The organism is Gemmiger sp. An50 (assembly GCF_002161595.1).
GTDB lineage: Bacteria > Bacillota > Clostridia > Oscillospirales > Ruminococcaceae > Allofournierella.
In genome coordinates, this window is the sequence record NZ_NFID01000020.1 from 1 (window position 1) to 55,240 (window position 55,240).

Consider the following 55,240-nt stretch of genomic DNA (forward strand, 5'->3'; position numbering starts at 1 on the left):
TGGAATTGTTTAACGTGATTTTCCATCACGATAAGGTTCCGTTCAAGCTTCGATATTGTTCAATTTTCAAGGTCCTGTGCCGCTCCCCCTCGCGGGACAGCTTGTTTATTATATCTCGCAGAGTCTTGTTTGTCAAGCACTTTTTTGAAATATTTTTTCAAGCTCTTTCGAGCGGCTTGCCGTCGTTGACGGCTCAGTTATAATACCACAGCCGCAACCCCAAAGTCAACACCTTTTTTCAATTTTTTTGAAAAAGTATCACTTTGTTAATATGCTGCTGCGTTTGTCCTATTTGTATAGGAAATCGGGCCTTACAGGCCCAGCAGTGGGGCCAATTGGTCCACCGTGTCCAGCGGGTGGGTGGAATGTTTTTTCATAAACTGGCGCACCGGCTCCACCTCACAGCCCCAGCCCGCAAAGGCAAAGGGCACGCCGCAGCGTTGCGCCATCTGCCAGCCGGGCTTTAAATCGTCCACCATCAAAAGCTGATCCGGTGCAAGGCCGTAATGCTTCATGATCTCCTTCAGCGCATAGGGGGCGGGCTTGCGCTTCTGGGGCGGCAGCTCCCAACCGAACACCAGCTCCGGCTCGAAGCCGCAGTGCACCCGGTAATCCCGTCGGATCATCTCCTCGCTGGAATGGCTGGCCACGCAGATGATTCCCCCTGCCTCCCGGTACCGGCGCAGCAGATCGGCCATGCCCGGGAACATGGGCGGCACATGGGTGCTGGTCCACTGCTTCCAGACCTTCTGCTCCACCAGCATCTCCTCATCGGTCAGGTGCAGCATCTCCCGGCAGATGGCCTCAAAGCCCGGCTCGAAGTTATACAGCACATACTCGTGCAGGCTCCAGTTCACCTGTGGGCGCAGGATCTTCATGGCATCCAGAAAGGCCGGATAGTGGATGGTGGGTGTGCTGGCCACCACGGTATCGTCGTGATCCAGCACCAGACAGGGCAGACAGGCCATATTTGTTCCCCCTTATATCGTAATTATATAACGTATTATAGCAGACCGGCTCCGTCGGGGCAAAACAAAACCGCCCGGCCGGGGCTTTCACTCCCCCGCCGGGCGGCTTCTCATTCACAATATCAGCCTATCAGAGAGAAGGGCCGCACAGAGGTCCCCAAGTCTCCCAGCCGGCCAGCAGCTGGCCGACGTTGTGGCAGTCGCTGGAAAAGACCAGACGGGCACTCCGGGCCTGCAATTCCTTCAACAGCCAGTTTGCCGGGTAGGGTTGGGTGCGCCAACCCTTGGCCACCGCGCCGGTGTTGATTTCGAAGGCCACGCCCTCCCCTGCCAGCCGGTCCAGCGCGGCCAGTGCCGCCGCCCGGTAGCGGGGGTGCGCTTCGTCGAACAGCGCGCCACCCTCGTTGAACTTGGCAATCAGGTCGAAATGGCCCACGATGTCGCAGCCGGTGCGCCGGTGCACATCCGCCAGCGTGGCGAAGTAATCCTCCGCGAAGGCATAGTAATTCCCGCCGTAATGGTCGGACACAATGCCCTGCTGCCACTGGGGGTCCTCATCCACCGGCAGGTACTCCCCATGGCGGTAAAGATAATGCACCGAGCCGATAACAAAATCGTACCCCTCGGCGGGCCGTTCCGAGTAATAATCCTGCTCAATGCCCAACAGAATCCGCAGCCTGGGCGCGTATTCGCTTTGCAGATGCCGCACCTGCTCCTTATATTCCCGGGTGCCCGCAAGGCTCATGCAGTACCGCTCGTCGAAGCCGGTGTGGCTGTGGCCGGAAAAGCCCAGGGTTTCACAGCCTGCCGCCAGCGCCGCCGCGGCCAGCTCTTCGGGGGTATTGTCGCCGTCGCAGAAGGTGGTGTGGGTGTGCAGATTGTAGGGCCTCATGAGGTCATCTTTTCCTGCTTGACCTTGTGGTCGATGATGTGCCGGCTGGCCAGCTCATCCCGCACGTCCTCCACGGTGATGCCCATCTGCACCATGAGCACCATGGCATGGTAGGCCAGGTCCGCCAGCTCGTAGATGGTCTCCTTCTTGTCCTCGGCCTTGCCCGCGATGATGACCTCGGTGCATTCCTCGCCCACCTTTTTCAGGATCTTGTCCAGACCCTTTTCGAACAGATAGGTGGTGTAGGAGCCCTCGGGCCGGTCGGCGTTGCGCTGTACCAGCAGATCATACAGGCCCTGCAGCGTAAAGTCGCCCCGCTCGTCGCTCTGGAACAATACGTCCTCAAAGCAGGAGTCATTGCCCAGATGGCAGGCCGGGCCCTCCTTTTCCACCAGCACCAGCAGCGCGTCCCGGTCGCAGTCGGCGGTGATGCTCACAATGTGCTGATAGTTGCCGCTGGTCTCGCCCTTGAGCCACAGCTCCTGACGGGAACGGCTCCAGAAGCAGGTGCGCTTTTTCTCCATACTGATGGCCAGGCTCTCGGCGTTCATGTAGGCCACGGTGAGCACCTTGCGGCTTTTGGCGTCCACCACAACCGCCGGGATCAGGCCCTTTTCGTCAAATTTCAGGTCTTGAATGGTCAGCATATCTTATCGCCTCACTATGATGTCGTTTTCCCAAAGGGTCTGCTTCAAATCCGGAATGGCGATTTCGCCAAAATGGAACACCGAGGCCGCGAGGCCCGCGTCCACACTGGGCACCTTTTTAAACAGCTCCACAAAATCCTGCCGGCTGCCCGCGCCGCCGGAGGCGATCACCGGAACCGGCACCGCCCGGCAGACCTCGTCCAGCAGCTCCAGGTCAAAGCCCTGCTTCACGCCGTCGGTGTCGATGGAATTCACCACCACCTCGCCCGCGCCCAGCTCCACGCCCCGGCGCAGCCAGCCGATGGCCTCGATGCCGGTATCCTCCCGGCCACCCTTGGCGAACACCTGGAACCGGCCGTTCACCCGCTTGATGTCCGCCGAGAGCACCACGCACTGGTTGCCGTAGCGCTGAGCGGCGCGGCGGATCAGCTCCGGGTCCCGGATGGCGCCGGAATTCACGCTCACCTTGTCTGCTCCGCATTTGAGCACCCGGTCAAAATCCTCCAGGGTGTTCACGCCGCCGCCCACGGTGAGAGGAATGAAAATGGTTTCCGCTACCCGGCAGAGGATCTCGGTAAACAGCTTGCGCCCCTCGGCGGAGGCGGTGATGTCGTAGAACACCAGCTCGTCGGCCCCATTTTCGGAATAGTACCGGGCCAGCTCCACCGGGTCGGACACATCCGACAGCCCTTTGAAATTCACGCCCTTCACCACACGGCCGTCCCGCACGTCCAGGCAGGGGATGATTCGTTTTGTAATCATTTCGCCGCCTCCAGTGCATCGGCCAGGTCCACTGCGCCGGTGTAGTAGGCCTTGCCCAGAATGACCCCATACAGGTCCATCTGCCGCAGGGCCTTAATGTCGTCCAGGCTGCTCACGCCGCCGGAGGCCACGATCTGCAGGCCCTGCCGCTTGGCCAGCTTGCGGTACAGCTCCAGATTCGCGCCCCGCATGGCCCCGTCCCGGGAGATGTCGGTGCAGATCATGGTGGAAACCCCAAGGCCCTGCATCCGGTCGAAGAAGCTTTGCGCCCCCTCGTCGCTAGTCTGCTGCCAACCCCGGATGGCCACCTGGCCGTCCCGCAGGTCGGCCCCAACGGCCACCCGCTCGCCCCAGGTATCCAGAGCATTTTGCAGAAAGTTCGGGTCGGTGACGGCGGCGGTGCCCAGAATCACCCGGCTCACCCCGTTTTCCAGGTAGGCCCGGGCAATGTCCATATTCCGGATGCCGCCGCCCACCTCCACAAACAGGCCGGTCTCGGCGGCGATGCGCCGAATCAGCTGCAGGTTGGGGGTGGTGCCGTCCCGCGCGCCCTCCAGGTCCACCAGATGGATGTGGGTGGCGCCGGTGGCGGCAAATTTTCTGGCCAGCGCCGCCGGGTCGGGGCTGTACACGGTCATCTGCCGGTAATCGCCCTGATAGAGCCGGACCGCCTGCCCTTCGTACAGGTCGATGGCCGGAAACAGGATCATGCTTTTCCCTCCTCTTCACAAAAGGCCCGCAGAATGGCAAGGCCCACCGGGCCGCTCTTTTCCGGGTGGAACTGGCAGCCCATCACGTTCCCCTTCTGCACCATGGCGGTGATGGGGATGCCGTACTCCGCCGTGGCCACCAGACTGTCGGCGCAGCCGTCGGCGTAATAAGAATGAACAAAATACACGCAGTCGCCGGGTTTTACATCCCGCAGCAGCGGGCTTTCGGCCACCGGCTGCAAAGCGTTCCAGCCGATGTGGGGGATTTTCAACTTTTCCGGGATGGCTCCCTCCATGGGCACCACCCGCCCGGCCAACAGACCCAGCCCCTTGTGGCGGCCGTATTCGAGACTCTCCTCAAAGAGCAGCTGCATGCCCAGGCAGATGCCCAGCACCGGCACGCCCTTTTTCGCCTGCTTGATCACCAGCTGGTCCAGCCCGGTGGCCCGCAGCTTGTCCGCCGCGTCGCCGAAGGCGCCCACGCCGGGCAGCACCAGCTTGTCCGCCTGTTCCAGAACAGCGGGGTCGGCGCTCACCTGCACCTCGGCCCCCACACAGCGCAGGGAGGAACAGAGGCTGAACAAGTTGCCCACCCCGTAGTCAATTACGCTGATCATCACAGCACCCCTTTTGTGGATGGAATTTCCCCGGCAAATTCCGGGTCGATGGCCACTGCCGTGCGCAGGCAGCGGGCCGCCGCCTTGAAGGCCCCCTCCATGATGTGGTGGGAGTTGGCCCCGGCCATCTTTTGCAGATGCAGGGTCAGCTGGGCCTGACGGGCGAAGGCGATCCAGAATTCCTCGAACAGCTCGGTGTCAAAGTCGCCCACCTTCTGGGTGGGAATCTCCACCTGCCCATAGTAGCCGCCCCGGCCGGACAGGTCCGCCGCCGCCAGAATCAGGGTTTCGTCCATGGGCAGCAGGGACTGGCCGTAGCGGCAGACGCCCCGCTTGTCGCCCAGGGCCTGCCGGAAGGCGTCGCCCAGGCAGATGCCCACGTCCTCCACCGTGTGGTGGTAATCCACGTAGGTGTCGCCGGTGCAGGTCAGGTCCAAATCGAACCGGCCGTGCCGGGCAAACAGCACCAGCATATGGTCCAGAAAGCCGCAGCCGGTGGCGCAATTGCCCTTGCCGGTGCCCTCCAGCACAAGGCGCAGGGAAATGTCGGTCTCGGCGGTGGTGCGTTTGATCTCTGCCGTTCTCACTGGACTGCCTCCTTTTCAATTTCCTTGACGGTGTTCACAAACCGCTCCATCTGGGTCTCGTCCCCGATGGTGATGCGGATAAAGTCCCGGGTACGGGGGGCATCGAAATGCCGCACCAGCACGCCCTTCTGGCGCAGGGCCTGATACATGGCCTTGCCGCCCATCGCGGGAGAAGCCGCGAACAGGAAGTTGGTCTTGGAGGGCAGCACCCGCCAGCCCATGGCCTCCAGCTGCCCGGCCACATCCTGCCGGATGGCGGCGATGCGGCGGCAGTTGTCCATGTAATAGTCGTCCTCCGCCAGGGCGGCCTCGCCCGCCGCCAGGGTCATCCGGTTCACGTTGTAGGGGTTGGTGGAATAGCGCAGGGTCTCCAGATCGGCGATCAGCGCCTCGCAGCCGATGGCAAAGCCCAGCCGGGCCCCCGCCATGGAGCGGGACTTGGAGAAGGTGCGCACCACCAGAAGATTGTCGTATTGATCCAGCAGGGCGGCGGCGCTCTCGGCCCCGAAGTCCACATAGGCCTCGTCCACGATCAGCACCCCGTCCGGGTTGGCCTGCAAAATCGCTTCCAGAGCGTCCAGCCCCAGAGCCAGACCGGTGGGGGCGTTGGGGTTGGCGATCACCGCCACCCCGTTTTTGCCGAAGTAATCCGCCGGGTCGATGGTGAAATCCTCTTTTAAGGGAATCACCTCATAGGGCAGCCGGTTCTTGGCCGCGAACACCGGATAAAAGCCGTAGGTCACATCCGCGAAATACAGAGGTCTTTCCTCCCCCGCAAAGGCGCAGAAGGCCAGGTCCAGCACTTCATCCGAGCCGTTGCCCACCATGATATTGGCAGGGCTAACCCCGTAGCGGTCGGCCAGCGCACGGCGCAGCCCGGAGCACTGGGGGTCGGAGTACAGCTGCAATTTCCCGCACTGGGCAGCCACCGCCGCCGCCACCCCCGGCGAAGGGGGGAACGGGGATTCGTTGGTGTTCAGCTTCAGATAGTCCTGGTCCTGGGGCTGCTCCCCCGGAGTATAGGGAGTGAGGGCCGCGTAACGACTTGAAAAAAACCGGCTCATTGCTTTTTCTCCTCCAGCCGCACGGTGACGCTGTTGGCGTGGGCTTCCAGCCCTTCCTTGCGGGCAAAGTAAGCCACCTGCTCGCTCACCTTAGCCAGCGCGTCGGCGGTGTAATAGGTAAACTGGCTCTTCACCACAAAGTCGTCCACCGACAGAGCCGACGAGAATTTCGCCGTGCCGCTGGTGGGCAGGGTGTGGTTGGGGCCTGCGAAGTAATCGCCCAGGGCCTCGGGGCAATTCTTGCCCAGGAAGATGGAACCGGCGCAGCGCACCCGCTCCAGATAATCAAAAGGCGCGTCCACGCACAATTCCAGATGCTCGGGGGCGATCTCGTTGGCGATGTCGATAGCCAGGTCCAGATTTTCCGCCACGATGATCTTGCCGTTGTTGTCAATGGAAGCCCGGGCGATCTCGCTGCGGGGCAGCAGCGGAATCTGCCGTTCCAGCTCCGCCTGCACCGCCTTGGCCAGCTCGCCGCTGTCGGTGACCAGCACCGCGCTGGCCATTTTATCGTGCTCGGCCTGGCTGAGCATGTCCGCCGCCACGACTTTGGCGTTGCAGGTGCCGTCCGCCACCACCAGAATCTCGCTGGGTCCGGCGATCATGTCGATGGCCACCCGGCCGAACACCTGCTTTTTGGCTTCCGCCACATAGGCGTTGCCGGGGCCCACGATCTTATCCACCTTGGGCAGGGTCTCGGTGCCGTAGGCAAGGCCCGCCACCGCCTGGGCGCCGCCCACCTTGAAGATGCGGTCCACGCCCGCGATCTTGGCCGCCGCCAGAATCACCGGGTTCACCTTGCCGTCTGCGCCGGGAGGGGTAACCATCACCAGCTGGGGACAGCCCGCGATTTTGGCGGGGATGCTGTCCATCAATACGGTGGAGGGGTAGGCCGCAGTGCCGCCGGGCACATACAGGCCCACCTTCTGGATGGGCACGATCTTCTGGCCCAGCACCACGCCGGGCTGGTCGGCTACCACAAAGCTGTTGCGGCGCTGCTTTTCGTGGAAGGCACGGATGTTCGCCGCCGCCTGGCGCAGGATCTCCACAAATTCCGGCTCCACCGCCGCGAAGGCCTCGTCGATCTCCGCTTCGGTCACTTCAAGCTCGGTCAGCTCCGCCTTGTCAAAACGCAGGGTATATTCCCGCAGGGCCTCGTCGCCCCGAGCGGCCACCTGGGCCAGAATCTCGGTCACCGCGCCCTCCACATTGGAGGCGATGTTGTCCCGGGCAAAAATCTCGCTGTTGGGTACCTGACCGTATTCATAAATGGGAATCATATCACTTCACCTGTTCCTTCATCTTGGCCAGCATCTCTTCCAGCTGGCGGTTTTTGAATTTGAAGCTCGCTTTGTTGGCGATCAGCCGGGCGCTGATGGGCAGAATGTCCGCCACCACCTCCAGATTGTTTTCCCGCAGGGTGGTGCCGGTCTCCACGATGTCCACGATCACGTCGGACAGGCCCAGAATGGGGGCCAGCTCGATGGAGCCGTTCAGCTTGATGAAATCCACGTCCCGGCCCATGCCCGCGTAGTAGTCCGCCGCGATGGACGCGAATTTGGTGGCCACCCGCAGGGTGCGTTCCCCGTCGTCATGGAAGTCGCGGGGGGCGGCCACCGCCATCTTGCAGCGGCCCACATTCAGATCCAGCAGCTCGTACACATCCGGGTGGTATTCCAGCAGGATGTCCTTACCGGCCACGCCCACGTCGGCCGCGCCCCGTTCCACATAGATGCTCACGTCCGAGGGCTTGACCCAGAAGTACCGGATGCCCTTTTCGGCGTTTTCAAAAATCAGCTTACGGCTGTTCTCCCGAATGGCCGGGCACTCGTAGCCCGCCGCCTCGAACATGGCATAGACCTTTTCGCCCAGGCGGCCCTTGGGCAGCGCGATGTTCAGCATGGTTTCCCCTCCTTGTCCAGCCGGATGCATTCCTGATATCGCAGCTTGGGCGGCACCGCCTTCTGGGCGCTCACGCTCTTGCCCTCGGCGCGCAATTTTTGCACCGCCGCCGCCACCGCCGCCGCGGGGGTCTCGTTTTCATAGAGCAGCAGCACCTGCACGTCCCATTCCGGGCGGGGGCTGCGCAGCTGGTCCAGCCGGTCCAGATAAAGGGCGAACCCCACCGCGCCCTGACTTCGGCCCATCCGGCGCATCAGCCGGTCATACCGGCCACCCGCCAGCACGCTCTGGCTCAGGCCCTGCAAAAAGCCCCGGAACACGATGCCGTTGTAGTAGTCCATGTGGTTGACCACCGAGAAGTCCAGCACCACTTCGTCGCCCAGGCCCGCCGCGTCCAGCAGGGCGCTCAGCTGCTCCAGCTCGGCCAGCGCCTCCCCGGCAAGCTCGCCGCAGAGTTCCCGCAGCTTTTGCAGCGCCGGGCCCCGGCTGCCGTAGATGGTCACCAGCCCGGCCAGCCGCTGGGCGCATTCGGCCGACACACCATTTTCCTCGCAGATGCGGGCCAGATCGTGGGCATTTTTCTGGGAGAGGGCCTCCAGCGCGCTGCTTCGGAACTCCTCGCCGCCGCCCGCCGCCTCCAGCAAGGCGGAGACAACACCCAGATGGCTGAGCTCCAGCACATACTCCGGGCCGATGAGCGCCAGGCTTTTCGCCGCCAGCTCCACCGCCTCGAACACATCGTAGCCGTCCACATCGCCGATGCATTCCAGGCCGGTCTGCATGATCTCCTTGAACTGGCTCGACCGGCGGGACACCCGGTACACGTTTTCGTTGTAGCACACCTTGCGCTTGCAGCCGGGGTTCTCCTCACCCTTTTGCAGGATGGAAAGGGTCACGTCCGGCTTGAGGGCCATCAGGCGGCCGTTGGTGTCGGTAAAGGTGATGACCCGATCGCTGAGCAGAAAGTCCTTGTTCCGGGCATACAGCTCGTATTCCTCGAACCGGCTCATTTTATAAGGCAGATACCCATAGCTCTGGTACAAAGCCCGCAGGGCGATCACCGCCCGCTCCTCGTTTTTCAGCAGCTGGTCGTTTTGCATCCCGGCTCGCCTCCCTGTTCTTTTTGCTTTATCATAGTAATGTAATACTATAAGGAAGTATACAGGACAAACCGTTCTTCTGTCAAGAGCAATGGGGGCGTTTTTGCAAAAGAAAAAGGCCCCCAAAAGGAGCGGTGTTCATAAGACAGTTAACAGCCACCGTAGTTTGAACTGCGGTGGCTGTTCTTGTATTTTATCCCCGTTATGTGATAGCATGGAACCGAACAGACCTACAAATCGGTATTTAGGGAGCAAGTTGATATGAAAATTAAAGAAATCAAGGAGAATAAAAAACAATTTCTTCCGTTGCTGCTATTAGCAGATGAGCAAGAGGATATGATAGACAGGTATATTAATAAGGGGACAATGTATGTTTTGGACGATGATGGAGTTAAGTGCGAATGTGTGATAACAGACGAGGGGAAGGGTGTCCTTGAAATCAAAAACATTGCAACTGAACCAGAATATCAGGGAAAGGGTTACGGTAAAGCACTAATTGACTTCGTTGCTACGACATACAAAGGGAAGTATTCTATATTGCAAGTTGGTACAGGGGATAGTCCGTTGACAATTCCTTTTTATGAGAAGTGTGGATTTATTCGTTCGCATAGCATTAAAAACTTCTTCACGGATAATTATGACCATTCAATATATGAAGCAGGTACTCAACTGGTAGATATGATTTATTTGCAGAAAAAAATATAAATTCCAATTTGTCGAACAGATACTAAGGGCGCACTTCTATACAGGGTAATCCCCATATGTGCGCTCGGTGACGCAAAACACCCCGGACACCTGAATGTCCGGGGTGTTTTGCGTCACTATGTTCCGAGCAAGGGACTGCATCCCTTGCTCCTCGAAAGCGGCTATCCACATAAGGCAAAAGGCGCGACCACTTTCATCACGCCTTTTGCTTTTGTTACTGTCTTACGAACACCCCACTAAAGCCGGGGGCCAAAGGTTCAAAACAAATCAGTGATTTTCCGCGCGCAGCACGAAGTAGCCCTGAGGATGGTCGCAGACCGGGCACTTGGCGGGAGCGTGGGTGCCGATGTGGATGTGGCCGCAGTTGGTGCAGATCCACACCTGCTCGGTCTCACGGGCAAACAGCTTGCCCTCTTCCAGCAGCTTGGCCACCTCGCGGTAACGGGCCTCATGCTCCTTCTCGATGTCGCCCACCATGGTGAACAGGGCGGCGATGCGGTCGAAGCCCTCTTCCTTGGCGGTGGCGGCGAAGCTGGCGTACATGTCGGTCCACTCGTAGTTCTCACCGGCAGCGGCGTCGGCCAGGTTGGCCAGGGTGCCGGGCACCTCGCCGTCGTGCAGCAGCTTGAACCAGATCTTGGCGTGCTCCTTCTCGTTGTTGGCGGTCTCCTCGAAGACGGCAGCAATCTCGTTGTAGCCTTCCTTCTTGGCCTTGGATGCGTAGTAGGTGTACTTGTTGCGGGCCTGGCTCTCACCGGCAAAGGCGGCCATCAGGTTGGCCTCGGTCTTGGAACCCTTCAGATTCATGGAAAACTCCCTCCAATAAAGTAAGAATATTTTTTATTACAGCACCCGAGGGCGCTATCTTCCGTTGTTTTTCCTTGGGGCACCACCACACAATTCACGGCGAACGCCTCAGGCGGCGTATCCCGCCAAAATTTTCTGTGGAATTTTCCAAAAATGCTCGTCAAGCCACCAAGGCTTGCCTGCGCTTTTTGATTCATTCCGCAAAAAATTTTCCGGCGTGCTCCACCACCTGGAATTATGTGGTGCTGCCCAAACTCTATCATGTTGGCGCGTATTTGAAAAGTGACTTTGTCACATTGGATAACCAGAACGCGCCGCCGCCCCTAACCTATGCCGGAACGCCGGTCACTGTTCCCGCTCGCACTGGCGGGAAATGCGCCGGAACAGCTTCACCGCCTTGTCCACCTGCTCCTGGGGAATGCGCTGGCGAAAGCCCACCATACTATGGGCCACAAAGGGCGCGGTGTGGGAAAAGCTGGTCATGCCGATGAAGTATTGCAGGTAGGGGTTTTCCCGGATCATCTGCACGGTCTGCCGGTCGGAAAGCTCCAGCGCCTGGCGGATAACCAGACTGCCGAAGGCCATGCGCAGCGGCAGCGCCTGGTTGCCTGCCCGGCCGAAGTTGCCCGCATAGTGGCGCTCCATCTCCTGCCAGTCGATCTCCTTCGCCAGCTTCACCCAGCGGTTATTCTCATCCAGTGTTCCCCCAAAGGGCTGCACATAATCATAAAGGGTCATCTGTGATTCCGCCATATCATACATAACCCGCCGCCTCCTCTTTTTTTGCGTGCATTATTTTTATTATTGTAGCATACAATCCAGCAAAAAAGCCAGTGCGCAGGCAGCAAAAAAGCACCGCCCCCAAAAGGGGACGGTGCTCATGTTCAAAACACAGTGTGCTTAACGGGTCGATTAGACCTGAGAAGCAGCAACAGCACAGGCCACGGTGGCGCCAACCATGGGGTTGTTGCCCATACCGATCAGGCCCATCATCTCCACGTGAGCGGGCACGCTGGAGGAGCCGGCGAACTGAGCGTCGCCGTGCATACGGCCCATGCTGTCGGTCAGGCCGTAGGAAGCGGGGCCGGCAGCCACGTTATCGGGATGCAGGGTACGGCCGGTGCCGCCGCCGGAAGCAACGGAGAAGTACTTCTTGCCGTTCTCGATGGCCCACTTCTTGTAGGTGCCGGCAACCAGGTGCTGGAAGCGGGTGGGGTTGGTGGAGTTACCGGTGATGGAAACCTCAACCTCCTCAGCCTTCATGATGGCAACGCCTTCCAGAACGTCGTTGGCGCCGTAGCACTTAACAGCAGCGCGCTCGCCGTCGGAGAAAGCCTTCTCGCGAACAACCTTCAGCTCGCCGGTCTTGAAGTCGTAATCGGTCTCCACGTAGGTGAAGCCGTTGATGCGGCTGATGATGTAAGCTGCATCCTTGCCCAGGCCGTTCAGGATAACGCGCAGGGGGGTCTTACGAGCCTTGTTGGCGGTGCGGGCAATACCGATAGCGCCCTCAGCAGCGGCGAAGCTCTCGTGGCCAGCCAGGAAGGCGAAGCACTTGGTCTCGTCGCTCAGCAGCATGGCGCCCAGGTTACCGTGACCCAGACCAACCTTGCGCTGCTCGGCAACAGAACCGGGGATGGTGAAAGCCTCCAGGCCCTCGCCGATGGCGGCGGCGCACTCGGCGGCGTTCTTCAGGCCACGCTTCACAGCGATGGCGGTGCCCAGGGTGTAAGCCCAAACGGCGTTCTCAAAGCAGATGGGCTGAACGCCCTTAACAATAGCGTCGCAGTCGATGCCCTTCTCGAGGAGCATCTCACGGCAAGCGTCCAGGGATTCCAGGCCGTTGGCCTTCAGGCATGCCTCGATCTTGGGCATGCGGCGATCCATAGATTCAAAAGTAGCCATAATATTTCTCCTCCTCTCTTATTCTTCGCGGGGGTCGATGTACTTGGCAGCGCCATCGAACCGGCCGTAGGTGCCAATGTTCTTCTCGAACGCGGTCTTGGGGTCCTCGCCGTGGCGGATGGCTTCCAGCATCTTGCCCAGACGAACGAACTGATAACCGATGACCTCGTTGTTCTCATCCAGAGCGGTCTTCAGGATGTAGCCCTCGGTCAGCTCCAGGTAACGAACGCCCTTGGCCTTGGTGGAGAAGATGGTGCCGGTCATGCTGCGCAGACCCTTGCCCAGGTCCTCCAGGCCGGCGCCGATGGGCAGGCCGCCCTCGCTGAAGGCAGTCTGGCTGCGGCCGTAAACGATCTGCAGGAACAGCTCGCGCATAGCCACGTTGATGGCGTCGCACACCAGGTCGGTGTTCAGAGCTTCCAGGATGGTCTTGCCGGGCAGGATCTCGCCAGCCATAGCGGCGGAGTGGGTCATGCCGGAGCAGCCGATGGTCTCGACCAGAGCTTCCTCGATCACGCCGTTCTTAACGTTCAGAGTCAGCTTGCAGGTGCCCTGCTGGGGGGCGCACCAGCCCACACCGTGGGTCAGGCCGGAAATATCCTTGATCTCATAGGCCTTAACCCAGGCGCCCTCCTCCGGGATGGGGGCGGGGCCGTGATGGGGGCCTTTGGTCAGAGGACACATACGCTCTACTTCATGAGAATAGGTCATAATAGTACTCTCCTTTGCTCTCTTTGTAAGCTTGTTGCGGATTTCACAACATCTACCTTTTCATTATAAATAGGGGCGGGTGGTTTTGCAAGGCGTTTTTCCATTTTGTTCGGCCAAAAAATTGTACCGGCTTCCCTGTTTTGGAGCGATACTGGATTTTTGTGCGAATTAAATCGTCGTTTCGTACAAAGAAATTGCAGTTTCATTGTTGCATCTGCACAAAGGCAGTGCTATAGTATAGGTGCACGGGCAGGGAAAGCCCGCGCGTGGGAGAAAGTATCAATAAAAGAAACATCCAGCGGGCCCGGCTGCCCTGACACGCCGGGGCCTGCGCAAGGGAAAGTGAGGAATCCGTTTTATGGATCGCATCAGTCTTCATAATTTCAATGTTCGTGATTTCAGCGAGATGCTGGCCTCCTGCAAGGGCGACGTTTACATGATCACCCCCGAGGGCGACCGGCTGAACCTGAAGAGCAAGCTGTGCCAGATCATCGGTTTCACCGCTCTGATCCAGGGCGGCCAGATCGCCGAGGCCAAGTTCGAGTGCTCCGAGCCCGAGGACGAGGCCAAGCTCTACCGCTTCAACCTGTTCGGCGACACCAAGGGCTAAGCAACCCCTCCAGACCGCGCACCTTATAAAAGGGTGCGCGGTCTTTTTTTGCAATACCGCACAATTCCAGGTGGGTGAAGCGCGCCGCCTGAGCCGTGAGGCGTGCATTGCGCGGTGTTTCCTTTGCCCGCCGCTTTGCTCAACCGGCGTTTTGGCTCTTTTTCGCCGGGCCCAGCTTCCACAAACAGAAGGCCCCGGCCAGCGCCGCGCCCACCGCCAGCCAGTGCCGCCCGGCATCCAGCCCAAAGGCCTTTGCGGCAAAGGGAAAGCCCAAACTGCCCGCCGCCATGCCCAGTGCCAGCAGGCCGTAGTTGGCCCCTGTGTGGGCCAGGCCGAACCGCTCGGTGCAAAGGCTGGGCAGCACCGCCGCCTGCCCGGCGTAGAAAAAGCACAGCCCGGCATAGGCCGCGAGAAAGAGCCATTCTTTGGCAAAGGCAAACCCGGCGGACAGGCCAGCCAGCGCCCCGAAGGCGGCGATCAGCACCGCCCGTCGGCCAAATTTATCACCCGCCGCGGCAAGGCTCAGCCGCCCGGCGGCAGACCCCGCCGCGCCCACCGCCACCATCCAGGCCGCGGCCGTCTCCGGCAGGCCGCTCTGCCGGGCCAATTCCAGAATGCGGGGACTGAACAGCAGCACCGCCGGGGTGGCCAGCGCCACTGAGGCGGTGATCCACCAGTAGGCGGAGGTGTGCAGCATATGCCCCGGGGTCATGCCCTGCTGGTTTTCCTGCCCCGCCGCCGGTTTCGGGGGCGGATTCTGCAACAAAAGACTTGCCCCGCCGCAGACAAGGCCCAGCAGCGCACCCAATGCCCAGAAACAACCCCGGATGCCCCACAGCCCGGTGAACCACTTCACCAGCACCGTGAGCGCCGCGCCGGACAGCCCCACCGCCACGCCGATCACCCCGGTGGCAAGGCCCTTTTTTTCCGCGTACCATTTCTGAGCGCAGCCCATCACCGCCGGGTACAAAAAGGCGCAGCCCGCCCCCACCGGGGCGCTGAACGCCAGATAAAACAGCCAGGGCTTTTCCGCCGGCACAAAGCCCGCCGCCACGAATCCGGCGCAGAGCCCGGCGCTGCCCAAAAGCGCGGCGAAGCGGGGGCCCAGCTTATCCTGCAAAAACCCTCCGGCCACCCCGCCCGCGCCGAAGGCCGCCACCAGCCAGCTGAGCACAAAGCTGGCGGTCTCCTCCTCAAAGCCGTATTCTGCGCGCACCGGCTCCTGGAACACGCCCCAGGCGGTGGGGATGCCCGCCAGCAGCTGGATGGCCGCCCCCGCCGCCAGAATCACCCAGGGGTGTTTTTTCACAAACTGCCCCATTGTTCATTTTCCTCCCATGGTTTTTTGGCTTAGTGTGCCCCCTTTTTGTTGAGGCAATACCGCACAATTCACGGCAAATGCCTCAGTCGGCGTATCGCGCCAAAATTTTCCGTGATATTTCCCAAAAATGCTCGCCAATCCACCAAGGATTGGCTGCGCTTTTTGCTTCATCTCACAAAAAATTTTACGGCGTGCTCCACCATCTGGAATTGCGCGGTGTTGCCTTGACAAATACCGGCCCGCCGGGCTATCATTAGAAGATAAAAGTGCTTTATTCTGTTAAAATATAGAATGTGGGAGGAACATCAATGAAAACCAATCCGCTGAAGGGCATGAAGGACTATCTGCCCGCCGAGCAGGCGCTGCGCGACTATGTGCAGGGCCGCATTCTGGAAACCTACCGCGCCAGCGGCTTCGAGCGCATCTCCACCCCCATGCTGGAGGACATGGAGAACCTGGACAAGAGCGACGGCGGCGACAACCTGAACCTGATCTTCAAGGTGCTCAAGCGGGGCGACAAGCTGGCTTCCGCCATCGCCTCCGGCAACGAGAAGGACCTGTCCGACATGGGCCTGCGGTACGATCTGACCCTGCCCCTCTCCCGCTACTACGCCGCCAACAAGGACAAACTGCCCACCCCCTGCAAGGTCATCCAGACCGACCGGGTATTCCGTGCCGAGCGGCCCCAGAAGGGCCGGATGCGGGAGTTCGTCCAGTGCGACATCGACATTCTGGGCGACGGCTCCTGCAACGCGGAGATCGAGCTGATCGACGTGACCGCCCGGGCCCTTTTGAACATCGGCTTTGACGACTTCACCGTGAACATCAACGACCGGCGTCTGCTACGCGGCATGCTGACCAGCATGGGCTTTGCCCCCGAAAGCCTGGACAGCGTGTGCATCACCTTCGACAAGCTGGACAAGATCGGCTCCGAGGGTGTGGCCAAGGAGCTGACCGAGAAGGAGTGCCCCGCCGAGGCCGTTGCCGCTCTGAGCGATTTTTTGGCCAAGGGTGAGTTCAGCCTGGAGGCCATCGGCGCTCTGTGCGAGGACAAGACCCTGGCCGAAAACCTGGGCAAGGTGATCGCCACTGTGGAAACTCTGGCCGGCGGCAAGTATAAGATCGCCTATTGCCCCAGCCTGGTGCGCGGCCAGGGCTACTACACCGGCATGGTGTTCGAGGTCACCTGCGCGGCCTTCAGCGGCGCGGTGGCAGGCGGCGGCCGCTACGACAATATGATCGGCAAGTTCATCGGCCAGCAGGTGCCCGCGGTGGGCTTCTCCATCGGCTTCGAGCGCATCTGCGGCATCCTGGCCGAGCAGGGCTTTGCCATCCCGGCCCAGAAGCCCAAGATGGCCCTGCTCTACCTGCCCGACGCGGACTTCGCCCAGGTGCTGGCCAAGGCGGCCACCCTGCGGGAGAACTACACCGTAACCGTGCTGCCTCAGGCCAAGAAGCTGGGCAAGCAGTTCGGCGCCCTGGAAAATCAGGGCTTTGCCGCCGTGGCCTTCGCGGACAACGAGGATGTGAAGGCCCTGGGCGCCAACGGCTGATTTTTTCCGTTTTATTTTCAACACAAAAAGGCTCTGTCTGTGGAAAACCCACGGGCAGAGCCTTTTTCTTTTTTATTATTGTAAGACAAGCAACTTCACCGCCGCCAGCACCGCCAGGTGGGCCGGGTAGAACAGATAGAAAAACCACTTCCAGAACGTCCGGCCGTGTTCGGCCCGCTTGCCGTTGTAAAACAGCAGGATCACCGCGCCCGCTGCCAGGATGCCCAGCGTGCTTGCGGCCGTGTGCAGCACCGCCTGCACCGTCCATCCCTCCGGCATGGTCTGGAAGAAAAAGATCACCGCTTCCCCGAAAAAGACAAGCGCCAGCCCGCTGCGTCTGCCCCCCAGCCCGGCTTTTCCGTACCGCCAGCCGCAGAACATGAAGGTGAACAGCGGGGCCATCGTTCCCCAGTCCATGAACAGGCTGACAAAGAACAGGCCCAGCAGCGCCGCGAAATTCCGCCCGAGCCTCTCGCCGGGCCGGGTGCCCATTTCATGGGCCACATGGGCGGTTCCCAGGCAGACCAGCAGCGTGAACAGCATGTTCAGCTGGAACACCCCCAGCGCCAGCCAATAGGGGATCTGGGAGATGAGGGCAAACACCAGCAGCCGCAGTGCATAGGCCTTGCGGTCATGGGTGTACTCGTAGCCCTCGGCCAGAAAATAACACATGGTCACCGCGGTGAAGTAGCCGATGTCCACCAGCGGCTCAAACCAGGGATTTTGGGGCGAGAGCAGCGTGTTGGCGATGTGATTCAGCAGCATGGCGGCCATGGCGATGGCCTTGATGGCATCCCGGTTCAGGCAGGGCCAGATTCCGACACTGGGTTTCATGGGTGTTTTTCTCCCCTTGTTTCTTTTTCTTTATTGTACCAGACAGGGCGGGCATCTGTCACCCCGCCGGGCGTTTTTATGCCGGTTCATTTTCTCCATTTTGTACACTATTTCAGTATAATTCACACACCAGATATGGGTTTTGCGCATTGAAGCATTTCAAGATGTGGTGTATAATAGGAAACGTTGCAAAATAGACGAGTTACGGGAGGACACAGCATGCAGATTCAAAAGCGCAGCGGCCAGGCCGAGGCCTTCGACGGGGGCAAGATTCTTGCCGCCATGGAAAAATCCTTTGCCAGCGTGGGCCAGGCCCCCAGCGTGGAGCAGCTGGCCGGGCTGCTGGACGCGGTGACCGAGCGCCTGAGCGGCGAAGTGGTCACGGTGGAGCAGATCCAGGACCAGGTGGAGCGGGCGCTGATGGAGCAGGGCCACTTTGAGGCCGCCAAAAGCTACATTCTCTACCGCTCCCGCCATGCGGAGCTGCGGGCCGCCCGCCAGTCCATCGCGGCGCAGGTAAACGCGCCCGGTCTGGAGGAGTGCCTGGTGAGCATCCAGAAGGACTTCGACCAGCTGGTCTATCCCCTCACCGCGCTGGCAGCCCGGTTCGCGGGCTTTGCAAAGCCGGAGATGGACACCGCCGAGCTGCTGGCCGCTCTGACCAAGGCGGCGGTGGAGCTGACCAGCCCCGAGGCTCCCAAGTGGGAGTTCGTGGCGGCGCGCCTTTTGAACCTCTCGTTTTCGCTGCGGCTGGAGACCGAGCTCTCCCGCCGGGGCATCCATACCCTTTATGACAAGCTGCGCTACCTGACCGACGAAGGTCTCTACGGCAGCTACATTCTGGAGCACTATTCCCGGGCCGAGATCGGCGAGGCCGAGGCCTTCCTCTGCCCCGAGCGGGATAAGCTCTTCACCTATTCCGGCCTGGACCTGCTGCTCAAGCGGTATGTGATTCACACCCGGCAGCACGTGGCGCTGGAAACGCCCCAGGAGATGTTTTTGGGCATCGCGCTGCACCTGGCCATGGAGGAGAAAACCGACCGGCTGGGCTGGGTGAAAAAATTCTACGACATGCTCAGCCGGATGGAAGTGACCATGGCCACTCCCACCCTGTCCAACGCACGCAAGCCCTACCACCAGCTGTCCAGCTGCTTCATCGACACCGTGCCGGACAGCCTGGAGGGCATCTACCGCAGCGTGGACAACTTCGCCCAGGTGAGCAAGTTCGGCGGCGGCATGGGCCTTTACTTCGGCAAGGTGCGGGCCGCGGGCGGCAGCATCCGGGGCTTTGAGGGCGCGGCCGGCGGCGTGATCCGCTGGATTCGTCTGGTGAACGACACCGCGGTGGCGGTGGACCAGCTGGGCGTGCGCCAGGGCGCCGTGGCGGTGTATCTGGACGCCTGGCACAAGGACCTGCCGGAGTTTTTGCAGCTGCGCACCAACAACGGCGACGACCGGATGAAGGCCCACGACGTATTCCCGGCGGTGTGCTACCCGGACCTGTTCTGGAAGCTGGCCAAGGAAAACCTGGACGCCCCCTGGCACCTGATGTGCCCCCACCAGATCGAGACGGTGAAGGGCTACTGCCTGGAGGACTACTGGGGCGAGGAGTGGGAGACCCGCTACCGGGACTGCGTGGCCGACCCCCGCATCCAGAAGCGCACCGTCACCGTGAAGGAGCTGGTGCGGCTGATTCTGAAAAGCGCGGTGGAGACCGGCACCCCCTTCACCTTCAACCGGGACGCGGTGAACCGGGCCAACCCCAACGGCCACAAGGGCATGATCTACTGCTCCAACCTCTGCACCGAGATCGCCCAGAACATGGCGCCCATCAAGACGGTGAGCACCGAAATTTCCACCGAGCAGGGCGACCCGGTGGTGGTCACCGCCACCCGCCCCGGCGAGTTCGTGGTCTGCAATCTGGCCAGCCTGTCGCTGGGCAACCTGCCGGTGACCAACAAGGCCTACATGAGCCAGGTGGTGGCCACCGCGGTGCGGGCGCTGGACAACGTGATCGACCTGAATTTCTATCCCCTGCCCTACGCAAAGCTCACCAACCGGAAGTACCGGAGCATCGGTCTCGGGGTGAGCGGCTACCACCACATGCTGGCCAAGGCGGGCATCCGGTGGGAGAGCGAGGAGCACCTGGCCTTCGCGGACGAGGTGTTCGAGACCATCAACAAGGCGGCCATCGCCGCCAGCAGCGCCATTGCCGCCGAAAAGGGCAGCTACGCCGCCTTTGAGGGCAGCGACTGGCAGACCGGCGCGTATTTCACCAAGCGCGGCTACGACAGCCCCGAATGGCGGCAGCTGGCCGCCACCGTGGCAAAGCAGGGCATGCGCAACGCGTATCTCCTGGCCGTGGCTCCCACCAGCTCCACCAGCATTCTGGCGGGCACCACCGCGGGCGTGGACCCGGTGATGAAGCGCTTCTTCCTGGAGGAGAAAAAGGGCAGCATGCTGCCCCGGGTGGCCCCCGAGCTTGGCCCCCGTACCTACTGGTACTACAAGAACGCCCACCAGATCGATCAGAGCTGGAGCGTGCGGGCGGCGGGCGTGCGCGGGCGGCACATCGACCAGGCCCAGAGCATGAACCTGTACATCACCAACGACTACACCCTGCGTCAGGTGCTGAACCTGTATCTGTTGGCCTGGGAACAGGGTGTGAAGACCATCTATTACATCCGCAGCAAATCGCTGGAAGTGGAAGAGTGCGAGAGCTGCTCTTCCTGATGCAAGCTGTCTGCTCCCCAAACCCATCTCCCATACACAAAAGGAGGTTGCCATGAACGAGCTGAACATCATGACCTGGAACATCCGGGGGAGTGCCTCTCTGGGTTGGGATAGCAGCTATACCCTATCCCCGAAGCTGATTGAGGAAATTTTCCGGACAGACGCCGATGTGATGGTTCTGACCGAGTTTGTTGCCGCACCCGGGCTGGATGATTTGCTCGGTGCATTGAGGCAAAAGGGATATCTGTGGCTTTCCGCTAATGCATCCGGAAAAAACGGAATTCTGATGGCCGTGCGGCGAGAGCTGGTGAATGCGCAGCAGCTGAAACAGAATATCTATTCTTCCTCTGCCCTCTTTTCCACCTTGAACGGCTGCAATCTGTTGCGAGCTGAACTTCCTTTGCAAAGCGGTGCCCTTCTCACGGTTCTGGGCTGCCGGATGGAAACCGGTGCAGCACAGAACCTGACCGCTCAATACAACGAACAACGCCGCTGCTTTGACCAAATTCTGCTGCCCGCTGTACTGCCCGCTCGGACACATCGGCTTTTCATTGTCTGTGGCGACTTCAACAACGCACGCTGCCTAGCCTCGCTGCAGCGCCCTTTTGACCCGAACGATTATCTGGGCCGCGCGCAATGCAACTACAATTTGAATCTTATTAAGGACGCTTTTTATGCCCGTGGATTCCACATGGCAGATCAAACGGATGCAGGTCAGCCAATCGCCACTCACACCAAAGGCACGATGGCGTTTCCTTTGGATCACATTTTTGTGCGCGGACTGACACCGGTGCACTGTGGCGTCCGGCCATCTGCCTGTTCCGACCATGCAATCCTTTGGGCCAAGTGTATGCTATGAATCGTTTGATTCATCTCTGTCGCTTTTCTTTTGACAAATAGACAAGGAGCGTGAACTGTCATGACTCAGCTGATTAAAAAGCCCCTCTTCAACCCGGGCGGCGACACCGACGTACGCCTGCGGCGGATGATCGGGGGCAACACCACCAATCTGAACGACTTCAACAACATGCGCTACGCCTGGGTGAGCGACTGGTACCGTCAGGCCATGAACAACTTCTGGATTCCCGAGGAGATCAACCTGGCCCAGGACACCAAGGATTACCCGAACCTGTCCGCCGCCGAGCGCACCGCCTACGATAAAATCCTCAGCTTTTTGGTCTTTCTGGACTCCATCCAGACCGCCAACCTGCCCAACATCGGCGAGTACATCACCGCCAACGAGGTGAACCTGTGCCTGTCCATCCAGGCGTTCCAGGAGTGCGTGCACAGCCAGAGCTACAGCTACATGCTGGACAGCATCTGCAGCCCGGTGGAGCGCAACGACATCCTCTACCAGTGGAAGACCGACGAGCACCTGCTGCGCCGGAACACCTTCATCGGCGATCTGTACAACGAGTTCCAGCAGCACAAGGACCCCTTCACCCTGCTGAAAGTGATGATGGCCAACTATATTCTGGAGGGCATCTATTTTTATAGCGGCTTCATGTTTTTCTACAATCTGGCCCGCAACGGCAAGATGCCCGGCTCGGCCCAGGAGATCCGCTACATCAACCGGGACGAGAACACCCATCTGTGGCTGTTCCGGAACATTCTGCTGGAATTGCAGAAGGAGGAGCCGGAGCTGTTCAGCCCCGAGAACGTGCAGGTGCTGAAAGAGATGCTGGAGGAGGGCGTGCGGCAGGAGATCGCCTGGGGCCATTACGTGATCGGCGACGCCATCCCCGGCCTGACCAAACAGATGGTCACCGACTACATCCGGTATCTGGGCAATCTGCGCTGGACCGGTCTGGGCTTCGGGCCCCTCTTTGAGGACAACCAGACCGAGCCCGCCAGCATGAGCTGGGTGAGCCAGTACTCCAACGCCAACATGGTGAAGACCGATTTCTTCGAGGCCAAAAGCACCGCCTACGCCAAAAGCACCGCGCTGGTGGATGATTTGTAAGCCTGATTTTACCTTTCCCATAACAGCAAAAATCCCCGATGGGTTTCCATCGGGGATTTTTGTATACTCGGTTATTCCTCCGGCCGGGCCCAGTCGAGACTGCGGCCCACGGCCTTGTGCCAGCCTGCCAGCAGCTGATGGCGCTTGTCCTCGGCCATGTCGGGGGCGAAGTCCACATCACAACTCCACAGGCGGCTGATCTCGTCGGTATCCTTCCAGACGCCCACCGCCAGACCGGCCAGGTAGGCCGCGCCCAGGGCGGTGGTCTCCCGGATCATGGGGCGGCGCACCGCCTTGTTCAGGATGTCCGCCTGGAACTGCATCAAAAAGCGGTCCCGGGAGGCGCCGCCGTCCACCTTGAGCACGCTCAAGGGGATGCCGGTGTCCTTCTCCATGGCGGCCACCAGGTCCGCCGACTGATAGGCGATGGACTCCTGGGCCGCCCGGATGATGTGCTCCCGCTTGGTGCCGCGGGTGATGCCCACAATGCAGCCCCGGGCGTACATGTCCCAATGGGGTGCGCCGAGGCCGGTGAAGGCGGGCACCAGATAGACCCCACCGGTGTCCGGCACCTTCTGGGCGTAGTACTCCGCGTCCCGGCTTTCGGTGAAGAAACGCATCTCGTCCCGCAGCCACTGGATGACCGCGCCGCCCACGAAGACGCTGCCCTCCAGCGCATACTGCACCGGCTGGCCCTTCACGGTGGCCGCGATGGTGGTGAGCAGGCCGTTTTCGCTCTGGTGGCGGGTCTCGCCGGTGTTCATGAGCAAAAAGCAGCCGGTGCCGTAGGTGTTTTTGGCCTGCCCGGCCTCAAAGCACCCCTGGCCGAAGAGGGCGGCCTGCTGGTCGCCCGCGATGCCCGCCACCGGCACCTGCACCGGGCCGATGGCGGTATAGCCGTAGAGCTCGCTGGAGGAGCAGACGGTGGGCAGCATGGCCCGGGGAATGTCCAGCAGCTCCAGCAGCTCGTCGTCCCAGTCCAGCGTGTCGATGTTATACAGCATGGTGCGGGAGGCGTTGGTGCGGTCGGTCACATGGGCCTTGCCGCCGGTGAGCTTCCAGACCAGCCAGGTATCCACGGTGCCGAACAGGATTTCGCCCTTGGCGGCCCGTTCCCGGCTGCCAGGCACCTGGTCCAGAATCCACTTGATCTTGCTGGCGGAGAAGTATGCGTCCGGCACAAGACCGGTCTTTTTGCGGATGGTCTCGCCGTAGCCCTTTGCCACCAGCTCGTCGATGATGGGGGCGGTGCGGCGGCACTGCCACACGATGGCGTTGTAGATGGGCCGGCCGGTCTCCTTTTCCCACAGGATGGTGGTCTCCCGCTGGTTGGTGATGCCGATGCCCGCGATGGCTGCCGGGTCCACCCCGCTCTTGGCCACCACCTCCATCATCACGCTGTACTGGCTGGACCAGATCTCCATGGCGTCGTGCTCCACCCAGCCCTCTTTGGGGTAGATCTGCTCAAACTCCCGCTGGGTCATTTCCAGGATGTTCTGCTCCTCGTCGAATAGAATGGCCCGGCTGCTGGTGGTTCCCTGGTCCAGGGCAAGGATGTACCGGCTGCTCATTGCATTTCCTCCTTTGCCGCGCCCTGGGCCTCCAGCGCGCGGGTGGTCACAAAATCCGCCCCGGTGCCGCACACGTTGGCCACCGCCACCTGACCAAGGGCCACCGGCGCGGTCAGCTCCAGGCCGTCCAGCGCCTGCATGGCCTCAAAAATCAATCCCTTGGGAATGGGCTTGGTGGTCTTCACCGGGCAGCGGGGATGGGCCGCACCCCGCACGGCCACCGTGCTGGTGATGGTGCGGGTGGGGTTCGTTAGTTCTATTTTACCATATTCTTCGCCCCGTGGGCAGGTATTTCCCGTCACTTTGTAGCCATCGTTCTCATCCACGTGCAGACGGCAGCCCTTGGGGCACACAATGCAGATCAGTTCCTTCATGCCTGTTCCTCCTCTACCGCCACTTCCAGCGCGCCCTTTGCCTTTGCCAGCAGGGCGGCAGGCAGGGTGATGTGCTCCATCTCACCGGGGGCCAGATGCTCCCGTTTAAAGCGGGCCAGCGGCACACCTCCGCTTTCGACCACCACCGCCGAATTGCCGTAGACCCGGCGCACCCGGAAGAAGATCTCCAGCTTTTTGTCCACCGCCGCCGGGCGGACTTTCTGTGGCACGGTGTAGCCCACGCCCTCGCCGTTTTGAATCTCCACCGCCGGGCCGTCGTTTGTCTGGCCGCTCGCATACCGGGCGGCGGCGGCACCGGCCCGCTGGCTCTCGGCGGTGACAAAATCCACCAGATCATGTACATGCACCACGTTGCCGCAGGCGAACACGCCGGGGGCGCTGGTCTCCATATTCTCGAACACCACCGGCCCCTTGGTGCGCGGGTCCAGGGTGATGTGTGCGCCGCTGGTCAGCTCGTTCTCCGGAATCAGGCCCACGCTGAGCAAGATGGTATCGCAGTCAAAGACCATCTCGGTGCCGGGGATGGGGCGGCGGTTTTCGTCCACCTTGGCCACCACGGCCCGCTCCACCCGGTCCTTGCCCTGGATGTCGATGATGGTATGGGAGAGATACAGGGGGATGTCATAATCCTGCAAACACTGGACGATGTTTCGCGCAAGGCCCCCGGAATAGGGCATGACCTCCACGCAGGCCAGCACCTTGGCGCCCTCCAGCGTCATGCGGCGGGCCATGATGAGGCCGATGTCGCCGCTGCCTAAGATCAGCACCCGCTTGCCCACCATGTAGCCTTCCATGTTCACATACCGCTGGGCCGCGCCCGCGGTGAACACGCCCGCCGGGCGGGTGCCGGGGATGCCGATGGCGCCCCTTGTGCGTTCCCGGCAGCCCATGGCCAGCAGGATGCTTTTGCCCCGCAGCAGCCGGTAGCCCAGGGTTTTGCTGATGGCCTGCACGGTGTGGGCCTGGGCGTTCACCTCCAGCACCATGGCCCCCAGCATCACCTGGATGCCGGTGCCCTCCAGCTGCTGAATGAACCGTCCGGCGTATTCCGGGCCGGTGAGCTCTTCTTTGAAATGGTGCAGGCCGAAGCCGTTGTGGATGCACTGGTTCAGAATGCCGCCCAGCTCCTCATCCCGCTCTAAAATCAGCACCTGCTCCGCGCCGTTTTCCTTTGCGCTCAGGGCGGCTGCAAGGCCCGCCGGGCCGCCGCCCACCACAATTACATCATATTCCTGCCGGTCTGTCATACGGTTTTGTCCCCCTTTGCCTGTTTTGTCCGGCCGGTGAGCAGGATGCTCGCCGCCCCCTCCTGCGGGATGTCCAGCGGGCTCCTGCCCAGCTCGCGGCTCAGGATCTCCATCACGCGGGGACCGCAGAAGCCGCCCTGGCAGCGGCCCATGCCCGCGCCCACCCGGCGCTTGACCCCGTCGATGCTGCGGGGCGGGATAGCCGTATGGCAGGCGGCGATGATCTCGCCCTCGGTCACCGTCTCGCATCGGCAGATCACCCGGCCATAGGAAGGCTGGCGGGCGATGAGCGCCGCCTTTTCCTCGCCGGTCAGTTCCTTAAAACGTACACGCTTGCGGGTGGTCACCGGGTCTGGCTTATCCGTCAAAACAAGGCCCGCCCGCTCGAGCAGGGCCGCGGCCTCCTCGCCCACCGCTGCGGCGGCGGAAAGGCCCGGGCTCTTCATGCCCGCCAGGTCCAGCATGCCGGGGGCCGCCCACTGGATGACGAAGTCCGGCCGGTCGGTGTTGGCCCGGATGCCCGCAAAGTTGCGGATGCAGGCGGAAAGATCCACGCCGGGCACGCTCTTGCGGGCGCTCTGGGCCACCTGGGCAAGGCCCATGGCGGTGGTGGCGGTATCGGCGGAATCCGCAATGTCCTGAGCGTTGGGGCCGACGATCAGATTGCCGTGCACCGTGGGGGCCACCAGCACGCCCTTGCCCGCGGCGGTGGGGCACTGGAAGATGACCCGGCCCACGGTGCTGCCGGCGGATTTGTCCAGCAGGTAATACTCGCCCCGGCAGGGTTTGGTGACAAAATTCTCCGGCGCGGCCAGCGCGTGCACCGAGCCCGCGTCCACGCCGGCGGCGTTCACCACAAAGCGGGCTTCAAAGTCGCCCTTGGTGGTCTCGATCTTCCAGCCGCCCTCGATGGGAGCAAGGCCGGTGACCCGGGTTTCCAAGTGCAGGTCAGCCCCGTTTTGCACCGCGTTTTCCGCCATGGCCAGCGCAAACTCCCAAGGGCTCACGATGGCTGCGCTGGGCGCGTGCAGGGCGGCGGTGATCTCCGGCGAGAGATTCGGCTCCATTTCCCGGGCCTTTTCGCCGCTCAAAAGCTCCAGCCCCGGCACCCCGTTGGCGATGCCGTTTTCATAAAGTCGCTGCAGGGTTTTCTCCTGCTCGGGGCCGAAGGCCACCACAAAGCTGCCAATCTGCTTGTAGGGCACATCCAGCGCGGCGCAGATTTCCTTCGCCATTGCGCTGCCCCGAACATTGAGCGCCGCCATCCGGGTGCCCGGCTCCGGGTCGTAGCCCGCGTGCAGAATGGCGCTGTTGGCCTTGGTGGTGCCCATGGACACATCGTTTTCCGCTTCCAGGATCAGCACGCTGACCTGCTTTTTCGCCAGGTGGTATGCCACCGCCGCGCCGGTCACGCCGCAGCCGATGATCGCCACATCTACCATAACTGTTTCCTCCTTTTATTCCGCAGCCTGACCCAGCCGGAAGGTGAGCTTCACCGGGTTGTGGTCGCTGTAAGCAAAATTGGTGTCGATATTTTCCGCCGTGGCGGTGATGTTGTCCGAAACGAGAAACCCGTCCAGCACGGTGGTGTAGTTGACCCCCGGCTCCCAGGGAATGTCTGCCGTGCGGCAGGTGGGGGTCTGGTACTCATTCTCCGCCCGCTGGAGGGAAAAGCCCTCGGGCAGGTCCTCATCGGTGAGCTGGGCCACCCAGCCCGGCAGCTGCTGGCCGCTTTCAAAGGCCTCGGCCATCCCCTCGCCCAGAGCGTGGTTGAAGTCGCCGCCCACGATCACGTAATTGCCCTTTTGGTATTCGGTCTCCATCACGTCGCAGAGCATTTCCAGCTGGCGGGCCCGCACGGTGCCGCCCTCGTCGTAGGCGGACATGTGGCTGTTGATGAGCACCAGCTCTCCCCCGCCCTCCACCGGGATGCGCAGCTGGGCAAAGCAGCGATCCAGGTCGGTAAATTTTACAAAGAAGCTCTCGTCCACCGGGTAGCTGCGGCGCACCGCTTCCTCCACCTGATACCGGCTGAAGGTGAGCAGGCCCGCATCCACCGCGCCGTGGGGGTCGTGGAAGGGGTAGAACAGGTACCGAGTGTGGAAGTTGGAGGCAAACACCGCGCCGTAACCGGGCAGCCCCTCTTTCAGCATGGCGCTCTGGTCCACCTGCCAGCTGCGGTGGGCATCCACGTCCACCTCCTGCAAAAGCAGGAAGTCCACGTTCTGGGCGGCCACCGTATCCAGCGCGCCCCGGGTGTTGGCCAGCACCGCTTCCCGGCTTTTTGCCTTGCCCCATTTGCCCTGCACCGGGGTGCCGTCCGCCATGGTGCCGGTGTCCATGAAGAAGCTGTAGTCCGGCCCGTAGGCGCCAAAGCCGATGTTGTAGGTCAGGGCGGTGTAGTCCTGCCCGGGGGCCAGCTGCCCGGTCTGGGGATTTTCCACTGTGAGAGTCTCGCCATCCGGAATGCGGTAATAGCCGGTTTGCAGGTAGAGCACATACCCCCCCACCGCCAGCACCAGAGCCAGCACGAGCGCCAGCAGCGCCAGCCCGATTCGTTTGAACCATTTTCTTTGCTTTGTCATCATGCACCTCGTTTTGATCGCTGAATTTCGGGGCAGGCGCGCCCAACTGGGCGGTGACACTGCCTTCCAGGTGGTGGAGCGCGCCGGAAAATTTTTTGCGGAATGAACCAAAAAGCGCAGGCAATCCTTTGTGGATTGGCGAGCATTTTTGGAAAATTCCACGGAAAATTTTGGTGCGATACGCCGCCTGAGCCGTCAGGCGTGAAGGCCGTGGCAGCACCCAATGGGCGGTGACACGGCCTTTCAGGTGGTGGAGCGCGCCGGAAATTTTTTGCGGAATGAACCAAAAAGCGCAGGCAATCCTTGGTGGCTTGGCGAGCATTTTTGGAAAATTCCACGGAAAATTTTGGTGCGATACGCCGCCTGAGCCGTCAGGCGTGAAGGCCGTGGCAGCGCCCAAATAAAAAAGAGCAACAGAAATACACCGTCATGGCGTTTGTTCTGCTGCTCTTCACTCTTGCACAGGCCGGAGCCTGCCGAAAGCCCCGGGTATTTTTCTGGCGGCACGCGGGCCGCGTTTATTGGTCGTACTATTATTATAGAGGCCGCTGCCGCCGGGGCGCAATGGGCAGACCCGCAAAAATTATCCCCGGCTTTTTGTGCCATGCGCACAAAGCGTTGTGGGGCCCGGCTTTGGGGTGCTATAATAGGTATCATCACAAACGAAAAGAGGATGCCCCATGATCACCCCGCTGCCCGCTCTGCTGGAGGAAAACCCCATCATCATCGCCATCAAGGACGAGGAGGGTCTTGCCCGCTGCCTTCAAAACCCGAAGCCGGTGGTGTTCGTGCTGTACGGCTCGGTGGTGAGCATCCCGGACATCGTCCGGCGGCTGAAGAAGGCGGGCAAGACCGTTTTTGTGGACGTGGACCTGCTGGACGGCCTTTCCGCCCGGGAGGCGGCGGTGGAATACCTGGTCGGGGCCACCGAGGCGGACGGGGTCATCAGCACCAAGGCGGCGCTGGTGCGGCGGGCCAAGGCCCTGGGGCTTGCGGGGGTGTACCGCACCTTCCTTTTGGATAACATGGCCCTGCAAAGCCTGCGCAAAAGCGGCGGCAGCCAGTGGGCGGACTTCATCGAGATTCTGCCCGGCCTGATGCCCAAGCTCATCGCCCGCTTAAGCCATGAACTGAACGCGCCGCTCATCGCCAGCGGCTTGATCGCCGACAAGCAGGATGTGATCGACGCACTGGGCGCGGGCGCGGTGGCGGTGTCCAGCACCTGCCCGGCGGTGTGGGAGCTGTAACGCCGTTACAGCCGCCGGTATTCCCGCACGATGCACACTCCACCTGCCCCGGCCATTCCGATGCCCAGCACCAGCAGCCACACCCGCCAGGTGCAGAACAGATGGCTGGCGTACGGCCCCAGCGCTGTATACCAGGTCTGATAGGGCTGCTGGCTTTCGATGAAGGCAAACAGCAGTGCCGCCACCACCAGCAGCACGCCTGCCGCCGCCAGCACCACAGCCGCCGCCATGCGGAAATGCGTCTTTGCCCGCCGGGATTGCTCCCGGCCGTCCGGCTGCGCCGGGCTTTGGGCGCCGAACAGCAGGGTGTCGGCGCTGACCGAAAAGACACCGCACAGCTGTTCAAACTTTTCCAGATCCGGCCGGGCCTCCCCGGTCTCCCAGCGGGAGATCGTCTGCCGGCTCACGCCCATGCACTCAGCCAGCTTTTCCTGTGAAAGTCCCGCCTGCTTGCGGCAGGCTGCGATTCGTTTTGCAAGACTCATTCCGTCGCCCTCCTTTTTGTCTCCATCATAGCAGAGCGATGGGAATTTTTCCAGCACACCGGGCGGGAATTTCGCCCGCCGGATGCGTCATCCTGCCCGAGCATGCACAAAAAAAGGGCCCCGGCCAGCTGGCCGGGGCCCTTTTCTGCTTTTCTGCCGCGGGGGCTCTGCTCTGCGCTTAGCCCTCGATCTGGATGCTGCGGGAGGCGGGGGCTACCTCGCCCTTCTTGGGCAGAGTCAGCTCCAGAATGCCGTTGTTGTAGGCGGCCTTGATGGCGGTGGTGTCGATGCCGCTCACGTCGAAGCTCCGGCTGAAGGAACCGAACTTCCGTTCCCGGCGCACGTAGTTGCCTTTTTCGTCCTTCTCGCCGCTCTCGGAGTTGTGGCGGGCGGTGATCATCAGGTTATCGCCGTTCAGGTCGATGGCGATGTCCTCCTTGTTGAAGCCGGGCAGCTCCGCCTCCATCAGGTAGGCATCGCCCTTATCCTGAATGTCGCAGCGGAACTGACTCATATCGCCGAAACCGGTGAACAGGCTGCGCTCCATGTTATCCAGATAGTTGAACAAACTGTTTTCTTCACGGCCAAACGGAATCATACCAAACATAAATTGCTCCTTTGCTCCGCGCCATTTGAAATGGATTTTTATTGTGGCAGCACGGTGCAATTCCAGGTGGTGAAGCGCGCGGGAAAATTTTTTGCGGAATGAACCCAAAAGCACAGACAAGCCTTGGTGGCTTGGCGAGCATTTTGGGAAAATTCCACGGAAAATTTTGGCGCGATACGCCGCCTGAGCCGGCAGGCGTGAATTGTACGGTGTTGCCACCGAAAAAGCGGTGCGCATGGTACGCGGGGGCTGCACCGCTTTGTCAATTGGAATTGTCCGGGTCGGCTTCCAAGGGCCTTTGTCCTTGGCTCCCGTTCCTTTTTGACAACTCTATTCTACCGCCGGTTTGTGACATAAAATCGGTTGATTTATGAACATTTTGTTAATTATTAGCACTCTACGGCTTAGAGTGCTAATTTATTTTTTTCGCCCTCTCTTCCATAGATTTTTGTCGCAATCCTTCCCCTTCCCACCCTGCCGCCGGATGCCCGGCCGCTTGACAAGTATATCGGCACCTGATATAGTTATATCGAAAGACGATATAACGCTTGCCGAGCAAGCAAAAAGGAGGGCCGCAGATGAACGAACACATCGCACTGACCGAGGCCTTTTATTACATTCTGCTTTCGCTGTATCAGCCGCTGCACGGCTACGGCATCATGCAGAAGACCGAGGAATTTTCCGGCGGGCGGGTGCGGCTGGCGGCGGGCACTTTGTACGGCGCGCTGAACACCCTGCAGGACAAGGGCTGGATCGAGGCGCTGCCCTGCACCCCGGGCAGTCGGAAAAAGGAATACCGCATCACGGCCGCGGGCCGCGCCGCCGTGGAGAGCGAGCTGGCCCGGCTGCGGGAGCTGGTAAAAAACGGCGAACAGGTCACAGGAGGGAATCCGGTATGAAAAAGATCATCCACCGCACGTTTTTTGTCTGGAACTTTGAAAAGGAGATCGCCTGGCTGAACGAGATGAGCCGCCAGGGCTGGCAGCTGTGCCGGGCGGGGGTTTTCGTGTATGAATTCGAGCAGGGTGAGCCGGGCGAATACCAGTACCAGCTGCAGCTGCTGCGCAAGGCCGATCCGGACTACCTGGCCTTTCTGGAGGAGACCGGCATCCAGGTGGTGGGCCGCTGCCTGAACTGGATCTACCTGAAAAAGAAATCGGACGGCCAGCCCTTTGAAATCTTCTCGGACCTGGAGGGCGTGCTGCGCCATCTGGACGGCGTGCTGGCCCTCTGCGGCGTGATCATGGCGGTTAACGTGCTGCCCGGCTTTGCCAATCTGGCCAACAGCCATCTGCAACAGCTCAGCTGGCTGAACCTGGCGCTGGCCGCCGTGGGCGCCTTCGGCTTCTGCAAGCTGTATTTCCGCCGCCGGGCGCTGGCCGCTCAAAAAGACCTGCACCGCTGACCGTTGCCCCGCCCCGCTCTCCGGAGCTATAATATAATAAGAAAAATCCAAAAATGCAGGTGTGCAATCATGACCGACGACGAGCTGCTGTTTTTTGATTCCATGCCCCAAATGCTGCCCATCTACGAGGCGTTTTGCCAAGGGCTTGCGGACCGGGGCCTTGCCTTCACCGCCAAGGTGAGCCGCACCCAGATCTCGCTGCGCAACCGGTATGTGTTCGCGGCGGTGTCGCTGCCCTGGCGCAAGGTGAAGGGCTGGCCGGAGGAATACCTGCTGGTGAGCCTGGGGCTTTCCTATCACAAGGAGTCCCCCCGGGTGGCGGTGGCCACCGAGCCCTACCCCAACCGCTGGACCCACCACATCCTGCTCACGACCTCCAAAGAGGTGGACGCCGAGCTGCTGGACTGGACCGAAGAGGCCTACCGGTTCGCCCTCATCAAGTGATGTTAACAAACCGGGCGAAACCGGCAGGTTTGGTTGGTGGCCTTTTGGCGCGGTTGGCGGTATACTGAAAGGGCAGAAAATCAAACACAACAGGAGGTTTTGCCCATGAGCTTTGCAAGCGGTTTGTATCACGCCCGCAAAAAGAGCGGTCTTTCCCAGGAGGATGTGGCCGGAAAGCTGGGGGTTTCCCGCCAGACCATCTCCAAGTGGGAGACCGGAGAGACCCTGCCGGACATCCGCCAGTCCAAGCGGCTGGCCGTTTTGTACCACATCACGCTGGACGAGCTGGTGGAATACGATTTTGACGAGCAGCAGGCCCGGGAGATGATCGACAGCGTGAGCGAGGAGGCCCAGGCCAAGATCGACTGGAACAAGGTATGGAGCAAGAAATACCCGGTGCTGGCCACCTACCACAAGACGGTGCGCATCCAGGACTACGCCCCCCAGCTGCGGGAGATGCTCACCCAGCTGCAGGTGGAATACGGCTACAACACCACCGACGCACTGCTGGTATTAAAGGACATTCTGGCCCGGGTCTGGAAGGGCCAGATGTGATATTTGAGAGAGGACACCCCATGGACTACACCCGCGACGAGCTGGCCGAGGCAAAGCGCCAGATCGACTCCACCCTGCACAAGCTTCGCCAGACGGTGAAGACCTTTGAAGCAAAGGAAGACCCGGCCCGCTACAAATCCCAGCTCACGCTGGCAAAACGGCGCATCGAGGCCTTCACCATCGCAAACGAGCTGATTCAGCGGGAGCTGGACACGCTGAACCGGTAATTTTACCGCAGCCGGGGCAATGTGGACAAGATCACCGTGAAGGCGCTGATCGAGGAGTGCCACATCTCCCGCCAGACCTTTTACTACCATTTTCAGGACATCAACGACGTGATGGAGTGGTCCGTCCGCCGCGAGACCGAGCAGCTGCTGCGCCAGAGCCTGGAGCTGCCCCAGCTTCGCTGTGGGCTGGAGCTGCTGATCGCCCACACCGCCGGGCAATTCGACGTGCTGAATAAGCTGCTCTGTTCCCACCGGCGGCAGCGCTTCACCGACGCCCTCACCGCCTGCGTGCGGGTCTTTCTGAACGGGCTGCTGGAACGCTTCCGGCCGGACTTTGCGGTGAACCAGCCGGACCGGGAGGTCTTTCTGGATTACAATTCCCGGGCGCTCACCGGCATCCTGCTGGACTACGGCGGCCGCCGCGAGCTGGACGCCGCCCGGCTTTCCGCCCAGCTGGAACGAATTCTGCTACGCCAGCTGGCCGAGCCGCTGGAAGAGATGTAACACCAAAACAAAACGCCAAAGCGGCGCGCACCCAAGGGATTTTCCCCGGTGCGCGCCGTTTTTTTGCCGGTCAAACTCCTCCCTCTGTCCTTACAGAAACGCCGGGCTGTGAAGCAGGCTGACAGCTTTGCCTTTTTGTAAGGACACAGCGAAAAAACTGCATCTGGCGGCAGACTCCGAAAGCTGTTATAAAGAAAACGAACCACCCGCTTCCCCCCGCACCGCCACCGGCGACTATTCCCGGTCCCCGGTGCCCTGGTGCGGCAACGACATGGTGACCAACGAAGGCAGCATCGCCGAGGGCCTGATGGACGTTGCCTCGGATGACGTGGAGCTGCTCACCGGCCAAAAGCCCATGACCGCCCGCGAGCTGGCGAAGAACTACAGCTACATCTGGGAAAACCACGTGACCAACTGGAAGGACATCCGCTGAGTTTTCCCCTTCCCATCTGTTTTTCCATTCTTTTTTGTTCTATTCCTTCTTTCTCATACGGCATTTTTAAAGATGCCTCCAAACCGCAAAGCCGCCCGGTCCCTGTTAAAAAAGGGGGCCGGGCGGCTTATTTTTGCCCGGAGGGCGGGCCTGCACGGCCGGTTTTCCCCCGGTGCAACCGCCGGTTGACAAATTGAACAGCAAACTGGGTGGCGGGTAACCGGCGCTTCTGCTACAATGAGAGCAGCAAAACAGAACCCGTGAGAAGGAGTTGTGGGAATATGATCTTAGCGGAAAAAATCATGAAGCTGCGCAAGGCCCAGGGCTGGTCCCAGGAGGAGCTGGCGGTCCAGCTGGGCGTGTCCCGGCAGTCGGTATCCAAGTGGGAGTCCATGGCCTCCATGCCGGACCTGGATAAGATTTTAAAGATGAGCGAACTGTTCGGGGTGAGCACCGATTATTTATTAAAGGACAACGCCGCCGAGGAGGAGGGCTGCGCCGCCCCCATCCTGGAGGAAGGCCCCGCGCCCCGGCCCATCTCGCTGGAGGAGGCCAACACCTATATGGACCTGAGCGCGCGCTGCCACAAATTCATTGCGCTGGCGGTGGCGCTGTTCATCCTGTCGCCGGTTCCGCTGGTGGCCATTGCCGGTATGGCGGAGCACGGGCGGCTCGCCCTCAGCGAGGACGTGGCCGCCGCCATCGGCCTGCTGTTTCTGTTCGTGATCGTGGCGGCGGGCGTGGCCATCCTGCTGCCCAGCGGCATCAAGCTGGAGCGGTATGAATTTCTGGAAAAGGAGCCCATCGCCCTGGAATACGGGGTGGCGGGCATCGTGGAGACCAAGCGGGAGGCCTTTGCTTCCACCTATCATTCGGGCCTGGTGGTGGGCATCGTGCTGTGCATCCTGAGCGTGGTGCCGCTGTTCTTCTGCATGGCGCTGGAATCCGAGCTGGCCTGCGTGTTCGCGGTCTGCCTGCTGCTGACCCTCATCGCCGTGGGCGTGTACATCATCATCCGGGTGGCCTGCCTCTGGGAGACCTACGAAAAGCTGGTGGAGGAAGGCGACTACTCCCGGGAGCACAAGGCGGAGAACCGGCGCAACGACCCCTTCGCCGGCTTCTACTGGTGCCTGACCACTGCCATCTATCTGGCGGTGAGCTTTTACACCGGCCAGTGGGCCCGCACCTGGATCATCTGGCCGGTGGCGGCGGTGCTGTTCGCGGCGCTGCTGGCTCTGCGCCGGATGCTGCGCCAGCCCCGCTGACCCTCTTGCCCCAGACCCGAGTCCCCGGGTCCGGGGCTTTTTTGCGCCTGTCTTCCAATAACATCTGGCAAAGCGCCGCCGGGTGTGATATGGTATTGTTGGATTGGCCCGCAGCCCGCCCCCACCGCGGCGGACACGGCCCGCAAAAAACTCCGCGCCGTCCGGCGGCCGGGGGGAGGACGCTATGAAAAAAACAGCCATCATCAACATCTACAACTTCATCCGCAAGTCCCACGAGGAGCCCAGCCGCTTCATTCAGGACGACTTCGACACCATCCGCAAGCAGATTCAGCTGGTGCGGCAGTATGGCCTGCCCGCCACCTACGCGCTGAAATACGACGCGCTCACCGACCCCCGCTACCAGAAGCTGCTGCGGGAAGAGACCGCCCCCCAGGACGAAATCTCCGCCTGGTGGGAGATCACCCGGGAACTGTGTGAAAAGGCCGGAGTGCGCTTTCGCGGCCAGGTGACCGAGGAGTTCGACGAGCGGGTGAACAGCGCCTACTGCATCGGCTACGAGCCGGAGGAGCGCAAGCGCCTGGTGGACGCCTACATGGACACCTTCTTTTCCGTCTTTGGCAAGTATCCCAAGAGCATCGGCTCCTGGGTGCTGGACACCGTGACCCTGGAATACGCCGCCGAACGATACGGTATCACCGCCGCAGCCACCTGCCGGGACCAGATCGGCACCGACGGCTTTACTTTGTGGGGCGGCTGGCCCAACGGGGTCTACTTCCCCAGCCGCCAGAACGAGAACCTGCCCGCCCAGGACCCGGCGAACCAGCTGCCGGTTCCGGTGTTCCGTCTGCTGGGGCCGGACCCCATCTACAACTTTGAACAGAACCTGCGCCCGGACTTATACGGCATGGTGTTCACCCTGGAGCCCGCCTGGCTCACCGGCCGGGACGAGCAGTGGATCCAGTGGATGTTCGACACCATCACCAAAGAGGACTCGCTGGGCATCGGCTACGCCCAGGTGGGCCAGGAGAACAACTTTTTGTGGGAGAACATCGGTCCCGGCCTGCTGCCCCAGCTGAATCTGGTGGAGCGTCTGGCCAAAGAGGGCCTGGCCCGGGTGGAGACCATGGCGGCCAGCGGCGAGTGGTTCCGCAAAAAATACCGCATTACCCCGCCCATGACCTGGCAGGCCTCCCACGACTGGAACGCCGCCCACGAGCTGAGCGCCCAGTGGTACGCCTCCTGCTGCTACCGGGTGGGCTTTCTGGGCGAAGAGGGCCGTCTGCGGGTGCGGGACTTCTTCCTCTACCGGGATGAATACCTCTCCCGCTACCGCCAGCACGCCATGACAAATGCCAAAAGCACCTTCGACGCGCTGCCCCTGCTCTTCCCCCAGCTCTGGGCCGGACAGGATGACCCCCGCCCCTTTATCCGGCTGGTGGGTGCGGACGGCGCCGAGCCGGAGGGCCGCATCTGCTTTTACGCCGCCAGCGAGACCGAGGCCCGGGCCGAGCTGACCGACCCGGCAACCGGCGCGCTGCTGGCCCGCTTTTCCATGCTGCCGGACCGGCTTATTCTGGAAGGCGACTATAACCTGGTCTTCGACCGGCTGCCGGTGTTCCGCGCCGCCGAGGGCCGGTGCATTCACATGACACACGAGGGCTTTGCCTACCGCTTCACGGTGGAGACCGGCACCTTGACCCGGGCCGGGGCGGACGGGGTGCGCATCGCCCCGGAGGCGGGCAAGATCTGCCTGCTGCTGGCGGACGCTCCCCTCACCGAATCCATGTTCACCGCTCAGTACCTGGAAGCCCCCGCGCCGCTGGACAGCGTGCAGACCCAGTGGACGGAGAGCGGAGCCGTGCCGCCCTTCACGCCCCAGCTGGACCCGCCCGAGTGCGTATTCCCGGCGGGCACCCAGGCCAGCATCACCCTGACCGCCCGGCAGGAGGGCGTTCTGCGCTATACCACCGACGGCACCCTGCCCGACGAGCATTCCCCGGTGTACACCGGGCCCATCCCGCTGCAAAAGGACACCACCCTCTGCGCCCGGCTCTTTCTGGCGGACGGCCGGGTGAGCGAGCCGGTGTGCGCCCATTATCAGTTCCTTCTCACCGAAATGGAGCTGCAAAGCCCCACCCGCTTTGACCCCCGGCCGGTGTTCTCGGCGGGCGGCATTCAGGGCCTGCTGGACCCCCGGCGGGGCAGCTGCGATTACCTCTGCGGCCAGTGGCTGGGCACGCTGGAAAATCTGGACGTGACCGCCCTGCTGCCGGAGGAAACCGAGGTCGAGAGCATCGGGCTGGGCTTTTTGTCCCACCACCGGTCCGGCATCGTCTTCCCGGAGTATATCGAGCTGTTCACCGGGCCGGACCCGGAGCATCTGACCTTGAAGGACACGCTGCACCTGCCCTGCGCCCCCTGTGCGCGGGAGATCGCCCGGCAGGATTTTGTCTTCCCGGTGAACGAGCCGCTGCGCTGCTTCCGGCTGGTGGCCCACCGCTACGCCAAAATGCCCCAGTGGTGCGCCTACAAGGGCGTGCCCGACGTGTTCACCATGGCAGACACCCTACTGGTGAAGCCGAATCGGGCCTGAGATTTTTGAAAAAGACAAATGCCCCGGCAGCCGGAAAACGGCTGCCGGGGCATTTTTGTAACCGGCGGGCAGAAAAACCTGCCCGGCGCGTAACCACCCGTCGCTTGTGGCGGCGGGCGGGATGCACTACAATAAAAGCAGAAGGAGCGCGGCGCCTATCCACCTACCCGAACAAAGGAGCACACCATGGAACTGAACCGGATGAAGATCGGCGCGGCCATCGCGGCCCGCCGCAAGGAAAAGGGCCTGACCCAGGAGCAGCTGGCGGCCCGGCTGGGGGTGAGCGCCCCGGCGGTGAGCAAGTGGGAGACCGACACCTCCTACCCGGACATCACCCTGCTCTGCCCGCTGGCCCGGGCGCTGGGCACCAGCGTGGACGCGCTGCTGCAATTTGAGGAGACGTTGAGCGATGAGGAGGTGGCGCGGCAGGTAAACCAGCTGCTGGAAACCGCCATGCGCCAGCAGCTGGACGGCTGGCAGGCCGCCGAGCGGCAACTGGAGGAGCTACTGCACCAGTACCCCAGCTGCACCGCCCTGCAGTACAACGCGGTGGCCAGCTACGACGCGCTGACCGTGTTCTTCCCCGCGGCGGGCGAGGAGGTGCGCACCCGCTGGCGGGCCCGCAAGCGCCAGTTGCTGGAGCAGGTGCGCGAAAGTGGCAACGCCGCCTACTGGCAGACTGCCACCATCGGGCTGGCGGTGCTGGAGCTCACGGACGGCGACGCGGAAACCGGCGCGGAGCTGCTGCGCCAGCTGCCCGAGCGGGTGGGCGACCCCACCGGGGCCTGGGCCCAGTATTACCTGAAAACCGGCCAGCCCGGCAAGGCGCTGGAAACCATCCAGAAGCAGCTGTACAAGCTGATCAGTCAGGCCCAGAGCCTGCTGGCCACGATGATGGACCCGAAGCTGCTGCCGGAGCCGCAGCGGCAGCGGGCGGTGTGCGAGGCCTATGGAGCGCTGGCTCGGGCCTTCGATTTCCCGGACATGAGCGCAGGCCTTGCCATGGAGCTGTGCCTGCAGGAGGGCAGACCGGACGAAGCCGCCGCCTGCTTTGCGCAGTATGTGGAGGTACTCACCGGCCCGCCCGCCTTCCCCCGGGCGGATCTCTTCGCCCCGGGTGTGACCGCCAAGCACCCGGAAAGCGCCCAGACCAGCAGCCGGGAGCTGCGCCGCCTGCTGCTGGATGAGATTCGGCAGGACGAAAAATACCACTCCCTAATGGAGCACCCGGTGTTCGCCGCCGCCCTCGCCCGGCTGGAGGCGAGCGTCTGAATTTTTCTCCCACTGCACACAAAACCGCCCCGGCAGCCGAACTCTTCGGCCGCCGGGGCGGTTCTTTTCTTACTCGTTTCTCATCCCGCTCAGGCCAGCTTGGCTTCCAGATTGGCGCGGATCGCGCGGATGAATTCCAGGCTGTCCACGGGCTTGGTTTCCACGCCCTCGGCCAGGCCGCACAGGTCCTTGGTCATCACGCCGCTGGCCAGGGTGTCCAGGCAAGCCTCTTCCAGGGTCTTGGCGAACTTCACCAGGGCCTCGTTGCCGTCCAGCTCGCCCCGCTTTGCCAGCGCGCCGGTCCAGGCGAAGATGGTGGCCATGGGGTTGGTGGAGGTGCTCTCGCCCTTCAGGTAGCGGTAGTAGTGGCGGGTCACAGTGCCGTGGGCGGCCTCGTACTCGTAGTTGCCGTCCGGGCTGACCAGCACGCTGGTCATCATGGCCAGGCTGCCGAAGGCGGTGGAGACCATGTCGCTCATCACGTCGCCGTCGTAGTTCTTGCAGGCCCAGATGAAGCCGCCCTCGCTGCGCACCACGCGGGCAACCGCGTCGTCGATCAGGGTGTAGAAGTATTCGATACCCGCGGCCTCGAACTGTTCCTTGTACTCCTTCTCGTAGATCTCGGCAAAGATGTCCTTGAAGGTGTGGTCGTATTTCTTGCTGATGGTATCCTTGGTGGAGAACCACAGGTCCTGCCCCGTGGACAGCGCGTAGTTAAAGCAGCTGCGGGCAAAGCTCTCGATGGAGCTGTCCTTGTTGTAGGTGCCCTGCAGCACACCTGCGCACTCGAAGTCATAGATGGTCTGGCGCATTTCGGTGCCGTCCGCGCCGGTGAACACCAGCTCGGCCTTGCCCGGGCCGGGAATGCGGAACTCGGTGCCCTTGTACACGTCGCCGTAGGCATGACGGGCGATGGTGATGGGCTTTTTCCAGGTCTTGACCACCGGCTTGATGCAGTCCAGCAGGATGGGCGCACGGAACACGGTGCCGTCCAGCACGGCGCGGATGGTGCCGTTGGGGCTCTTCCACATCTCGTGCAGGTCATACTCGGTCATGCGCTGGGCGTTGGGGGTGATGGTGGCGCACTTGACCGACACGCCGTACTTCTTATTGGCCAGCGCCGCGTCTATGGTCACCTGGTCGCCGGTGGCGTCCCGGTTGGGCAGGCCCAGGTCGTAGTATTCGGTGTTCAGCTCCACAAAGGGGCACAGCAGCTCCTCCTTGATCCACTGCCACAGCACGCGGGTCATCTCGTCGCCGTCCATCTCCACCAGGGGGGTGGTCATCTTGATCTTTTCCATCGGCTTGTCCTCTCTTTCTCTCTAATCGGGGCGAACAGGCCGCGTTACGCGCCCAGCTCCCGCAGTACCTTGTCCATGATCTCCACGCCCTGGGCGATCTGCGCCTTGGTGGGGGTGGAGAAGTTCAGCCGCACGCTGCGGCAATCGGCGTCGGTGGTGTAGAAGGCGCTGCCCGGCACCACCGCCAGCTTGTGCTCCAGGCACTTTTTCACAAAGGCGTCGGTGTCCACTGCTTCGGGCAGGGTGGCCCAGATGAACATGCCGCCTTCGGGCTTGATATATTCCATCCGGCCGGCCAGCTTGGCGTCCAGTTCGGCCATCATGTAATTGGCCTTTTCCCGGTAGATATCCTGCAAACGGGCCAGGTGGGCATCCATGTCGGTCTGGGTCAGGATGCGCTCGCAGACCCGCTGGGCCCACACGTTGGTGTGCACGTCGCTGCCCTGCTTTGCCACCACCATCTTGCCGATCAGATCCGGCTGCCCGGCGCAGAAGGCCAGGCGCATGCCCGGACACAGCACCTTGCTGAAGGACCCGGCATACACCACCGCGCCGGTGGTGTCGAAGTGCTTGATGGGCGGAATCGCTTCACCCGAGATACGCAGTGCGCCGTAGGGGTCATCCTCCAGCACCGGCACGCCGTAGCGCACCGCCAGCTCGCAGATGGCCTTGCGCTTTGCCAGGCTGGTGGTGTAGCCGGTGGGGTTCTGGAAGTTGGGGATGCAGTAGAAGAACTTCGGCTTTTGATCCCGGAAGACCTTTTCCAGAGCCTCCAGGTTCACGCCGTCGGCCTCCAGGGGCACACCGGCCAGGCGCGCGCCGAAGCTGCGCATGGAATTGTAGGCGCCCAGAAAAGCGGGCTCCTCCACCGCGATCACGTCGCCCTCGTTGCACAGCAGCTTTGTCATGAACTCGATGATCTGCTGGCTGCCGCTGGTGATGATCAGGTCGTCCGCATCGCTCACCACCGGCCACTGACGGTTGGCGTAGTCCCGGGCGGCTTTGCGCAGAGGGCCATAGCCCTCAGTGACGGAATATTGCAGCATCCCCACCGGGTCGGTGGCCAGCAGCTTGTCGCTGAATTTGCGGATGGTCTCGGCGGGGAAGCTGTCCGCCGCCGGGTTGCCGCCCGCAAAGCTGATCAGCTGCGGGTCGCTCATCTGCTTGAGCAGCTCGCGGATGATGCTGGGCTTCATCTGTTTGACCTTGTTTGAATAACGGAATTCCATGCTGAATCGCTTCTTTCGTTTGGATTTTAGGGCAACACCGCACAATTCCAGGTGGTGGAGCGCGCCGGAAAATTTTTTGCGGAATGAACCAAAAAGCGCAGGCAATCCTTTGTGGATTGACGAGCATTTTTGGAAAATTCCACGGAAAATTTTGGCGCGATACGCCGCCTGAGCCGTTCGGTGTGAATTGTGCTGTGTTGCCTCAGGCTTTAATGGGGGATGGAGGCGTAGCTGCTCTCCACCGTGATGACGCAGAAATAATCCGGGCGGCTGCTGCGCACCGCCTGCTTGATGGACTGCTTCAGGTCGGCCTCGTCCATCTCAAAGTCCGCGGGGGTCACGCAGTCGAAGATCAGGTTGGTGTGGGTGGGGCCCGCCACCATGCGCAGGTCGTGGATGCTCAGCGCCGGGTCGATCTCCTTCACCAGCTCACCCAGCCAGTGGCGGGCGTCGTTCACCTTTTCGTCGCTGGTGATGATGGGGTCGAAGTGGATGACCACATGCAGGTGGTCATTGTCCCAGAAGTCCCGCTCGATGTTGTCGATCACGTCGTGGCTTTCCATCACGTCGTCCTCGGCGGCCATCTCCACGTGGACGCTGGCGAACTGGCGGCCGGGGCCGTAGTCGTGCACCATCAGATCGTGGGTACCCAGCACGCCCGGGTAGCTCATCACCTTGTCGTGGATGTAATGCACCAGCGCCTCGTCCGGGGCCTGGCCCAGCAGGGGGTCCAGGGTGTCCTTGATCAGGCCCGCGCCGCTGTACAGGATGAACACCGCCACCGCAAGGCCCATCCAGCCGTCCAGCTCCAGCGGAGTGAACCGGCTGATCAGGGTGGCCAGCAGCACCGCGCCGGTGCTGAGCACGTCGTTGCGGCTGTCCGCCGCGGTGGCCTGCAACGTGGAGGAGTCGATCAGCTTGCCGATGTGGGTGTTGAACACGGCCATCCACAGCTTTACCAGGATGGATGCCGCCAGCACCGCCACCGACAGCCAGCTGAACACCACCGGAGTGGGGTGCAGAATTTTGTCCAAGCTGTTCTTGGCCAGCTCCACGCCGATGACCAGCACCATCACCGCCACCGCCAGACCCGCCAGATATTCAAACCGGGCATGGCCGTAGGGGTGGCCCTCGTCGGCGGGCTTTTCCGCCAGCTTGAAGCCGATCAGGCTCACAATGTTGGACGACGCGTCGGACAGGTTGTTGATGGCGTCCGCCGCAATGGCGATGCTGCCGAACACGGTGCCCGCGATGAACTTGCCCGCGAACAGGGCCAGGTTGCAGCAGATGCCCACAATCCCGGCCATACGGCCGTAGGCGCCGCGCACGGCGGGGTCGCGGGTGTTCTCATGGTTTTTCACAAAAAGCCGGATCAGGGCTTTGGTCACGTTGAATCCTTCCTCTCTTTGGGCGAACCGAACCAAATCATTCGATTCACCGCTTTATTATAGCATAGCAAAAGCCCGTTTACCAGAGGGAAACCGGGCTTTTCGCGGCATACCGCGGGTTTTGTCAGTTCTTCGGTTTTTTCAGGTCGGACACCGGGCGGCGCACGCCCTTGTCGTCGATGTAGTCGGCGTTGTCCAGCTGGCTGCGCAGGCTCTGCTTCATCTCGTCGATGTACTCCCGGCGCAGGGCGGCCTGCTCGGCCTTTTCGGCTTCGGTGAGGCCTTCCTCGGTGCGGGATTTTTTGGCCAGCTCGTTGATGCGGGCGATCTTTTCCTTGGTCATATTCTATGTCTCACTTTCTGTGTTCATTGCTTTTGGATATAAACGGCAATACCGCACAATTCCAGATGGTGGAGCACGCCGGAAAATTTTTTGTGATATGAACCAAAAAGCACAGCCAAGCCTTGGGTGGCTTGGCGAGCATTTTTGGAAAATAGCACGGAAAATTTTGGCGTGATACGCCGCCTGAGCCGTTCGGCGTGAATTGTGTGGTGTTGCCTAGGGGTTATTGTAGCAGATTTTACCGCAAAACGCAAAGTCAGCCCGGCATTTCTGCCGGGCTGACTTTGCAACAGCGATTATAAGGAAGCTTTCCTTTACAGAGGAAAACGGAGATGGTTGTCTGGTCCCGGCTCGGCACTGCAATGCCTCGCATCGCCGGGCGCCAGTGTAAGTGCGCAGCGGGCAGCAATTCGGCCCTGGCCGCCCTGCCGCAGCAGTAATACCGGGTTTTGAAAGACGATTGTCTTTCCTTCGGTCTACGCTTATTATCTTACAGGCAAATTGTGGATAAATCGTGATAGGCCTATAAACATTCTGCGAAAACCGTGAAACGCGGGGCCTGCACTGGCGCGGCGGGGCAAAACGTGATACAATAAGCGCCAAAGGGCCGCTTCTCCAAAAGGCCCGCAATCAAAGGAGATTTTCCCATGGCAAACCGCCCCAACTACCCCAAAATGATGGAACAGGTACTGCTGAGCCTGGGCGAAAGCCGCCCCCGCCTTTTGCTGCACGCCTGCTGCGCCCCCTGCTCCAGCGCCGTGCTGGAGATGCTGTGCGGCTTTTTCGATATCACGATTCTTTATTATAACCCGAATATCTGGCCCGCATCCGAGTACCGCCGCCGGGCGGACGAATTGCACCAGTTCGTGAAGCAGGCGAATCTGCCGGGCATCACCCTGGCGGAAGAGGGCTACGACCAGAGCGAGTTTTACACCGCCGTAGCCGGGTTGGAAGCAGAGCCCGAGCGGGGCGGCCGCTGCACCGTGTGCTATCGGCTGCGGATGGAGCACGCGGCCCAATACGCCGCCGCGCATGGCTTTGACTGGTTCTGCTCCACCCTCTCGATCAGCCCCCGCAAGGACGCGGAGAAGATCAACGCCATCGGCCGGGAGCTGGAAAAAAAATACGGCGTGCGCCACCTGCCCAACGAGTTCAAGCGCAAGGAGGGCCACAAGCGCAGCCTGGAGCTTTCGGCCCAGTACGGCCTTTACCGGCAGGATTGGTGCGGCTGCGAATTCTCGGCCCGGGGCAGCGCCCCGAAGCCGGAGGAAGCGGCCCCCGCAAAATGATTTTTAGATACTGCCCCGCGCTCGCCCAACGGCTGCGCGGGGCTTTTTTGTATCCTCCTTTCCCACCGCGAAAAGCCCGGCCAAAGCCCGATTTTGACCCGGAAAGCCCGGATTTTTTTGCGTTTTGACCCTTGGCAAGCCCGGTTCATCCTGTGCTATTCTGTATACTGAGAAGATCAGGCGGAGCCGGTGCAGGCCCCGCCTTTTTTAGAGCCGTCATCCGGCGCGCCATGCAAACGCGCGCCGGGGGGCGGTTTTTGTTTTCCCGGTTTATCTCTGAGCAAAAAGGAGGGTCACACATGCGTTATTCCTTTGATACCGAAGCCGCCGCCCGCTACGGCGTGGAGGAGGCCATTCTTTTGGATCACATCCGGTTCTGGTGCGAAAAAAACCGATCCAATCCCGACTGCCAGCAGCAGGGCCGCTGCTGGATGTACGCCAGCGCCGCCCGGCTGGCCGAGCATTTCCCCTTTTGGAGCGTGCCGAAAATCCGCCGCCTGCTGAAAAGTCTGGTGCGGCAGGGTGCGCTTTTGGAGGGCCGCTTCGGCCGGTTTGCCTTTGACCGCACCTTGTGGTATGCAGTCAGCGAATCCGTTCTTTCCATGTTTCAAAATCGTCACTTGCAAGAAACGAATCCGCAACATTCAAGTGATGAATCCGCAAGAGCTATAAAAGATACCCAAAAAGATATCCAAGAAGATTCCCAACACACATACACCGCCTGCGGCGGGCGTGCGTTTTCTCCCTCTTCTGAGAAATTGGGGAGCGCTGCACCGAAAGCAGAGCCAAAACCCGAACACGTTCAGTCCAAACTGGCAATCTCTGCAACACAAACAGTCCCGGCACAAACCGCCCCCCAAACGCCGGATAGCTTCGAGCGGTTCTGGCAGGCCTATCCCCGCAAGGCGGACAAGCGCGCCGCCCTGCTGGCCTGGAAGGCGCTGCGGCCCAGTGAGAGCCTTGTGAACACCATGCTGACAGCTTTGGCCACCCAATCCGAAAGCGCCCCCTGGAAGGAGGCAGGCGGGCGGTATATCCCCCACCCGGCCAAGTGGCTGACCCACCGCCGCTGGGAGGACGCTGCCCCCACCGCCCAGGCACAAAAGTACCAGATGCCCGCCTGGCTCCAGCAGACCAGCCGCCCCTTTGACCCAGCCGCCGCCGTGGATATTCTGGCCCCGCGCCGCCCTCGCCTTCTCAAGCGGCTGGATGCCTGACCGGCCCACGGCAAAAAATACAGCAAACAAGCGAAGCGCATACACGCTTCGCTTTTGTTTTGGGCAAAACCGGGTTATTTCTTTTCCAGCTCGGCCTTCATTTTAGCAATCTTTTCGTGGATGACCGGCATCAGGGTGCTGGATTCAATGTGCTGCGGGCAAATCCCCTCGCACTTGCGGCAGGCGCGGCAGGCGTCGGCCTGCTTTGCCAGGGACGCATATTTCTGCACGGTCACCTCGCGGGTGTCGTTCACGGTCTGGTTGTAGATCTCGTAGATGCCGGGGATGTCCAGGCCGAAGGGGCAGGGCATGCAGTAGGCGCAGCCGGTGCAGGGCACCAGCGCCATCTTCTGGTATACGCTGCGGGTGTTAGCCAGCATTTCCAGCTGGGCCTGGCCCAGCATGCCGATGGAGGAGCGGGATGCATATTCCAGATTCTGCTCCACCATCTCTTCGCTGCCCATGCCGCTGAGCACCACCGACACCTCCGGGCGGTTCCACAAGAAGTCCAGCGCCCACTCCACCGGGGTGCGGCTGACATCCAGGGTGTTCTTCACCTGCGGGCTCAGGTTTGCCAGCTTGCCGCCCAGCAGCGGCTCCATGATGACCACGCCCAGACCCTTTTTGTGGGCGGCTTCCAGCCCGCGCAGGGTGGCCTGATTTTCCACGTCGATGTAGTTCATCTGGATCTGGCAGAAATCCCACCCGTCAAAGCCGTTCAGAATTTCCAGAAAAGCGGCCTCGTTGTCGTGGAAGGAAAAGCCCAGATAGCGAACCTTCCCTTCCGCGCGGACCTTTTGGGCTTTGGTCAGCAGGTCGAATTTCAGCACCTTGTTTTTCCAGCTGTCCAGGCTGAGGGCATGCATCAGGTAAAAGTCGATGTGGTCGGTCTGCAAACGCTCCAGCTGGTTGTTGAGGAAGAAGTCAAAGTCCTCCTCCTTTTCCACCGCATACACCGGCATTTTGGTGGCCAGGTTGACCTTTTCCCGGTAGCCGTCCAGCAGGGCCTTGCCCACCAGCGGCTCGCTGGCCTCGTGGTGATAAAAATAGGCGGTGTCGATGTAGTTCACGCCGCTGTCGATGGCGTGGCGGATCATGCCGATGGCCCGGGTCTCGTCGATGCAGTTGTCGGGCTGCCCTTCCAAAACCGGCATGCGCATGCAGCCAAAGCCCAGCGCGGAAACTTCCACACCGGTATTTCCCATTTTGCGGTACTGCATAGTGAAAAACTCCTCTCGCTTTTCCGTGAAGGCGCAGGCCGGTCCACGGATGATGGTTTCATACTGTTTATAGCACGAAGCAAAGCGGCTGTCAAAGCGCACCGGCACAAAAAAGGGTGCCGATGAAACCATCAGCACCCTTTGGCCGGTGTGGCCGGTATACACTTGGGGGGGCTCGCAGCACGGGCCCGCTCAGGCCTCGCTGGTGGAGATTCCGTTTTTGTCCACCCAGTAATGCCGCCATTTGCCGGTGCTGCGGTCGCTCGGCTCGGCGCTCAGGCAGATTTCCAGTTCCATGGACACCGCATCCTCCGGGGTCGTATGGGTCACCAGCCAGCCTTCTTCGTCCCGGTAGTCAATGGAAAAATTCTGGTACACGCTCACCTTCCCGGCAAAGGCCCGCACAAATTCCGGGTTGGGGGCCTGACTGTCCCGGTAGTAGAGGTGCAGGTAGATTTCGTCCTCGGCCAGAGTCACGCCCTCGGGGGGCTGAATTTGCAAAGCCACCAGATCCTGGGTACGGTCATCCAGCTCCAGCGAGCCCTGGGCGCGCACCCGGCCCTTCGGGGTAGCCCTCGCCGCTCAGCGTTTCGATGGGCATGGGAGTGGGCGTGGGGCTGAGCGTGGACTGGCTGGCCACCCAGTCCTCATACAGCTGCTCGGCCTCGTCCGCCACCGCCTGATTCGCTTGCCGGGCCGCCTTCTGTACGGCAGCGTCGTTTTTCTGCTGTTCCAGCACCTGTTCCATGTCCTGCAGCGACTCCTGTACCGCACTCAGATCCTGGCGCAGCTGCTCCAGCTCCTGCTCCCGGGCCTGCCGCTCCTGCTCGGTTGCTGCCTGCTCCACCCGGCTGGCGCTGATCTGAATCTCCTCTTCCAGCCGGGTCTGGTCTTCCCGCAGCCTCTTGATCACGTTCTCCATCGAAGTCACCAGCGCCTGCTGGTCGGCCTCTGCGTCGGTGGGCGCTGCATCGGCGTCGCCCAGCCGGAACTGCACCCAGCCGCCCAGCACGGTGTTCTTTGCCTCCATCTTCCAGCTGGACCCGGACATGGTTTCGGCGTCCACCGTTGCCTGCTGGCCGGGCTGCCAGCCCTGGCTCACGAAGGCATCCGGCAGACCGGCAGAGGTAACGGTCCAGCTGCCCCGGCTCTCGTTGTAGCGCAGCAGGCGCAGCTCCCACTCGCCGGATTCGGCGGTTTCGGGGATGGTCACGGTGAGGGGGCCGCCCAGGCTATACTGGAGGTTCTCCACCAGCGCATCCAGCCGCTGCTGGAATTCCTCCGTCTGCGCCGGTTCCACGTTATAGAACTCATAATCCGCCTGCGGGGCGGCGCTGTCCGGCTCGGTGGGCACAGCGGTCACCGTGGGCAGCGGCTGGGCCGATGCGGGCAGCCAGATCTTCTGCTCCTCGCGGGTGGTCTTATCCCGCAGCAAAAGCACCGGCTGAACATTGCCCCGGCCCGCGCCGTTCACGGTGATGGTATCGCCCGGCTGCCAGGTCTGGCCGGTGAACAGGCCCTGCTCGTCGCTCACTATGGTGATGTCGGCACCGCTGCGGTTCAGCTTCAGGCGGATGCCCCGCTCGCCCCAGTCAATGCTGGAAAACATGGACGTGCTTCCATTGGCCCAGCCGAAGCGCAGTTCCACCTCGTTGGGGGAAAGGTCCGCCGGAATGGTGAAGGTGAAGTTCTGCCCCTGCCAGCGGCATCCGGACCACAGCTGCTCCAGTGCCTGCTGGCGCCTGGTTTCCGCCCGCTCGGAGGCCGGGTATTCGGCGATCAGCTCCGCGTCTGTTCTGGTCCGAATGGTCTGGTGGGCGGTTTGGTCGCCGTAGATGCCGGTTGCCATCGAGAATACATCATGCACCGCGATGGACGCGTTCTCGGTCAGCACATCCTGGCCGGGCTCATTGGTCAGCCGGGCAATCAGGGTGACCGGGCCGTCGGTCAGGCAGTCGGCGGGCACAAGATAGCTCTGGCCCGGCTGCCAGTCCTGACTGGTGAACACCTCCGGCAGGCCCTGTGTGAGGGGCTCGCCCTCGCCGCCGTCCAGCCGCCAGAGAGTGAGATGCCAGTCCTCCCCGGTCCAGCCCGCGGCAACGGGGATGGTGAACCGGATGCCGCCCTCCGCCGACTGCAGGCTGCCCACCAGCTGCTGCAGCACATCGTCCTGTATCGACTCGACGGCAGACTCCGGGGCATTGTATTCGGGGGGCTCCTCCGGCTGTGCCGAGAGCTCGCCGCTCCGCCAGTCGTACCAGACCGAGTCGCCGTTCGACTGGTAGAGATGCACCTCCAGCAGCTGCACGGTGTCGTCAGCGGTGGGGCGGGCGTAGTCTCCCATGCTGCCGTCCGCAAATTGGGCGATCACCTGAATGGGCTGCCGGTAGGACAGCCGCCCCTCGTAGTACAGGGTGTTTTCGGCGGTGTTTCCCCGGCTGCTGTTCCAGTAATAGAGCTTGAACCAGCCCTGACCGTCCCGCAGGCTCTCGCCCTCGGGGGCCGCGCTGGCCTGCACCAGAATGATCTCCTGGGTGCCGCTCTCCTGCTGCCAGCTCACCCGGCGGCGCACGGTTTCCCCCTCGCCGATCAGCTCGTCGGCGCTGGCGATGGTCTTTTCCCTCGCCCCGGTGAAGGTGCAGGCGGTGAGCAGCACCACGCCCGCCAGCGTCAGGCCGATGGCGGCTCGCCGGGGCTTTTTCGCGGTGACAATGGCCTTTAACCGCTGCTGCATGGAATGAGCGGTGCCGCTCATGGAGGTGGCGGCCAGCAGCGCCGTGCCCGGCGCGCGCCGGGGGATCAGCTCCACCAGGCAGCGGCCGTAGTCCCGCCGCCGGGCTTCTTCCATGGACAGGGTGACCGCCTCGTCGCAGGCCAGCTCACAGTCCCGTTTGGAGACCGCCGCCGCCCACCAGACCAGCGGGTCGAACCAGTACGCCGCCAGTACAAAGCAGCGCAGCGCGCCCCAGATGTGGTCCCTGTGGCGGTAGTGGGTGGTTTCGTGGGCCAGCACGAACTCCAGCCGGTCGGGGCTTTGCAGCGCCGCCGGGTTCAGATAGATGGCCGGATGGACCAGACCGTGCAGGCAGGGGCTGGCCAGGTCCTCGCAGAGGTAGACCGTCCGCCCGCCGGTGGCCGCCGGGTCGATTTCCAGCAAGCGGCGGGACCGGCGCAGCCGCAGCGCAAACCGCAGGTTTGCCCAGAGCAGCGCCCCGCCGGTGAGCAGCGCGCCCACCGCCCAGATGACCGGCAGCAGCGCCGCCGGGTTCAGCGACCATTCCGGGTGCTGTGGGGCGAGTGCAGCGGTATCCGAACCGCCGCCGGAAAGGCCCACCTGGGTGCCGCCGGTTTCGGCGGGCTGGGCAAGGTCCGTTTCCGGGGCGGTATCGGTTTCATTTTGCATAACCGTATCCACCGGGGCGGGCAGTGCTTCGCCCCGCTCCGGCTGTGCCGAAGCCATCAGGCTGACCTGCGCGGTATCGGGCAAAGCGTTCAGCACGCTGGCCCGGCTCTGGGGCAGGCTCACCGGCAGCAGCAGCCGCAGCAGCACCAGCCCCCACAGGGCATACTGCATCCGGCGGCTGATGCGCCCGGCCAGCAGCGCCCGCGTCGCCAGCACGGCCAGAATCAGCAGGCTGGAGGTAATGAGCAGTTCCATCTTGTTCCCCTCTTTCTTTCGGCAACACCGCATCCTTCACATTTCACGGCTCAGGCGGCGTATCGCGCCAAACTTTTCCGGCGCGATACGCCACCGGGAATTGTGCGGCATTGCCTTTACTCAAATTCCACCGACAGGGTGGTGTTCCACAGGGTATTGGTGGCGTTCAGCCGGTAGTGGCCGCCTTCCGGCAGGTCCGCGCCCTTGAGAGTAATCGTTTCGCCCGGCTGGGGTTCCGCATCCGGCAGCAGAGCGGACCGGGTGACCCAGCTGCCCCGCTCCCGATCCCGCTGGCTCAGCTCCAGCTTCCACTCGCCGGGGGCGGCGGTTTCGGGAATGGTCACGGTGAAATCCCGGGTGTCCGGGTCCCACCGAACGGTTTCGGAAAGGGCGGTCATCGCCGCCTGATACTCCACCAGTGCGTCGCCGGTGGGGGTTTCCTCCTCACTCTGTGTGGAGAAGAGCGGCGCGGTCAGGCGCAGATAATCGGTCAGTTCGATGCGAACCAGCGGGGCCACATCGTCCTCCTCGATCAACAGGCGCAGCGCGGCGGTTCCCTCGTTACCGGTGGGCAGGGCATCCAGCGGGATGTCATATTCCTGCCCCGGCTCCCATTCGCCGCTGGCGAACGGCTCCGGCACACCCTCGGTGATCTCCATTTCCTCGATTTCTCCGGTGGGTGTCCAGACCAGTGCCAGCCGCCAGTGCTCCGGCCGGTCCTTCAGCCCTGCCGGAAGGGTAAAGCGGATGGCGTCGCCCTCCTGATGGATGCTATCCTTCAGCTCGGTGTTCAGGTCCATCAGCTCCCACGCCATCTGCATGGATTCGGACGATTCTTCGTTCTCAACTTTGCGGGTCTTGATGAGGGTCAGCGGCGCATCCCGGTTCAGATTGAACTGCAGTTGGGTACCGTCGGGTGCCAGAAGCACCACATCCAGCGTTCGGATACCGGCCGGGTCCTCGCTGCCCTGGTACGGCTGCACCCGCACCACCCCGGACTCCTCATCCGGGTCAAGCGTCTCGTCGCTCCAGGTGGCCTCCAACGAACCATTGGCCACCGGCCCGGCAAATTGCAGATAGTTTTCCTGTCTTTCGGCGGCGCTGTCCCAGTAATAGACCTTCACATATTCCTGGCCCTGGGCAAGGGTCTCGCCCTCCGGGGCCGGGGCCCGCACCACCAGAAGCTCCTGCATCCGGCTCTCGTCGCCCAAGGCGCAGAGCTTCCACTCGGTCTCGCCCTCGGTCAGATAGTCCCGGGCGCCGGTAACGGTCTTCTCGCTGGCCCCGGTGAAGGTGCAGGCGGTGAGCAGCACCGCGCCCGCCAGCGTCAGAGCAATGGCGGCGCGGCGGGGCTTTTTCGCGGTCACGATGGCCTTCAGCCGCTGCTGCATGGAACGGGCGGTGCCGCTCATGGAGGTGGCGGCCAGCAGCGCGGTGCCCGGCGCGTGCCGGGGGATCAGCTCCAACAGGCAGCGGCCGTAGTCCCGCCGCCGGGCCTCTTCCATGGCGGCAGTGACCGCCTCGTCGCAGGCCAGCTCGCAGTCCCGTTTGGAGACTGCCGCCGCCCACCAGACCAGCGGGTCGAACCAGTACACCGCCAGCACCAGGCAGCGCAGCGCACCCCAGATGTGGTCCCTGTGGCGGTGGTGGGCCTTCTCATGGGCCAGCACAAATTCCAGCCGCTCCCGGCTTTCCAGCGCCGCCGGGTTCAGATAGATGGCCGGATGGACCAGCCCGTGCAGGCAGGGGCTGGCCAGATCGTGGCAGAGGTAAACCGGCACACCGCCGGTGGCTTCGGGGGCAAGGTCCAGCTGGCAGCGTTCCCGCCACAGCCGCAGCGCAAACCGAAGGTTCGCCCAAAGCAGCGCCCCGCCGGTGAGCAGCGCGCCCGCCGCCCAGAACACAGGCAGCAGCGCCGCCGGATTCAACGACCATTCCGGGTGCTGTGCGCCGGATGCGGCGTTGTTTGTAATTTCGGAAAGGCCCGCCTGCATCTCGCCAGTTATGGCGGTTTCGGCGGTGCTTGTCTGCGTCTCAGTGTCCACCGGGACGGGCAGTGTCTCGCCGGAAAACTCTTCCGGGCGGGTCAGGCTGACCTGCGCGGTATTCGGAAAAGCGTTCAGCACGCTGGCCCGGCTCTGGGGCAGGCTGACCGGCAGCAGCAGCCGCAGCAGCACAAGGCCCCACAGGGCGTACTGCATCCGGCGGCTGATGCGCCCGGCCAGCAGCGCCCGCGCCGCCAGCACGGCCAGAATCAGCAGACTGGAGGTAATGAGCAGTTCGATCATACGATCACTCTCCTTTTTCGCCGGGGGCCTCTTCCAGAATTTTCAGCAGCTGGGTGCGTTCGCTTTCGCTGATGCCCTTCTGCTCCACAAAGGCGTTGACCAACAGGCCCAGACTGCCGCCGTAGATGCGGTCCAAAAGGCTCTCGGTCTCCCGCAGGGCCACCCCGGCCTTTTCCACCGCCGGGTAATACTCTTTGGCCCGGCCGCCCTCCTCGTGGCGCACCGCGCCCTTGGCCTCCAGCCGGTTGAGCATGGTGATGACGGTGTGCTTGGACCAGCCGGTATCATCGGCCAGGTCGGCCACCAGCTGGGTGATGGTACGGGGGGCGTTTTGCCACAGCTGATTCATCAGCTTCCACTCCCCGGCAGACAGTTCCACGTTCATGCTTGTTCCCTCCCTCAAAAAAGGTAGTCTCTTGTCTACCTTTAGCATAGCAGACAGGTAGACAGCTGTCAACCAAAATTTGAAAATTCTCTTTTCCCCCGCCCGCCGGACGCAAAAAAGCGCCCGTGCCCCGGCGTTTTCGCCAAAGCACGAGCGCTTTTGTTCCGTTATTTCCGCCGGCCTGCGCCGCCGGGATGGTCATCAAAGGGATTTTGGCCCCACTTCTTTTTTCCGGACTGACCGCCGTGGAACGGGCTGCGCGTCTGCGTTCCCACCCGCACGGTCTTTATTTCCTTGGAGGGGGTCCGTTCCTCCGCTGTGGCGCGAGGCGTCTGCTCTGCCGGGGGCGGTGTGCGAAGGGCAGGCCCGCCGGACCGGCCATGGGATGCCCCGAGCGACCAGAACAGCGCCCGGACCATCAACACCAAAAACAGGATAAGTCCCAGCAGCACGCCCATCAGCATGCCTGTGCTCATCCCGCCGGACGATTTTTCAGGCTCGGACGCGGAGGGCACCGAAACCACACCAGTCACCAGACTTTCCGCAGGCTGACTGACTGAATCCATTTGCGGCTGGCTCTCCGGCTGGCTTGCCGTGGTTGCCGCAGAGGAATCGCTCACTGCCGCTTCCGACTGGCTGACCGCAGCTACTACAGAGGACCCGCCCGTCGAATTCGACGTACTCCCGGCCTCAGGTGCATACAGCTCCTTCAGCTCGTCGCACATTTCTTCGGTAAAGCGCAGAACGCATTTGTCGTAATCGCCCTTGGCAAAGCTTGGCTCGGCGTATTTATCCAGCAGCTTTTGCAGCTCCTTGCGGCTGAACTGGTCCGCCAGTCCATCGCCCATCACACAATAATAGTCCGCATCCGAGATCGCCAGCACGAAAAGCACTCCGTTGTCCTTTTCGGAATCGCCCACACCCCAGGTATCGAACACATCATAGGCATAGCTGTCGATCGCACGCTCTTCGGTGGAGTCCACCGTGAGCACCGCGATTTCCGCGCCTGTTTCCGCAAGTTCTTCGTTGTAGCCGTCCACCTTCCGGATGGTGCTCTTTTTCAGCACCTCCGCGCCGTCCAGCGTATAGTTGCGGGTGGGCGCTTTGGGCACTTTGTTGGCCGCAAACGCCACCGGCGACAACAGCACAGCCGCTAATACGGCTGCCGCAAGCCGCATTATCGTCTTCTTCATCTTTTTGATTCTCCTCACACAGATTCCGGCCTTTGCTGGTTTTAGTCCAAACCGGCACCACCACCGCGGGAGCCGCCGCCCCCGAAGCCGCCGAAGCCTCCGCCTCCGCCGCCAAAACCACCGCCGCCGAAGCCGCCTCCGCCAAAGCCGCCGGGGCCGCCGAAGCCGCCTCCGAAATCGCCCGGCGGGGGCCGGTGGTAGGGCCGGTGATAATAGCGGGGCCGTCCCCAGCCGCCCAGGAACAGGGGCCAGAACACCACGTCACGGCCGCGGCCTCCACCGCCGCCGCCCGGGCCGCCCCGTCCGCCGCCGCGGCCGCTCGTGCCGATGATAAGAATAATCAGCACCGCCGCGATCAGCAGCATCAGCAGCACGCCGGACAAATCGCTGTCGTCCTGCTCCACCGGCTTCGGCTGAGGCTGCCCCTCGCCCGGGGTGATGCCGTACAGACTGCATAGCTCGCTGTACATCGCACCGGTGAACTGGACCACCGCATCGTCATAGTTGCCGCTTTTCACCCCGTCACGGGCATAATCCTCCAG

At 62.0% G+C, this 55,240-nt stretch carries 56 protein-coding genes (1 of these 56 cut by a window edge); 19 read left to right on the plus strand and 37 right to left on the minus strand.

Annotated elements, in window-relative coordinates; all coding sequences use genetic code 11:
- Positions 1-311 precede the first annotated feature (311 nt).
- From B5G03_RS14810 to B5G03_RS14860, 11 genes are all read right to left on the minus strand, one after another.
- Positions 312-968 (minus strand): HAD family hydrolase, encoded by a 657-nt coding sequence (locus tag B5G03_RS14810; RefSeq protein ID WP_087182443.1) that lies wholly within the window; start codon positions 966-968, stop codon positions 312-314.
- 130 nt (positions 969-1,098) lie between these two features.
- Complete coding sequence (locus tag B5G03_RS14815) at positions 1,099-1,860, minus strand: histidinol-phosphatase HisJ family protein (protein WP_087182444.1); 762 nt, start codon at positions 1,858-1,860, stop codon at positions 1,099-1,101.
- Entirely contained in the window at positions 1,857-2,507 is a 651-nt protein-coding gene (gene hisIE, locus B5G03_RS14820; RefSeq protein WP_087182445.1) for a bifunctional phosphoribosyl-AMP cyclohydrolase/phosphoribosyl-ATP diphosphatase HisIE, read from the minus strand. Before hisIE ends, B5G03_RS14815 begins: the two co-directional genes overlap by 4 nt.
- 3 nt (positions 2,508-2,510) lie before the next feature.
- Complete coding sequence (gene hisF / locus B5G03_RS14825; protein ID WP_087182446.1) at positions 2,511-3,269, minus strand: imidazole glycerol phosphate synthase subunit HisF; 759 nt, start codon at positions 3,267-3,269, stop codon at positions 2,511-2,513.
- Positions 3,266-3,979 (minus strand): 1-(5-phosphoribosyl)-5-[(5-phosphoribosylamino)methylideneamino]imidazole-4-carboxamide isomerase, encoded by a 714-nt coding sequence (gene hisA, locus B5G03_RS14830; RefSeq protein ID WP_087182447.1) that lies wholly within the window; start codon positions 3,977-3,979, stop codon positions 3,266-3,268. Before hisA ends, hisF begins: the two co-directional genes overlap by 4 nt.
- Positions 3,976-4,596, minus strand: a complete 621-nt coding sequence (gene hisH / locus B5G03_RS14835; RefSeq protein WP_087182448.1) for an imidazole glycerol phosphate synthase subunit HisH — start codon at positions 4,594-4,596, stop codon at positions 3,976-3,978. The genes hisA and hisH overlap by 4 nt, the downstream gene beginning before the upstream one ends.
- Positions 4,596-5,183, minus strand: coding sequence for an imidazoleglycerol-phosphate dehydratase HisB (hisB, locus tag B5G03_RS14840; RefSeq protein WP_087182449.1), 588 nt, complete (start codon positions 5,181-5,183; stop codon positions 4,596-4,598). Before hisB ends, hisH begins: the two co-directional genes overlap by 1 nt.
- Positions 5,180-6,247, minus strand: coding sequence for a histidinol-phosphate transaminase (gene hisC / locus B5G03_RS14845; RefSeq protein ID WP_087182450.1), 1,068 nt, complete (start codon positions 6,245-6,247; stop codon positions 5,180-5,182). Before hisC ends, hisB begins: the two co-directional genes overlap by 4 nt.
- Positions 6,244-7,527 carry a histidinol dehydrogenase gene (hisD, locus tag B5G03_RS14850; protein ID WP_087182451.1) on the minus strand — a complete coding sequence of 428 codons (1,284 nt, stop codon included), beginning with the start codon at positions 7,525-7,527 and terminating at the stop codon, positions 6,244-6,246. Before hisD ends, hisC begins: the two co-directional genes overlap by 4 nt.
- Position 7,528: 1 nt before the next feature.
- A complete protein-coding gene (hisG, locus tag B5G03_RS14855) occupies positions 7,529-8,149 on the minus strand; it encodes an ATP phosphoribosyltransferase (RefSeq protein ID WP_087182452.1) in 621 nt (206 codons plus the stop codon).
- Positions 8,143-9,249 carry an ATP phosphoribosyltransferase regulatory subunit gene (locus tag B5G03_RS14860; protein WP_087182453.1) on the minus strand — a complete coding sequence of 369 codons (1,107 nt, stop codon included), beginning with the start codon at positions 9,247-9,249 and terminating at the stop codon, positions 8,143-8,145. Before B5G03_RS14860 ends, hisG begins: the two co-directional genes overlap by 7 nt.
- 261 nt (positions 9,250-9,510) lie before the next feature.
- Here B5G03_RS14860 and B5G03_RS14865 point away from each other — a divergent pair, with 261 nt between their 5' ends.
- Positions 9,511-9,954, plus strand: a complete 444-nt coding sequence (locus B5G03_RS14865) for a GNAT family N-acetyltransferase (RefSeq protein WP_087182454.1) — start codon at positions 9,511-9,513, stop codon at positions 9,952-9,954.
- A gap of 267 nt (positions 9,955-10,221) precedes the next feature.
- Here the strand turns inward: B5G03_RS14865 and rbr are convergent, their stop codons facing one another.
- The 4 genes from rbr to B5G03_RS14885 form a co-directional block, all read right to left on the minus strand.
- Positions 10,222-10,761: a rubrerythrin gene (gene rbr, locus B5G03_RS14870; RefSeq protein ID WP_058962667.1), complete on the minus strand. Its 540-nt coding sequence runs from the start codon at positions 10,759-10,761 to the stop codon at positions 10,222-10,224.
- A gap of 345 nt (positions 10,762-11,106) precedes the next feature.
- Positions 11,107-11,523: a transposase gene (locus B5G03_RS14875; protein ID WP_087182455.1), complete on the minus strand. Its 417-nt coding sequence runs from the start codon at positions 11,521-11,523 to the stop codon at positions 11,107-11,109.
- Between the two features lie 150 nt (positions 11,524-11,673).
- A complete protein-coding gene (locus B5G03_RS14880; protein WP_087182456.1) occupies positions 11,674-12,666 on the minus strand; it encodes a GGGtGRT protein in 993 nt (330 codons plus the stop codon).
- 18 nt (positions 12,667-12,684) lie between these two features.
- Positions 12,685-13,377, minus strand: a complete 693-nt coding sequence (locus B5G03_RS14885) for an iron-sulfur cluster assembly scaffold protein (RefSeq protein WP_087182457.1) — start codon at positions 13,375-13,377, stop codon at positions 12,685-12,687.
- A 358-nt stretch (positions 13,378-13,735) separates the two neighbouring features.
- On the opposite strand from B5G03_RS14885, the gene B5G03_RS14890 reads away from it, so the two are divergent.
- Positions 13,736-13,987 (plus strand): hypothetical protein, encoded by a 252-nt coding sequence (locus tag B5G03_RS14890; RefSeq protein ID WP_058962671.1) that lies wholly within the window; start codon positions 13,736-13,738, stop codon positions 13,985-13,987.
- 139 nt (positions 13,988-14,126) lie between these two features.
- On the opposite strand, the gene B5G03_RS14895 is transcribed toward B5G03_RS14890, so the two are convergent.
- Positions 14,127-15,308 carry an MFS transporter gene (locus B5G03_RS14895; protein ID WP_087182458.1) on the minus strand — a complete coding sequence of 394 codons (1,182 nt, stop codon included), beginning with the start codon at positions 15,306-15,308 and terminating at the stop codon, positions 14,127-14,129.
- A gap of 3 nt (positions 15,309-15,311) precedes the next feature.
- Positions 15,312-15,539, minus strand: a complete 228-nt coding sequence (locus B5G03_RS17170; RefSeq protein WP_140401719.1) for a hypothetical protein — start codon at positions 15,537-15,539, stop codon at positions 15,312-15,314.
- Between the two features lie 77 nt (positions 15,540-15,616).
- Here B5G03_RS17170 and hisS point away from each other — a divergent pair, with 77 nt between their 5' ends.
- Positions 15,617-16,861 (plus strand): histidine--tRNA ligase, encoded by a 1,245-nt coding sequence (hisS, locus tag B5G03_RS14900; RefSeq protein WP_087182459.1) that lies wholly within the window; start codon positions 15,617-15,619, stop codon positions 16,859-16,861.
- A 75-nt stretch (positions 16,862-16,936) separates the two neighbouring features.
- On the opposite strand, the gene B5G03_RS14905 is transcribed toward hisS, so the two are convergent.
- Positions 16,937-17,695: a TraX family protein gene (locus B5G03_RS14905; protein ID WP_087182460.1), complete on the minus strand. Its 759-nt coding sequence runs from the start codon at positions 17,693-17,695 to the stop codon at positions 16,937-16,939.
- A 219-nt stretch (positions 17,696-17,914) separates the two neighbouring features.
- On the opposite strand from B5G03_RS14905, the gene B5G03_RS14910 reads away from it, so the two are divergent.
- Genes B5G03_RS14910 through B5G03_RS14920 form a run of 3 tightly spaced genes read left to right on the plus strand, consistent with a single transcriptional unit; the run spans position 17,915 to position 22,391 of the window.
- Positions 17,915-20,428, plus strand: a complete 2,514-nt coding sequence (locus B5G03_RS14910) for a ribonucleoside-diphosphate reductase subunit alpha (protein WP_087182461.1) — start codon at positions 17,915-17,917, stop codon at positions 20,426-20,428.
- A gap of 52 nt (positions 20,429-20,480) precedes the next feature.
- Positions 20,481-21,287, plus strand: coding sequence for an endonuclease/exonuclease/phosphatase family protein (locus tag B5G03_RS14915; RefSeq protein ID WP_087182462.1), 807 nt, complete (start codon positions 20,481-20,483; stop codon positions 21,285-21,287).
- A 60-nt stretch (positions 21,288-21,347) separates the two neighbouring features.
- Complete coding sequence (locus B5G03_RS14920) at positions 21,348-22,391, plus strand: ribonucleotide-diphosphate reductase subunit beta (RefSeq protein ID WP_087182463.1); 1,044 nt, start codon at positions 21,348-21,350, stop codon at positions 22,389-22,391.
- A 71-nt stretch (positions 22,392-22,462) separates the two neighbouring features.
- On the opposite strand, the gene glpK is transcribed toward B5G03_RS14920, so the two are convergent.
- From glpK to B5G03_RS17175, 6 genes are all read right to left on the minus strand, one after another.
- Complete coding sequence (gene glpK / locus B5G03_RS14925) at positions 22,463-23,962, minus strand: glycerol kinase GlpK (RefSeq protein ID WP_087182464.1); 1,500 nt, start codon at positions 23,960-23,962, stop codon at positions 22,463-22,465.
- A complete protein-coding gene (locus B5G03_RS14930) occupies positions 23,959-24,336 on the minus strand; it encodes a DUF1667 domain-containing protein (RefSeq protein ID WP_087182465.1) in 378 nt (125 codons plus the stop codon). Before B5G03_RS14930 ends, glpK begins: the two co-directional genes overlap by 4 nt.
- Positions 24,333-25,604, minus strand: coding sequence for an NAD(P)/FAD-dependent oxidoreductase (locus B5G03_RS14935; protein ID WP_087182466.1), 1,272 nt, complete (start codon positions 25,602-25,604; stop codon positions 24,333-24,335). The genes B5G03_RS14930 and B5G03_RS14935 overlap by 4 nt, the downstream gene beginning before the upstream one ends.
- Positions 25,601-27,046: an NAD(P)/FAD-dependent oxidoreductase gene (locus tag B5G03_RS14940; RefSeq protein WP_087182467.1), complete on the minus strand. Its 1,446-nt coding sequence runs from the start codon at positions 27,044-27,046 to the stop codon at positions 25,601-25,603. Before B5G03_RS14940 ends, B5G03_RS14935 begins: the two co-directional genes overlap by 4 nt.
- A gap of 15 nt (positions 27,047-27,061) precedes the next feature.
- Complete coding sequence (locus tag B5G03_RS14945) at positions 27,062-28,192, minus strand: endonuclease/exonuclease/phosphatase family protein (RefSeq protein ID WP_242962487.1); 1,131 nt, start codon at positions 28,190-28,192, stop codon at positions 27,062-27,064.
- A 240-nt stretch (positions 28,193-28,432) separates the two neighbouring features.
- Positions 28,433-28,696, minus strand: a complete 264-nt coding sequence (locus B5G03_RS17175) for a hypothetical protein (RefSeq protein ID WP_140401720.1) — start codon at positions 28,694-28,696, stop codon at positions 28,433-28,435.
- Positions 28,697-28,869: 173 nt separating this feature from the next.
- Between B5G03_RS17175 and B5G03_RS14950 the strand changes: the two genes are divergently transcribed.
- The gene (locus B5G03_RS14950) at positions 28,870-29,436 is read left to right on the plus strand and encodes a glycerol-3-phosphate responsive antiterminator (protein ID WP_087182469.1); all 567 of its coding nucleotides are present in this window, start codon (positions 28,870-28,872) and stop codon (positions 29,434-29,436) included.
- 5 nt (positions 29,437-29,441) lie between these two features.
- Here the strand turns inward: B5G03_RS14950 and B5G03_RS14955 are convergent, their stop codons facing one another.
- Together B5G03_RS14955 and B5G03_RS14960 are read right to left on the minus strand one after the other, a co-directional pair.
- Complete coding sequence (locus B5G03_RS14955; protein WP_087182470.1) at positions 29,442-29,921, minus strand: helix-turn-helix domain-containing protein; 480 nt, start codon at positions 29,919-29,921, stop codon at positions 29,442-29,444.
- Positions 29,922-30,099: 178 nt separating this feature from the next.
- Complete coding sequence (locus tag B5G03_RS14960) at positions 30,100-30,528, minus strand: Hsp20/alpha crystallin family protein (protein WP_087182471.1); 429 nt, start codon at positions 30,526-30,528, stop codon at positions 30,100-30,102.
- A 578-nt stretch (positions 30,529-31,106) separates the two neighbouring features.
- Here B5G03_RS14960 and B5G03_RS14965 point away from each other — a divergent pair.
- From B5G03_RS14965 to B5G03_RS15010, 10 genes are all read left to right on the plus strand, one after another.
- Positions 31,107-31,427 carry a PadR family transcriptional regulator gene (locus B5G03_RS14965; RefSeq protein WP_087182472.1) on the plus strand — a complete coding sequence of 107 codons (321 nt, stop codon included), beginning with the start codon at positions 31,107-31,109 and terminating at the stop codon, positions 31,425-31,427.
- Entirely contained in the window at positions 31,424-31,933 is a 510-nt protein-coding gene (locus B5G03_RS14970; protein ID WP_087182473.1) for a DUF2812 domain-containing protein, read from the plus strand. The genes B5G03_RS14965 and B5G03_RS14970 overlap by 4 nt, the downstream gene beginning before the upstream one ends.
- A gap of 69 nt (positions 31,934-32,002) precedes the next feature.
- Positions 32,003-32,377 carry a DUF5655 domain-containing protein gene (locus B5G03_RS14975; protein WP_087182474.1) on the plus strand — a complete coding sequence of 125 codons (375 nt, stop codon included), beginning with the start codon at positions 32,003-32,005 and terminating at the stop codon, positions 32,375-32,377.
- 105 nt (positions 32,378-32,482) lie between these two features.
- A complete protein-coding gene (locus B5G03_RS14980; RefSeq protein WP_087182475.1) occupies positions 32,483-32,932 on the plus strand; it encodes a helix-turn-helix transcriptional regulator in 450 nt (149 codons plus the stop codon).
- 20 nt (positions 32,933-32,952) lie between these two features.
- Complete coding sequence (locus tag B5G03_RS14985) at positions 32,953-33,159, plus strand: hypothetical protein (RefSeq protein ID WP_087182476.1); 207 nt, start codon at positions 32,953-32,955, stop codon at positions 33,157-33,159.
- Positions 33,160-33,180: 21 nt separating this feature from the next.
- Positions 33,181-33,663 carry a TetR family transcriptional regulator gene (locus tag B5G03_RS14990; protein WP_087182477.1) on the plus strand — a complete coding sequence of 161 codons (483 nt, stop codon included), beginning with the start codon at positions 33,181-33,183 and terminating at the stop codon, positions 33,661-33,663.
- 127 nt (positions 33,664-33,790) lie between these two features.
- A complete protein-coding gene (locus tag B5G03_RS14995; protein ID WP_206423637.1) occupies positions 33,791-34,096 on the plus strand; it encodes a hypothetical protein in 306 nt (101 codons plus the stop codon).
- Between the two features lie 281 nt (positions 34,097-34,377).
- The gene (locus tag B5G03_RS15000) at positions 34,378-35,361 is read left to right on the plus strand and encodes a helix-turn-helix domain-containing protein (protein ID WP_087182478.1); all 984 of its coding nucleotides are present in this window, start codon (positions 34,378-34,380) and stop codon (positions 35,359-35,361) included.
- A 184-nt stretch (positions 35,362-35,545) separates the two neighbouring features.
- A complete protein-coding gene (locus B5G03_RS15005) occupies positions 35,546-37,915 on the plus strand; it encodes a chitobiase/beta-hexosaminidase C-terminal domain-containing protein (RefSeq protein ID WP_087182479.1) in 2,370 nt (789 codons plus the stop codon).
- Positions 37,916-38,101: 186 nt separating this feature from the next.
- Positions 38,102-39,187: a helix-turn-helix domain-containing protein gene (locus B5G03_RS15010; RefSeq protein WP_087182480.1), complete on the plus strand. Its 1,086-nt coding sequence runs from the start codon at positions 38,102-38,104 to the stop codon at positions 39,185-39,187.
- 89 nt (positions 39,188-39,276) lie between these two features.
- On the opposite strand, the gene B5G03_RS15015 is transcribed toward B5G03_RS15010, so the two are convergent.
- From B5G03_RS15015 to B5G03_RS15030, 4 genes are all read right to left on the minus strand, one after another.
- A complete protein-coding gene (locus B5G03_RS15015) occupies positions 39,277-40,488 on the minus strand; it encodes an NADP-dependent isocitrate dehydrogenase (protein ID WP_087182481.1) in 1,212 nt (403 codons plus the stop codon).
- 44 nt (positions 40,489-40,532) lie between these two features.
- Entirely contained in the window at positions 40,533-41,717 is a 1,185-nt protein-coding gene (locus tag B5G03_RS15020) for an aminotransferase-like domain-containing protein (protein ID WP_087182482.1), read from the minus strand.
- A 209-nt stretch (positions 41,718-41,926) separates the two neighbouring features.
- A complete protein-coding gene (locus B5G03_RS15025; protein WP_087182483.1) occupies positions 41,927-43,105 on the minus strand; it encodes a cation diffusion facilitator family transporter in 1,179 nt (392 codons plus the stop codon).
- A 124-nt stretch (positions 43,106-43,229) separates the two neighbouring features.
- Positions 43,230-43,448: a DUF896 domain-containing protein gene (locus tag B5G03_RS15030; RefSeq protein ID WP_087182484.1), complete on the minus strand. Its 219-nt coding sequence runs from the start codon at positions 43,446-43,448 to the stop codon at positions 43,230-43,232.
- Positions 43,449-44,095: 647 nt separating this feature from the next.
- Between B5G03_RS15030 and B5G03_RS15035 the strand changes: the two genes are divergently transcribed.
- Positions 44,096-44,737: an epoxyqueuosine reductase QueH gene (locus B5G03_RS15035; RefSeq protein ID WP_087182485.1), complete on the plus strand. Its 642-nt coding sequence runs from the start codon at positions 44,096-44,098 to the stop codon at positions 44,735-44,737.
- Positions 44,738-45,036: 299 nt separating this feature from the next.
- Positions 45,037-45,954 carry a hypothetical protein gene (locus B5G03_RS15040; RefSeq protein WP_087182486.1) on the plus strand — a complete coding sequence of 306 codons (918 nt, stop codon included), beginning with the start codon at positions 45,037-45,039 and terminating at the stop codon, positions 45,952-45,954.
- A gap of 74 nt (positions 45,955-46,028) precedes the next feature.
- On the opposite strand, the gene B5G03_RS15045 is transcribed toward B5G03_RS15040, so the two are convergent.
- The 7 genes from B5G03_RS15045 to B5G03_RS18030 form a co-directional block, all read right to left on the minus strand.
- Positions 46,029-47,174 carry an aldo/keto reductase gene (locus tag B5G03_RS15045; RefSeq protein ID WP_087182517.1) on the minus strand — a complete coding sequence of 382 codons (1,146 nt, stop codon included), beginning with the start codon at positions 47,172-47,174 and terminating at the stop codon, positions 46,029-46,031.
- Between the two features lie 192 nt (positions 47,175-47,366).
- Positions 47,367-47,729: a hypothetical protein gene (locus B5G03_RS15050; RefSeq protein WP_087182487.1), complete on the minus strand. Its 363-nt coding sequence runs from the start codon at positions 47,727-47,729 to the stop codon at positions 47,367-47,369.
- Positions 47,698-50,832 (minus strand): M56 family metallopeptidase, encoded by a 3,135-nt coding sequence (locus B5G03_RS15055; protein ID WP_162613428.1) that lies wholly within the window; start codon positions 50,830-50,832, stop codon positions 47,698-47,700. Before B5G03_RS15055 ends, B5G03_RS15050 begins: the two co-directional genes overlap by 32 nt.
- A 116-nt stretch (positions 50,833-50,948) precedes the next feature.
- Positions 50,949-53,120, minus strand: coding sequence for a M56 family metallopeptidase (locus tag B5G03_RS15060; RefSeq protein ID WP_087182489.1), 2,172 nt, complete (start codon positions 53,118-53,120; stop codon positions 50,949-50,951).
- A 4-nt stretch (positions 53,121-53,124) separates the two neighbouring features.
- Positions 53,125-53,505, minus strand: coding sequence for a BlaI/MecI/CopY family transcriptional regulator (locus B5G03_RS15065; protein ID WP_087182490.1), 381 nt, complete (start codon positions 53,503-53,505; stop codon positions 53,125-53,127).
- 167 nt (positions 53,506-53,672) lie between these two features.
- Positions 53,673-54,698 (minus strand): TPM domain-containing protein, encoded by a 1,026-nt coding sequence (locus B5G03_RS15070; RefSeq protein WP_087182491.1) that lies wholly within the window; start codon positions 54,696-54,698, stop codon positions 53,673-53,675.
- Positions 54,699-54,739: 41 nt separating this feature from the next.
- A protein-coding gene (locus B5G03_RS18030; protein ID WP_087182492.1) for a TPM domain-containing protein crosses the window boundary here: on the minus strand, positions 54,740-55,240 show its 3' portion. Its footprint extends 405 nt past the window's final position; only the last 501 of its 906 coding nucleotides appear in the window; its start codon lies off the right edge, out of view — the gene reads right to left on this strand; it ends in the stop codon at positions 54,740-54,742.

What these genes read in the sequence shown, in the direction of transcription:
- B5G03_RS15035 (WP_087182485.1), top strand. Translation starts at nt 44,096, where the DNA reads ATGGCAAACCGCCCCAACTACCCCAAAATGATGGAACAGGTACTGCTG.
- hisH (WP_087182448.1), bottom strand. Translation starts at nt 4,596, where the DNA reads ATGATCAGCGTAATTGACTACGGGGTGGGCAACTTGTTCAGCCTCTGT.
- B5G03_RS14970 (WP_087182473.1), top strand. Translation starts at nt 31,424, where the DNA reads ATGAAAAAGATCATCCACCGCACGTTTTTTGTCTGGAACTTTGAAAAG.
- hisS (WP_087182459.1), top strand. Translation starts at nt 15,617, where the DNA reads ATGAAAACCAATCCGCTGAAGGGCATGAAGGACTATCTGCCCGCCGAG.
- B5G03_RS14980 (WP_087182475.1), top strand. Translation starts at nt 32,483, where the DNA reads ATGAGCTTTGCAAGCGGTTTGTATCACGCCCGCAAAAAGAGCGGTCTT.
- B5G03_RS14920 (WP_087182463.1), top strand. Translation starts at nt 21,348, where the DNA reads ATGACTCAGCTGATTAAAAAGCCCCTCTTCAACCCGGGCGGCGACACC.
- B5G03_RS14865 (WP_087182454.1), top strand. Translation starts at nt 9,511, where the DNA reads ATGAAAATTAAAGAAATCAAGGAGAATAAAAAACAATTTCTTCCGTTG.
- B5G03_RS15040 (WP_087182486.1), top strand. Translation starts at nt 45,037, where the DNA reads ATGCGTTATTCCTTTGATACCGAAGCCGCCGCCCGCTACGGCGTGGAG.
- B5G03_RS14895 (WP_087182458.1), bottom strand. Translation starts at nt 15,308, where the DNA reads ATGGGGCAGTTTGTGAAAAAACACCCCTGGGTGATTCTGGCGGCGGGG.
- B5G03_RS15020 (WP_087182482.1), bottom strand. Translation starts at nt 41,717, where the DNA reads ATGGAATTCCGTTATTCAAACAAGGTCAAACAGATGAAGCCCAGCATC.
- glpK (WP_087182464.1), bottom strand. Translation starts at nt 23,962, where the DNA reads ATGAGCAGCCGGTACATCCTTGCCCTGGACCAGGGAACCACCAGCAGC.
- B5G03_RS14940 (WP_087182467.1), bottom strand. Translation starts at nt 27,046, where the DNA reads ATGGTAGATGTGGCGATCATCGGCTGCGGCGTGACCGGCGCGGCGGTG.
- hisA (WP_087182447.1), bottom strand. Translation starts at nt 3,979, where the DNA reads ATGATCCTGTTTCCGGCCATCGACCTGTACGAAGGGCAGGCGGTCCGG.
- B5G03_RS14950 (WP_087182469.1), top strand. Translation starts at nt 28,870, where the DNA reads ATGATCACCCCGCTGCCCGCTCTGCTGGAGGAAAACCCCATCATCATC.
- B5G03_RS15010 (WP_087182480.1), top strand. Translation starts at nt 38,102, where the DNA reads ATGGAACTGAACCGGATGAAGATCGGCGCGGCCATCGCGGCCCGCCGC.
- hisIE (WP_087182445.1), bottom strand. Translation starts at nt 2,507, where the DNA reads ATGCTGACCATTCAAGACCTGAAATTTGACGAAAAGGGCCTGATCCCG.
- B5G03_RS14810 (WP_087182443.1), bottom strand. Translation starts at nt 968, where the DNA reads ATGGCCTGTCTGCCCTGTCTGGTGCTGGATCACGACGATACCGTGGTG.
- B5G03_RS15015 (WP_087182481.1), bottom strand. Translation starts at nt 40,488, where the DNA reads ATGGAAAAGATCAAGATGACCACCCCCCTGGTGGAGATGGACGGCGAC.
- B5G03_RS15005 (WP_087182479.1), top strand. Translation starts at nt 35,546, where the DNA reads ATGAAAAAAACAGCCATCATCAACATCTACAACTTCATCCGCAAGTCC.
- B5G03_RS14945 (WP_242962487.1), bottom strand. Translation starts at nt 28,192, where the DNA reads ATGATGACAAAGCAAAGAAAATGGTTCAAACGAATCGGGCTGGCGCTG.
- B5G03_RS14905 (WP_087182460.1), bottom strand. Translation starts at nt 17,695, where the DNA reads ATGAAACCCAGTGTCGGAATCTGGCCCTGCCTGAACCGGGATGCCATC.
- B5G03_RS14915 (WP_087182462.1), top strand. Translation starts at nt 20,481, where the DNA reads ATGAACGAGCTGAACATCATGACCTGGAACATCCGGGGGAGTGCCTCT.
- B5G03_RS14965 (WP_087182472.1), top strand. Translation starts at nt 31,107, where the DNA reads ATGAACGAACACATCGCACTGACCGAGGCCTTTTATTACATTCTGCTT.
- rbr (WP_058962667.1), bottom strand. Translation starts at nt 10,761, where the DNA reads ATGAATCTGAAGGGTTCCAAGACCGAGGCCAACCTGATGGCCGCCTTT.
- B5G03_RS14960 (WP_087182471.1), bottom strand. Translation starts at nt 30,528, where the DNA reads ATGTTTGGTATGATTCCGTTTGGCCGTGAAGAAAACAGTTTGTTCAAC.
- B5G03_RS14860 (WP_087182453.1), bottom strand. Translation starts at nt 9,249, where the DNA reads ATGCAAAACGACCAGCTGCTGAAAAACGAGGAGCGGGCGGTGATCGCC.
- B5G03_RS14935 (WP_087182466.1), bottom strand. Translation starts at nt 25,604, where the DNA reads ATGACAGACCGGCAGGAATATGATGTAATTGTGGTGGGCGGCGGCCCG.
- B5G03_RS14910 (WP_087182461.1), top strand. Translation starts at nt 17,915, where the DNA reads ATGCAGATTCAAAAGCGCAGCGGCCAGGCCGAGGCCTTCGACGGGGGC.
- B5G03_RS14955 (WP_087182470.1), bottom strand. Translation starts at nt 29,921, where the DNA reads ATGAGTCTTGCAAAACGAATCGCAGCCTGCCGCAAGCAGGCGGGACTT.
- B5G03_RS14880 (WP_087182456.1), bottom strand. Translation starts at nt 12,666, where the DNA reads ATGGCTACTTTTGAATCTATGGATCGCCGCATGCCCAAGATCGAGGCA.
- B5G03_RS15045 (WP_087182517.1), bottom strand. Translation starts at nt 47,174, where the DNA reads ATGCAGTACCGCAAAATGGGAAATACCGGTGTGGAAGTTTCCGCGCTG.
- B5G03_RS14975 (WP_087182474.1), top strand. Translation starts at nt 32,003, where the DNA reads ATGACCGACGACGAGCTGCTGTTTTTTGATTCCATGCCCCAAATGCTG.
- hisD (WP_087182451.1), bottom strand. Translation starts at nt 7,527, where the DNA reads ATGATTCCCATTTATGAATACGGTCAGGTACCCAACAGCGAGATTTTT.
- hisF (WP_087182446.1), bottom strand. Translation starts at nt 3,269, where the DNA reads ATGATTACAAAACGAATCATCCCCTGCCTGGACGTGCGGGACGGCCGT.
- hisG (WP_087182452.1), bottom strand. Translation starts at nt 8,149, where the DNA reads ATGCTGAACATCGCGCTGCCCAAGGGCCGCCTGGGCGAAAAGGTCTAT.
- B5G03_RS15070 (WP_087182491.1), bottom strand. Translation starts at nt 54,698, where the DNA reads ATGAAGAAGACGATAATGCGGCTTGCGGCAGCCGTATTAGCGGCTGTG.
- B5G03_RS15055 (WP_162613428.1), bottom strand. Translation starts at nt 50,832, where the DNA reads ATGGAACTGCTCATTACCTCCAGCCTGCTGATTCTGGCCGTGCTGGCG.
- B5G03_RS14985 (WP_087182476.1), top strand. Translation starts at nt 32,953, where the DNA reads ATGGACTACACCCGCGACGAGCTGGCCGAGGCAAAGCGCCAGATCGAC.
- B5G03_RS14930 (WP_087182465.1), bottom strand. Translation starts at nt 24,336, where the DNA reads ATGAAGGAACTGATCTGCATTGTGTGCCCCAAGGGCTGCCGTCTGCAC.
- B5G03_RS14875 (WP_087182455.1), bottom strand. Translation starts at nt 11,523, where the DNA reads ATGTATGATATGGCGGAATCACAGATGACCCTTTATGATTATGTGCAG.
- B5G03_RS15000 (WP_087182478.1), top strand. Translation starts at nt 34,378, where the DNA reads ATGATCTTAGCGGAAAAAATCATGAAGCTGCGCAAGGCCCAGGGCTGG.
- B5G03_RS15060 (WP_087182489.1), bottom strand. Translation starts at nt 53,120, where the DNA reads ATGATCGAACTGCTCATTACCTCCAGTCTGCTGATTCTGGCCGTGCTG.
- B5G03_RS14890 (WP_058962671.1), top strand. Translation starts at nt 13,736, where the DNA reads ATGGATCGCATCAGTCTTCATAATTTCAATGTTCGTGATTTCAGCGAG.
- B5G03_RS14885 (WP_087182457.1), bottom strand. Translation starts at nt 13,377, where the DNA reads ATGACCTATTCTCATGAAGTAGAGCGTATGTGTCCTCTGACCAAAGGC.
- hisC (WP_087182450.1), bottom strand. Translation starts at nt 6,247, where the DNA reads ATGAGCCGGTTTTTTTCAAGTCGTTACGCGGCCCTCACTCCCTATACT.
- B5G03_RS15065 (WP_087182490.1), bottom strand. Translation starts at nt 53,505, where the DNA reads ATGAACGTGGAACTGTCTGCCGGGGAGTGGAAGCTGATGAATCAGCTG.
- B5G03_RS14815 (WP_087182444.1), bottom strand. Translation starts at nt 1,860, where the DNA reads ATGAGGCCCTACAATCTGCACACCCACACCACCTTCTGCGACGGCGAC.
- B5G03_RS15030 (WP_087182484.1), bottom strand. Translation starts at nt 43,448, where the DNA reads ATGACCAAGGAAAAGATCGCCCGCATCAACGAGCTGGCCAAAAAATCC.